Source organism: Arthrobacter sp. 01T428 (assembly GCF_056398685.1).
Window position 1 is genome coordinate 55747 of the sequence record NZ_JBFTPW010000012.1, and the last position, 56020, is coordinate 111766.

50 protein-coding genes and 4 tRNA genes (2 of these 54 running past the window's edge) are annotated in these 56020 nt (G+C 65.3%); 18 read left to right on the plus strand and 36 right to left on the minus strand.

Annotated features, from left to right (window positions below; all coding sequences use genetic code 11):
* The 4 genes from AC1DJB_RS14485 to AC1DJB_RS14500 all read right to left on the minus strand — a co-directional run.
* Positions 1-398, minus strand: partial view of a CoA-acylating methylmalonate-semialdehyde dehydrogenase gene (locus tag AC1DJB_RS14485; protein ID WP_284991241.1) — the start only. Its footprint begins 1102 nt before the window's first position; 398 of the gene's 1500 nt are visible here — the first part of the coding sequence; it begins with the start codon at positions 396-398; the stop codon falls past the left edge of the window.
* 146 nt (positions 399-544) lie between these two features.
* On the minus strand, positions 545-1936 hold the full coding sequence (locus AC1DJB_RS14490; protein WP_441437769.1) for a cryptochrome/photolyase family protein: 1392 nt from the start codon (positions 1934-1936) through the stop codon (positions 545-547).
* Between the two features lie 74 nt (positions 1937-2010).
* A complete protein-coding gene (locus tag AC1DJB_RS14495) occupies positions 2011-2682 on the minus strand; it encodes a fasciclin domain-containing protein (protein ID WP_441433175.1) in 672 nt (223 codons plus the stop codon).
* Between the two features lie 148 nt (positions 2683-2830).
* Positions 2831-3607, minus strand: coding sequence for an IclR family transcriptional regulator (locus tag AC1DJB_RS14500; RefSeq protein ID WP_332602495.1), 777 nt, complete (start codon positions 3605-3607; stop codon positions 2831-2833).
* 208 nt (positions 3608-3815) lie between these two features.
* Between AC1DJB_RS14500 and AC1DJB_RS14505 the strand changes: the two genes are divergently transcribed.
* From AC1DJB_RS14505 to AC1DJB_RS14515, 3 genes are read left to right on the plus strand one after another with little or no spacing between them, the layout of a single operon-like run.
* Positions 3816-4532 (plus strand): CoA transferase subunit A, encoded by a 717-nt coding sequence (locus AC1DJB_RS14505; protein WP_441437768.1) that lies wholly within the window; start codon positions 3816-3818, stop codon positions 4530-4532.
* Positions 4533-4558: 26 nt separating this feature from the next.
* Positions 4559-5242, plus strand: a complete 684-nt coding sequence (locus AC1DJB_RS14510; protein WP_307052890.1) for a CoA transferase subunit B — start codon at positions 4559-4561, stop codon at positions 5240-5242.
* On the plus strand, positions 5239-6444 hold the full coding sequence (locus tag AC1DJB_RS14515; RefSeq protein WP_441433173.1) for an acetyl-CoA acetyltransferase: 1206 nt from the start codon (positions 5239-5241) through the stop codon (positions 6442-6444). The genes AC1DJB_RS14510 and AC1DJB_RS14515 overlap by 4 nt, the downstream gene beginning before the upstream one ends.
* A gap of 114 nt (positions 6445-6558) precedes the next feature.
* Here AC1DJB_RS14515 and AC1DJB_RS14520 read toward each other — a convergent pair whose 3' ends face one another.
* Complete coding sequence (locus AC1DJB_RS14520) at positions 6559-7119, minus strand: GlcG/HbpS family heme-binding protein (protein ID WP_441433199.1); 561 nt, start codon at positions 7117-7119, stop codon at positions 6559-6561.
* 161 nt (positions 7120-7280) lie between these two features.
* On the opposite strand from AC1DJB_RS14520, the gene AC1DJB_RS14525 reads away from it, so the two are divergent.
* The 6 genes from AC1DJB_RS14525 to AC1DJB_RS14550 all read left to right on the plus strand — a co-directional run bounded on the left by AC1DJB_RS14525 (position 7281) and on the right by AC1DJB_RS14550 (position 12216).
* A complete protein-coding gene (locus tag AC1DJB_RS14525; RefSeq protein ID WP_441433172.1) occupies positions 7281-8504 on the plus strand; it encodes a sensor histidine kinase in 1224 nt (407 codons plus the stop codon).
* Entirely contained in the window at positions 8501-9127 is a 627-nt protein-coding gene (locus AC1DJB_RS14530; RefSeq protein ID WP_441433171.1) for a response regulator, read from the plus strand. Before AC1DJB_RS14525 ends, AC1DJB_RS14530 begins: the two co-directional genes overlap by 4 nt.
* Positions 9128-9238: 111 nt before the next feature.
* Positions 9239-9811 (plus strand): dihydrofolate reductase family protein, encoded by a 573-nt coding sequence (locus tag AC1DJB_RS14535; protein WP_476910551.1) that lies wholly within the window; start codon positions 9239-9241, stop codon positions 9809-9811.
* 66 nt (positions 9812-9877) lie between these two features.
* Positions 9878-10444: an HdeD family acid-resistance protein gene (locus tag AC1DJB_RS14540; protein WP_059388482.1), complete on the plus strand. Its 567-nt coding sequence runs from the start codon at positions 9878-9880 to the stop codon at positions 10442-10444.
* Between the two features lie 63 nt (positions 10445-10507).
* A complete protein-coding gene (locus tag AC1DJB_RS14545; protein WP_284991862.1) occupies positions 10508-11314 on the plus strand; it encodes an exodeoxyribonuclease III in 807 nt (268 codons plus the stop codon).
* Positions 11315-11346: 32 nt separating this feature from the next.
* Positions 11347-12216 carry a DUF8083 family protein gene (locus AC1DJB_RS14550; protein ID WP_284754665.1) on the plus strand — a complete coding sequence of 290 codons (870 nt, stop codon included), beginning with the start codon at positions 11347-11349 and terminating at the stop codon, positions 12214-12216.
* Positions 12217-12228: 12 nt separating this feature from the next.
* Here the strand turns inward: AC1DJB_RS14550 and AC1DJB_RS14555 are convergent, their stop codons facing one another.
* The 5 genes from AC1DJB_RS14555 to AC1DJB_RS14575 all read right to left on the minus strand — a co-directional run bounded on the left by AC1DJB_RS14555 (position 12229) and on the right by AC1DJB_RS14575 (position 16938).
* The gene (locus tag AC1DJB_RS14555) at positions 12229-13287 is read right to left on the minus strand and encodes a LacI family DNA-binding transcriptional regulator (protein ID WP_307052896.1); all 1059 of its coding nucleotides are present in this window, start codon (positions 13285-13287) and stop codon (positions 12229-12231) included.
* A gap of 119 nt (positions 13288-13406) precedes the next feature.
* Positions 13407-13679 carry a hypothetical protein gene (locus AC1DJB_RS14560; RefSeq protein ID WP_253257252.1) on the minus strand — a complete coding sequence of 91 codons (273 nt, stop codon included), beginning with the start codon at positions 13677-13679 and terminating at the stop codon, positions 13407-13409.
* Positions 13676-14551 (minus strand): carbohydrate ABC transporter permease, encoded by an 876-nt coding sequence (locus tag AC1DJB_RS14565; protein WP_059388480.1) that lies wholly within the window; start codon positions 14549-14551, stop codon positions 13676-13678. Before AC1DJB_RS14565 ends, AC1DJB_RS14560 begins: the two co-directional genes overlap by 4 nt.
* The gene (locus AC1DJB_RS14570; RefSeq protein ID WP_059388479.1) at positions 14548-15570 is read right to left on the minus strand and encodes a carbohydrate ABC transporter permease; all 1023 of its coding nucleotides are present in this window, start codon (positions 15568-15570) and stop codon (positions 14548-14550) included. Before AC1DJB_RS14570 ends, AC1DJB_RS14565 begins: the two co-directional genes overlap by 4 nt.
* 87 nt (positions 15571-15657) lie before the next feature.
* Positions 15658-16938, minus strand: coding sequence for an ABC transporter substrate-binding protein (locus AC1DJB_RS14575; protein WP_059388478.1), 1281 nt, complete (start codon positions 16936-16938; stop codon positions 15658-15660).
* 239 nt (positions 16939-17177) lie between these two features.
* Between AC1DJB_RS14575 and AC1DJB_RS14580 the strand changes: the two genes are divergently transcribed.
* Positions 17178-18926: a glycoside hydrolase family 13 protein gene (locus AC1DJB_RS14580; RefSeq protein WP_441433198.1), complete on the plus strand. Its 1749-nt coding sequence runs from the start codon at positions 17178-17180 to the stop codon at positions 18924-18926.
* A gap of 120 nt (positions 18927-19046) precedes the next feature.
* Here the strand turns inward: AC1DJB_RS14580 and AC1DJB_RS14585 are convergent, their stop codons facing one another.
* From AC1DJB_RS14585 to AC1DJB_RS14625, 9 genes are all read right to left on the minus strand, one after another.
* On the minus strand, positions 19047-19352 hold the full coding sequence (locus AC1DJB_RS14585; protein ID WP_306964078.1) for a hypothetical protein: 306 nt from the start codon (positions 19350-19352) through the stop codon (positions 19047-19049).
* Between the two features lie 199 nt (positions 19353-19551).
* Complete coding sequence (locus AC1DJB_RS14590; protein WP_284991866.1) at positions 19552-20163, minus strand: hypothetical protein; 612 nt, start codon at positions 20161-20163, stop codon at positions 19552-19554.
* A complete protein-coding gene (locus tag AC1DJB_RS14595) occupies positions 20160-20855 on the minus strand; it encodes a hypothetical protein (protein WP_332602502.1) in 696 nt (231 codons plus the stop codon). Before AC1DJB_RS14595 ends, AC1DJB_RS14590 begins: the two co-directional genes overlap by 4 nt.
* A complete protein-coding gene (locus AC1DJB_RS14600; RefSeq protein WP_059388474.1) occupies positions 20852-21235 on the minus strand; it encodes a hypothetical protein in 384 nt (127 codons plus the stop codon). The genes AC1DJB_RS14595 and AC1DJB_RS14600 overlap by 4 nt, the downstream gene beginning before the upstream one ends.
* A complete protein-coding gene (locus AC1DJB_RS14605; RefSeq protein WP_059388473.1) occupies positions 21232-21423 on the minus strand; it encodes a DUF2273 domain-containing protein in 192 nt (63 codons plus the stop codon). Before AC1DJB_RS14605 ends, AC1DJB_RS14600 begins: the two co-directional genes overlap by 4 nt.
* A complete protein-coding gene (locus AC1DJB_RS14610) occupies positions 21420-21893 on the minus strand; it encodes an Asp23/Gls24 family envelope stress response protein (protein ID WP_441433169.1) in 474 nt (157 codons plus the stop codon). The genes AC1DJB_RS14605 and AC1DJB_RS14610 overlap by 4 nt, the downstream gene beginning before the upstream one ends.
* Before the next feature lie 217 nt (positions 21894-22110).
* Positions 22111-22186: transfer RNA gene (locus AC1DJB_RS14615), tRNA-Phe, on the minus strand.
* Between the two features lie 50 nt (positions 22187-22236).
* A tRNA-Asp gene (locus tag AC1DJB_RS14620) sits at positions 22237-22310 on the minus strand.
* A gap of 100 nt (positions 22311-22410) precedes the next feature.
* Positions 22411-22483 (minus strand) — tRNA-Glu (locus tag AC1DJB_RS14625).
* Between the two features lie 275 nt (positions 22484-22758).
* On the opposite strand from AC1DJB_RS14625, the gene AC1DJB_RS14630 reads away from it, so the two are divergent.
* A complete protein-coding gene (locus AC1DJB_RS14630) occupies positions 22759-23682 on the plus strand; it encodes a DMT family transporter (protein WP_284991869.1) in 924 nt (307 codons plus the stop codon).
* Between the two features lie 57 nt (positions 23683-23739).
* On the opposite strand, the gene AC1DJB_RS14635 is transcribed toward AC1DJB_RS14630, so the two are convergent.
* Together AC1DJB_RS14635 and AC1DJB_RS14640 are read right to left on the minus strand one after the other, a co-directional pair.
* On the minus strand, positions 23740-24660 hold the full coding sequence (locus tag AC1DJB_RS14635) for a carbohydrate kinase family protein (protein WP_284991870.1): 921 nt from the start codon (positions 24658-24660) through the stop codon (positions 23740-23742).
* 48 nt (positions 24661-24708) lie between these two features.
* Positions 24709-25761, minus strand: a complete 1053-nt coding sequence (locus AC1DJB_RS14640) for a LacI family DNA-binding transcriptional regulator (RefSeq protein ID WP_441437767.1) — start codon at positions 25759-25761, stop codon at positions 24709-24711.
* 159 nt (positions 25762-25920) lie between these two features.
* Here AC1DJB_RS14640 and AC1DJB_RS14645 point away from each other — a divergent pair, with 159 nt between their 5' ends.
* Positions 25921-26430 (plus strand): metallopeptidase family protein, encoded by a 510-nt coding sequence (locus AC1DJB_RS14645; protein ID WP_284991873.1) that lies wholly within the window; start codon positions 25921-25923, stop codon positions 26428-26430.
* A gap of 1 nt (position 26431) precedes the next feature.
* Here the strand turns inward: AC1DJB_RS14645 and AC1DJB_RS14650 are convergent, their stop codons facing one another.
* Both AC1DJB_RS14650 and AC1DJB_RS14655 read right to left on the minus strand, forming a co-directional pair.
* Positions 26432-29170, minus strand: coding sequence for a PEP/pyruvate-binding domain-containing protein (locus tag AC1DJB_RS14650; protein ID WP_441437778.1), 2739 nt, complete (start codon positions 29168-29170; stop codon positions 26432-26434).
* Between the two features lie 42 nt (positions 29171-29212).
* Positions 29213-30265, minus strand: coding sequence for a universal stress protein (locus tag AC1DJB_RS14655; protein ID WP_284991875.1), 1053 nt, complete (start codon positions 30263-30265; stop codon positions 29213-29215).
* 397 nt (positions 30266-30662) lie between these two features.
* Here AC1DJB_RS14655 and AC1DJB_RS14660 point away from each other — a divergent pair, with 397 nt between their 5' ends.
* Entirely contained in the window at positions 30663-31331 is a 669-nt protein-coding gene (locus tag AC1DJB_RS14660; protein WP_059388469.1) for an NAD(P)/FAD-dependent oxidoreductase, read from the plus strand.
* On the opposite strand, the gene AC1DJB_RS14665 is transcribed toward AC1DJB_RS14660, so the two are convergent.
* The gene (locus AC1DJB_RS14665) at positions 31328-32026 is read right to left on the minus strand and encodes a copper resistance CopC family protein (protein WP_441437766.1); all 699 of its coding nucleotides are present in this window, start codon (positions 32024-32026) and stop codon (positions 31328-31330) included. The genes AC1DJB_RS14660 and AC1DJB_RS14665 overlap by 4 nt on opposite strands.
* A gap of 114 nt (positions 32027-32140) precedes the next feature.
* Between AC1DJB_RS14665 and AC1DJB_RS14670 the strand changes: the two genes are divergently transcribed.
* Together AC1DJB_RS14670 and hutG are read left to right on the plus strand one after the other, a co-directional pair.
* Positions 32141-33583 carry an NCS2 family permease gene (locus AC1DJB_RS14670; RefSeq protein WP_059388467.1) on the plus strand — a complete coding sequence of 481 codons (1443 nt, stop codon included), beginning with the start codon at positions 32141-32143 and terminating at the stop codon, positions 33581-33583.
* Positions 33584-33657: 74 nt separating this feature from the next.
* Entirely contained in the window at positions 33658-34638 is a 981-nt protein-coding gene (gene hutG / locus AC1DJB_RS14675; RefSeq protein WP_441437765.1) for a formimidoylglutamase, read from the plus strand.
* 6 nt (positions 34639-34644) lie between these two features.
* Here the strand turns inward: hutG and AC1DJB_RS14680 are convergent, their stop codons facing one another.
* From AC1DJB_RS14680 to AC1DJB_RS14720, 9 genes are all read right to left on the minus strand, one after another.
* Positions 34645-36417, minus strand: coding sequence for a DUF5605 domain-containing protein (locus AC1DJB_RS14680; RefSeq protein ID WP_441437764.1), 1773 nt, complete (start codon positions 36415-36417; stop codon positions 34645-34647).
* Between the two features lie 29 nt (positions 36418-36446).
* Positions 36447-39380 carry a family 78 glycoside hydrolase catalytic domain gene (locus AC1DJB_RS14685; protein ID WP_441433160.1) on the minus strand — a complete coding sequence of 978 codons (2934 nt, stop codon included), beginning with the start codon at positions 39378-39380 and terminating at the stop codon, positions 36447-36449.
* 44 nt (positions 39381-39424) lie between these two features.
* Positions 39425-40954: a glycoside hydrolase family 43 protein gene (locus tag AC1DJB_RS14690; RefSeq protein ID WP_441433159.1), complete on the minus strand. Its 1530-nt coding sequence runs from the start codon at positions 40952-40954 to the stop codon at positions 39425-39427.
* Complete coding sequence (locus tag AC1DJB_RS14695) at positions 40951-43467, minus strand: beta-glucosidase family protein (protein WP_441437763.1); 2517 nt, start codon at positions 43465-43467, stop codon at positions 40951-40953. The genes AC1DJB_RS14690 and AC1DJB_RS14695 overlap by 4 nt, the downstream gene beginning before the upstream one ends.
* On the minus strand, positions 43464-44900 hold the full coding sequence (locus tag AC1DJB_RS14700; protein ID WP_441437762.1) for a GH1 family beta-glucosidase: 1437 nt from the start codon (positions 44898-44900) through the stop codon (positions 43464-43466). The genes AC1DJB_RS14695 and AC1DJB_RS14700 overlap by 4 nt, the downstream gene beginning before the upstream one ends.
* A 53-nt stretch (positions 44901-44953) precedes the next feature.
* Positions 44954-45814 (minus strand): ATP-binding cassette domain-containing protein, encoded by an 861-nt coding sequence (locus AC1DJB_RS14705; RefSeq protein WP_284991948.1) that lies wholly within the window; start codon positions 45812-45814, stop codon positions 44954-44956.
* On the minus strand, positions 45811-47673 hold the full coding sequence (locus tag AC1DJB_RS14710) for a dipeptide/oligopeptide/nickel ABC transporter permease/ATP-binding protein (RefSeq protein ID WP_476910552.1): 1863 nt from the start codon (positions 47671-47673) through the stop codon (positions 45811-45813). Before AC1DJB_RS14710 ends, AC1DJB_RS14705 begins: the two co-directional genes overlap by 4 nt.
* Positions 47670-48611, minus strand: a complete 942-nt coding sequence (locus AC1DJB_RS14715; protein ID WP_059388463.1) for an ABC transporter permease — start codon at positions 48609-48611, stop codon at positions 47670-47672. The genes AC1DJB_RS14710 and AC1DJB_RS14715 overlap by 4 nt, the downstream gene beginning before the upstream one ends.
* Positions 48612-48695: 84 nt before the next feature.
* Positions 48696-50219 carry an ABC transporter substrate-binding protein gene (locus tag AC1DJB_RS14720; RefSeq protein ID WP_441433155.1) on the minus strand — a complete coding sequence of 508 codons (1524 nt, stop codon included), beginning with the start codon at positions 50217-50219 and terminating at the stop codon, positions 48696-48698.
* Between the two features lie 185 nt (positions 50220-50404).
* Here AC1DJB_RS14720 and AC1DJB_RS14725 point away from each other — a divergent pair, with 185 nt between their 5' ends.
* Positions 50405-51040 carry a TetR/AcrR family transcriptional regulator gene (locus AC1DJB_RS14725; protein WP_059388461.1) on the plus strand — a complete coding sequence of 212 codons (636 nt, stop codon included), beginning with the start codon at positions 50405-50407 and terminating at the stop codon, positions 51038-51040.
* 85 nt (positions 51041-51125) lie between these two features.
* Here AC1DJB_RS14725 and AC1DJB_RS14730 read toward each other — a convergent pair whose 3' ends face one another.
* The gene (locus AC1DJB_RS14730) at positions 51126-51881 is read right to left on the minus strand and encodes an SDR family NAD(P)-dependent oxidoreductase (RefSeq protein WP_441437761.1); all 756 of its coding nucleotides are present in this window, start codon (positions 51879-51881) and stop codon (positions 51126-51128) included.
* Positions 51882-51899: 18 nt separating this feature from the next.
* Positions 51900-53633 carry a D-apionate lactonase family protein gene (locus AC1DJB_RS14735; protein WP_441437760.1) on the minus strand — a complete coding sequence of 578 codons (1734 nt, stop codon included), beginning with the start codon at positions 53631-53633 and terminating at the stop codon, positions 51900-51902.
* A gap of 212 nt (positions 53634-53845) precedes the next feature.
* Between AC1DJB_RS14735 and AC1DJB_RS14740 the strand changes: the two genes are divergently transcribed.
* Positions 53846-53916: transfer RNA gene (locus AC1DJB_RS14740), tRNA-Cys, on the plus strand.
* 39 nt (positions 53917-53955) lie between these two features.
* Here the strand turns inward: AC1DJB_RS14740 and AC1DJB_RS14745 are convergent.
* On the minus strand, positions 53956-54699 hold the full coding sequence (locus AC1DJB_RS14745) for a FadR/GntR family transcriptional regulator (protein ID WP_284990431.1): 744 nt from the start codon (positions 54697-54699) through the stop codon (positions 53956-53958).
* 250 nt (positions 54700-54949) lie between these two features.
* Between AC1DJB_RS14745 and AC1DJB_RS14750 the strand changes: the two genes are divergently transcribed.
* On the plus strand, positions 54950-56020 hold the 5' portion of the coding sequence (locus AC1DJB_RS14750; RefSeq protein ID WP_441433152.1) for an MFS transporter. Its footprint extends 297 nt past the window's final position; the window shows 1071 of its 1368 coding nt (coding positions 1-1071); the start codon lies at positions 54950-54952; its stop codon lies off the right edge, out of view.

Genomic DNA, 56020 nt, shown 5'->3' on the forward strand with positions numbered 1-56020 from the left:
TCGATGCCGGTGCCGGCGTTGTCCGAGAATTCGCCCTTGAGCAGGTGCGGTGCCCCGGCGGCGAACTCCACCACCTCGATGCCGCGCTGGATATCACCCTTGGCGTCGGGGAAGGTCTTGCCGTGCTCGGACGAAAGGAGCGTGGCGAGTTCGTCCATGTGCTCGTTGACCAAGTCCACGAACTTCAGCAGGATCCGGCCGCGGCGCTGCGGGTTCATGGCGCCCCATTCGAGCTGGCCTTTCTCCGCGCTCGCAATGGCGTTCCTGACCTCATCAGCACTTGCCAGGGGAAGCCGAGCCTGGACCTCGCCGGTACAAGGATTGTAGACATCGCCAAAGCGCGTGGAGGTGCCATCGACCCTCTGGCCGTCAATGTAGTGGGAAAGTTCGCGCACCATGGAATGCTCCTTTGCATAGGGGGAATGCCCGCCATCGGCCTCGAAAGCGCAAGTCCAACTGCGCTCCCGGACGTCTTTGATCCCGAATATACTCGGACTTCCTACTAATTTCTAGAGGACGTCAGCTCGTGCCCAGGTGGCCTGGCTCAACGAGGAAGCGCGCCGTAGGCATCCAGGGCCTCCCGCCGCGAGGCCTTAAGGTCCACCACCGGCTCCGGATAGTCCGCCGTGGACAGCTCAGGGATCCACTGGCCAACGTATCTGCCGTCGGGATCGAATTTCGCTGCCTGGGTCTCCGGATTGAAGATCCTGAAGAAAGGCGAGGCGTCCGCGCCGGAACCGGCTACCCACTGCCAGTTCGCAGGATTGGACGCAGGATCGGCATCCACCAAGGTGTCCCAGAACCATTGCTCGCCCACTTGCCAATGGATGCCCAGGTTCTTCACCAGGAGGCTGGCGGAAACCATGCGGACCCGGTTGTGCATCCATCCCGTGTGCCACAATTGCCGCTGGCCGGCGTCCACCATGGGGAACCCGGTGCGGCCCTCCTGCCATGCGCGAAGGAGGTCGGCGGCCTCCGTGACTTCTCCAAGCGGGCCTGCACCCTGACCACCCGGCCAAGCCCACGGGTAGTGGTCGAAACCGGGCCGCAAATTGGCCGTTGCCAGGTCCGGATGATGGAAGTATTGGTGCCAGCAGAATTCACGCCAACCGAGTTCCGAGGCGAAAACTGCCGCACCGTCGCCCGGTTCCCGGCGCCGGCCCTGCTGGGCATGCCACACCTCGAACGGGCTGAGCTGTCCCCACCGCAAGAAGGGCGACAACCGGCTGCTGCCCGGCAGGTCCGGCCGGTCCCGGTTCACCGAATAGTCCGCCAGCCCGTGCTCCACGAAGTCATCAAGAAACTCATGTGCCTGGGCCGAACCCGGCTGCCAGCTTTCGGACAATCCGGCCGACCAGTCTGGGTTGCGGGGCAACAATCCCCAAGAGTCCAATTCCTCGGATTCAGGCAGCTGGGCGGAGAATCCCCGGCCCGGTTCCGGAGCCTCCAACGGATCACGGAAATCCAGCCCGGACACGGTCCGCCAAAAGGGCGTGAAGACCTTGAACGGCCCCCCTTGCTTCGTGGTGACGGCCCACGGTTCATGCAGCAACGATGCCTGGAAACTCTCCGAGTGCATTCCGGACTCGCGCGCCCAGGCCTTGATGCCGGCGTCGAGCGTTCGCTCTGCCTCGCCGTAACGGCGGTTCCAGTACAGCGATCCGGAACCCATCGCCGTCGCGGTCTGCCGGACGATCTCCGCCGCCCGTCCGCGGCGCAGCAAGAGCGGCACGCCCAGGGCGGCGAGGTCTTCGCGAAGGGCAAGCAGGGAATGATGCAGCCACCATCGGGAGGCTCCGCCAAGCGGCCTGATGCCCGGCGATTCCTCGTCGAGTACATAGAGCGCGACGGCGGCGCCGTCCTCGGCTGCCGCCCGCAGCGCCGGGTTGTCCGTGGCCCGGAGGTCGTCCCGGAACCACACGATCGACGGCTTCACTATTTCCCCTCGGATTTCGCGCAAAGGCCATGCCCCCTAGGACGAATCCTAAGGGGCATGATCTGTGTTGAGATTTACTTAGGCATCAGGACGGAGTCAACCAGGTACACCGTGGCGTTGGCAGTGTGGACGCCGCCGCAGATCACGGCGGAACCTCCGTCAACCTTGAGTGCGTCCTTGGTTCCCGTAACGGTCACGGAGTCGCCCTCAACCGTCTTGTGGGTTCCCACGATCTGGTCCGGGGTCAGCTGGCCGGGGATGACGTGGTAGGTGAGGATCTTGCTCAGTGTAGCGTCGTCGGTCTTGAGGCCGTCGATGGTGGCGGCGGGGATCTTGGCGAAAGCGCTGTCCACGGGAGCGAAGACAGTGAACTGGCTGCCATTAAGCGTGTCCACCAGGTTGACCTTGGGGTTCAGCTTGCCGGACACAGCGGCCGTCAGGGTCTTGAGCAACGGGTTGTTGGAAGCGGCCACGGCTACGGGGTCGAGCGCCATGCCGGCAACGGAACCTGCACCGCTGGGAACCTGGGAGGCGTAAGCTGCACAGCCCGGGCCAACCAGGTCTTTGCTCGGGTCCATCGCGGCACTTGCCGACGCTGAGGGGGTCGCTGCCATGGTGGACGACGGGCTCGGAGCCCCCGATGAGGGTGAAGCCGTGGTAGCGGAGCCGCCACATGCAGTGAGGCCCAGCAGGGCGGAAGCGGCGAGGCCGGCGATCGCAAAAGACGTGCGCTTTGTAGCAAGCATGACATTTCTCCTTCAAACGGACTGACATTCGGTGCCGGTTGATTCCGGCGTGAAAGCACTTCACCCTTGCGGGCTAAGTCCTTATGCCAGCTATTCGGAGGTGCGGGCCACAGGGATGGGTGAGTTTCAAAACTTAATTTGAAAGGGGTTAAGCGGAGCTCATGCGGTGGGCTTCTTCCATGAGCAACTTGCCGAGGAATTCCTGGCGTTCAGGACGGAACCGCGGTTCGATCCCTGTGAGGGACAAAGCGCCGATTGGCCGGCCCAGCTGGTCGAAGACGGCGGCGGCCATCCCCCAACTACCCTCCAGCACCAAACCGGGATTCACCGAGTACCCGGCCATCCGGGTCTGCTCAAGGTTCCGGCGCACCACGCTCTCGGTGTGGCCAGCGGCGAAGTCCCCGGCGTGCCGTTCCCAGCCGGACAAGATCGTTTCCTGCTCCTCGTCCGCCAGGAAGGCCATGATCGCTGTGCCCGCCGACGCGACGCCGAGCGGGAACCTGACGCCCTCGTGCAAGACGAATGACCGCACCGGGAAGCTGCCTTCCTCGCGAAGCACGCACACGGTTTCGTGGCCACGACGGATCGAATAGAAGGCGCTTTCGCCGCTCTCCTCGGCGAGGCGGCGGAGGCTGGGCCGCGCCAGGTCCTCAACCGGGAACCGGGCCGCCGCCACCGAGCCCAGGAGGAAGATCTCCGGCCCCAAGATCCAGTTACCGGTCCGCTGATCGTGGTCCAGCAGGCCTTCAGCGGCGAGGGACGCGAGCAAGCGGTGCACCGTGGGGCGGGTCAAGCCCGACTCGCGGACCAGGCCAGCGATGGACATGCCCTCCGGCTTGCGTCCCACGAGCCGGAGGAGCGCAGCGACCCGGCCTACCACTTGGGCGCCCTGGACCGGCTTGGTTTGCGGCTGCTGAGTTGGCAACGCTACCCCTCTCCAAAGATTTCCTCCACAATGTGGACACTTCAAAGAGTAGCGTCCACACTGTGCAAGTTCAGCCTTACTGGCCAAGGAACGCCGTTGACCCTCCGCGCAGAACCGCCCTATGCTCCTTTTCAGACCGCCAACTCAGCCCAATGTCCACAAAGTGGATAGCTGCTGAGCGACCCAACTCAAAGACGAGGACAACGCCATGGCCAAAATCCATTCCAGCGCCGCCGTTGCACTGCAAGACGTCCTGCGCGACGGCCAGACGATCGCCGTCGGGGGCTTCGGCCTCAGCGGCATCCCCGCGGACCTGATCGACGCCGTCCGCGATTCCGGCGTCAAGGAGCTGACCGTGGTCTCCAACAACATGGGCATTGACGGCAAGGGCCTCGGCGTCCTCATCGAAGCCGGCCAGGTCCGCAAGGTCATCGCCTCGTACGTGGGCGAGAACAAGCTCTTCGCCGAGCAGTACCTCTCCGGCCAGCTTGAGGTCGAGTTCGCCCCGCAGGGCACCCTCGCCGAACGCCTCCGCGCCGGCGGTGCCGGCATTCCCGCCTTCTACACGCGGACCGGCGTCGGAACCCTGGTTGCCGAGGGCAAACCGCTCGAAGAGTTCGACGGCGTCACGTACGTCCGCGAGCGCGGGATCGTCGCCGACGTCGCGCTGGTCCACGCCCATACCGCGGACACGGACGGCAACCTGATCTACCGCTACACGGCCCGGAACTTCAACCCGGTGGTGGCGACGGCGGGAATCGTGACCATCGCGGAGGCCGAAGTGATCGTGGAGCCCGGCGAATTGGATCCGAACCACGTCGTGACACCCGGCGTCTACGTCCAGCGGCTGGTCCAGGCGAGCGGCCGGGCCAAGGACATTGAGCAGCGTACCGTCCGGCCCCGCACTGAAGCCCTGGCCGTCTGAACACCACCAAGCGAAGGAGTACCACCATGGCATGGACCCGCGACGAGATGGCCGCCATTGCGGCCCAGGAACTCAACGACGGCGATTACGTCAACCTCGGCATCGGCATTCCCACCCTCGTAGCCAACAACCTGCCCGACGGCGTACGGGTCGTGCTGCAGAGCGAGAACGGCCTCCTCGGGATGGGGCCTTTCCCCTACGAAGGCGAGGAAGACGCTGACCTCATCAACGCCGGTAAGCAGACCGTCACAGTCCTGCCCGGCGGCAGCATCTTCGACTCCGCGACGTCGTTCGGCATGATCCGCGGCGGACACGTCAAGGTTGCCATCCTCGGCGCCATGCAGGTTTCGGGCAACGGCGACCTCGCCAACTGGACCATTCCGGGAAAGATGGTCAAGGGCATGGGCGGCGCCATGGACCTGGTGGCCGGGACACCGCGCGTCGTGGTCCTCACCGAGCACAACGCCAAGGACGGGAGCGCCAAGATCGTCCGGGAATGCACCCTGCCGTTGACCGGCCTCCGGGTAGTGGACCGCATTGTCAGTGACCTCGCAGTGTTCGATTTGTTCAAGAACGACAACGACCATGGGCGGCAGCTGACGCTGACCCGCCTCGCGCCCGGGGTCACCGTCGAAGAGATCCAAAGCAAGACGGGGGCCGCGTTCACGGTCTCCTTGGAAGAAGCCGCCCTCGAAGGAGCCACAGCATGAGCCTGCAAAACCAGTTCGGCAAAGACGTCCTCCTCACCGGTTGGGGACACAGCAAGTTCGGCAAACTCACGGACGAGACGCTCGAGTCCCTGATCGTTCAGGTGTCCGCGGAGGCCATCCGGAACTCGGGCCTTGAGCCGCGGGACATCGATGAGATCTACCTCGGCCAGTTCAACTCGGGCATGCAGCCCCTGGGCTTCACGTCTTCCTTGGCCCTGCAGTTGTCCGAGGACCTCGCCAACGTGCCGGCTACCCGGACGGAGAACGCCTGCGCCTCCGGTTCCGCCGCATTCCAACAGGGCGTGAAATCCGTGCTTGCCGGGACGGCCCGCAACGTCCTGGTGATCGGTGCCGAAAAGATGACGGACGCCGGGGCCGACGTGGTGGGAGCCGCACTCCTTGGCGCGTCCTACGAGATGGCAGGCAAGGCCTCCACCACCGGCTTCACGGGGCTCTTCGCCGAGGTGGCCAAGCACTACGAGAAGCGCTACGGAGCGGGCCTGGGCGGAGCGGATCTCGGCGATATCCTTGGTTCCATCGCCGCCAAGAACCACCACAACGGCATGGACAACCCCTACGCGCAGATGCACCGGGACTTCGGCGAGGAGTTCTGCCGGACGGTTTCCGAGAAGAATCCCATGGTGGCCGAACCGCTCCGCCGCACCGACTGCTCCCCCGTGTCCGACGGCGCCGCCGCCGTCGTGCTCTCCCTCGGCCCGGCGTCGGGCGCTGCTACTGAACCCGTGCGGCTGGCGGGCTTCGGGCACGCAAACGACTTCTTCCCGGCAGAACGCCGCGACCCTACGGAGTTCGCGGCCACGCGGGTGTCCTGGGAGCGCGCGCTGGGGATGGCCGGCGTCGGGATCGACGGGCTGGACTTCGCCGAAGTGCACGATTGCTTCACGATCGCCGAACTAATCATGTACGAGGCCATGGGGCTGACGCCGCGCGGCGAAGGTTCCCGCGCGATGCAGGAAGGCTGGGTCTACAAGGACGGCAAGCTGCCCATCAATGTGTCCGGCGGGCTCAAGGCCAAAGGCCACCCAGTGGGCGCCACCGGGGTATCGCAACACGTCATCGCAGCCATGCAGCTCACGGGAACCGCGGGCGCGATGCAACTGCCCAACGCCCGCCGCGGAGCCGTACAGAACATGGGCGGCGTAGGCATCGCGAACTACGTGAGCGTCCTAGAAGCAGTCTAGCCTCGGTATTTCACGGGGCGGCCACCCCAACTGACTCGCAGTTGTTGTCGTTTTCAGCCCGCATAACGACAACAACTGCGAGTCAGTTGGGCACCCGGAGGTGCAGGCGCGGCCCTACTTCGCCGCTAGCACCGCCGCACCAGCTGCCGCGCAGGCTTCGTCCAGGGCGCCGTCCGGTGCGCCGCCGACGCCGATCCCCGCCACGGACACGCCGTTCACCTTGAGCGGCACTCCGCCGGGCCGGAAGAGTGTGCCCGGGAGGTCGGCGATCGACGGTCCGTTGCCGTTGATTCGCTTGGCGAGTTCGCTGGTGGGCGCACCGAAGGCGGCTGCGGTGTAGGCCTTCTGCTTGGCGGCCTCGATGGTGTGTTCGGCCGCATTGTCGCCGCGGAGCAAGGCTTGGACTGTCCCGAAGCGGTCCACGAGCGCAACCGTGACGAAAGGAAGCTTGTCGGCCTGGCACTTCGCCAAAGCGGCGTTGACTGCCTGGCTGGATGCACCGACGGTGATGCGGTTCTGGGGGACCACGTTTTCCGCGGAGGGACTGACGTCAACGGCGGCCGTCGCGGTTTTGGCCGCGGCCGGCGTCACGGCGTTCGCGACGGCGGTTGCCCCTCCGGTCAGGAGCAAGGCTCCAACGGCAGCGGCGGCAAAGATCTTGTTGGACTTCTTCATGGTGGTCCTCCGGGAGGTCGGCAACGGGTACAGTTCCATGCTTCCTGTAGGGCTCCCTCACCACATCCGGCGCTCGTCGTGCCCGGCCTCATCCCTTCCGGTCCCGGTATCAGCCAAAAGGCGGAGAGACCAGCGACCTGAACGCGCCTAGCATGGGAAGAATGCCGGAATCTCCGAACAGGATGGCCTCCCGTCCCGCTGCCTTCCGCCCCACCCGGGGCCCGATCGATGCAGTGGTCCACCTCAGCTTCGCCGTGCTCATGGTGGCATCCGGCGTGCGCTACGTCCTGCGGCACAGCCCGGCCGACAATCTCTGGACTGTTGCCCTGGCTGCCGCGGTCTGCGTTCTCTATGCAGTGGTGGCGGTGCTGGCCAAGCGGCGCCAACCGTGGCTGTTGTGGATGGTGGCGCTCGTGCTCGCCTGGGCCGTGCTGGTCATTGCCGCACCGAGTTTCGCTTGGTGCTCCTTCGCTTTGTTTTTCCTGTCCCGCGCGGCCTTCAGCGGTTGGATCGCCTATCTGGCCGCGGGTTTGACGGCAAGTGCCACGGCCATCGGGCTGTTCCGCCTCAGCGGCGACACCGACGTAGCCATGCTGCTCGGGCCCATCGCCGCAGCGGTTCTGCTCACGTTGATCTACGACCGCATTGAGGACGACGCCGCGCTGCAACGCCAACTCCACGCCGACGTGTCCCAAGCGCAGGAACGCCTGGCCGCGAGCGAACGCGCGGCCGGGATCGCCGCGGAGCGCGAACGTGTCTCGAGGGAAATCCACGACACCGTCACTCAAGGCCTTGCCAGCAGCCTGCTCCTGCTCGAAGCCGCGCAGCGCTCGTGGCCTGAAGAGGGCGCGAAAGCGGAAGTGCAGAAGGCCGGGACCCTCCTGCGGCAGAACCTGGCCGACACCCGCAGCCTGGTCCACGAACTTTCCGCCCCTGGCCTGGAGAGCGGACCGCTGCCCCAGGCCCTCGAACAGGCCGCCCGCCAATACCTCGACTCCGTGATCGTCCACGTCACCGGGGATCCCCGCCCGGTACCGGCCGAAGTTCGCCACGCCCTGATGCGCGTGACGCAAAGCGCGGCGGCCAACATCAAGCTCCACGCCCACTCTCAACAGGCCAGTTTGACGCTTGGATTCCTGCCCGGGGCCGTCACCCTGGACGTGTTCGACGACGGCCGCGGCTTTGATCCCATTGCGGTACCTCCGCCGTCGGAAAAGGGCGGCTACGGTCTGCGTGCCATGCGCCAACGGGTGGAACAACTCGGCGGGGTATTTTCGGTGGAGAGCTCCCCCGGAGAGGGAACCGTCGTAGCCGCGCAACTACCGCTGCCGGTTACAGAACCGAATCAAGCACACCAGTCGCCCATCAAGAAAGACGCCCCATGAACCCCATTTCGGTCCTGCTCGTCGATGACCATTTGGTGGTCCGCAGCGGACTCAAGGCGTTGCTCGGCACCCAGCCGGACATCACCGTCGTCGCCGAAGCCGCATCGGGCGAGGAAGCCCTCGTCATTGCACAACAACACCTGGCCGACGTCGTCATGATGGACCTAGCCATGGGCGAGGGCATGGACGGAATCGAGGCGATCAAGCGATTGCTCCAAGCGAGCAAGCAGCAAGCGGTATTGGTGTTCACCACCTATGATTCCGATGCCGACATCGTGAGGGCCGTGGATGCAGGTGCCATGGGCTACGTGCTCAAGGACGCCGCGCCGGAGGAGATCTTCGCCGCGGTCCGGGGCGCGGCCCAAGGCAAGAGCGTCATGAGCGCGCCTGTGGCCAGCAAGCTGTTCCAGCAATTGCGCAACCCGGACGAGGTCCTCACCCCGCGGGAAGCCGAACTGCTCAGCCTCCTCATTCAAGGCCTCAGCAACCGCGAGCTCGGCAAACGCCTGTTCATCTCCGAGGCCACGGTCAAAACGCATTTGGCGCACATCTACGCCAAGCTCGGCGTCGAGACACGGGCCGCGGCGATTGCGGTGGCCATTCGCCGCGAGGGGATGCGTTAAGAAAAAATGCGGGTGCCGGTGTCGATTTGACCGGTCGCCATTCGTATAGGGGGTGACAGGGCCGCAGACAGCGGTCTGCAGGAGCGAGGGAGCATGTCATGCGCCAGATAAATGCCACGTTGTCCATCACCCTCGACGGAGTCATTCAGGGCCTGGGCCGTCCGGACGAGGACACCCCGCGGTGGCTTCACCCACGGTGGGTGGGGCGGCAGGTACAACGACGAGGTCATGGGCCGTGAGATGGGCAAGGGCATGGCGAAAACCGCGGACATGCTGTTCGGACACCGGACCTGGACCGATTTCATCACCGCCTGGGGCACCCGCGCCGACGACAACCCGTTCACCGTGTACATGAACGCGGCATCGAAGTACGTTGTGTCAAGGACGCTGGAGAACGCCGACGCCTGGCAGAACTCCATTCTGCTCTCCGGCGAGGCCGCCGAGACGGTGGCCAAACTCAAGGCCGAGCCGGGGAACGATCTGACGATCATCGGCAGTGCGTCGCTTGTCCGCTCCCTGCACGCCGAAGGCCTCATCGACAACTTCACGCTGCTGATCCACCCGCTCACCCTGGGTACCGGGACGCGGCTGTTCGAAGGTCCAGCCCCGCTGACCGAGTTCGAGCTCACCGGCTCCGTCACCACCACCAAGGGCGTCATCATCGCCCACTACACCCGCCGATAACGAAAGGGGTGGCCTCACGCGTGCCGGCCCATTCCCCAGCTACCGCGCCGGGTCTAAACTGACCCTATGTCCGACACCGCAGGTCGCAAGTTGTTTCAGCATTCAGGAACGGCGCTGATCTTCCGGGGAGCTTTGGCCCTTCTCTTGGCCTTCCTGGTCGCTTCCCTGCCGGTCGCCACGGTGTTTGCCCTCGTCTACGTGTTTGGCGTGTACGCCATGACCGACGGGCTCACCAATATGGCCCACTACTTCTACGATCCTGCACGGCACTCCCGCTGGAGCCTGATCGGCGGCTTCATCTCGGTCGCGACCGGCATCGTTGCCGTTTCGTGGCCGGGAATTACCGCCGCGGCACTAGGCGTCCTCATAGGAGCATGGGCCTTGGTCCTCGGGGTTTCGCAGATCATCCTTGCCATGGACACCAGGACGACGGTCAGGGCTTGGTGGATTTGGATGTTGACGGCGTTGGTCACAACTTTGTTTGGGCTCTTTGTGCTGGTCAATCCGGGCGCGGGATTCCTGGGCGTAGTGGCACTCCTCGCGACATACTCCGCGGTCAGCGGCGTTTTGTTGATCGCCTCCGGCATCAAGCTCCGCAGGCGCGCCTCCTCTTCGGTGATGCTCGCCCATTAGGCTTGCGGCAGCAATCTGCTGCGAGGGGATGCGCAAGGTCCCAAGTTCGGTAAGTTAGTGGCTGTGAAGATAGCTACCTGGAATGTAAATTCGCTCCGCGCACGTGCCGACCGCGTCGAGGCCTGGCTGCAGCGCAGTGACTGCGACGTCCTCGCCATGCAGGAAACCAAGTGCAAGGACGACAACTTCCCGTGGGAGCTCTTCGAGCGCATGGGCTACGAGGTTGCCCACTTCGGCCTGAGCCAATGGAACGGCGTTGCGATCGCCTCGCGCGTAGGGCTCGACGACGTCGAACGCACCTTTGTTGACCAGCCCGCCTTCGGAAAGGCCGGCAAGGACCCTGTCCAGGAAGCCCGCGCCATTGCGGCAACGTGTGGCGGGGTACGGGTGTGGAGCCTGTACGTTCCCAACGGCCGATCCCTGGACGACGAACACATGCCGTACAAGCTCAAGTGGCTGGACACCCTGAAGGGCCACGCCGCCGGCTGGATCACGCAGAACCCCGAGACCCAGGTGGCGCTCATGGGCGACTGGAACATCGCGCCGCTTGACGAGGATGTCTGGGACATCGATTACTTCAGGGCGAACGCACTCACCCACGTCAGCGAACCCGAGCGCGAGGCCTTCCGGGCGTTCGAAACGGCCGGTTTCACCGACGTCGCCCGCGCCTACACACCAGGTCCCGGCGTCTACACCTACTGGGACTACACACAGCTGCGGTTCCCCAAGAAGGAGGGCATGCGCATCGACTTCGTCATGGCCTCCCCCGCGCTGGCCGCCCGCGTCACCGGGGCGTCGATCGACCGCGAGGAACGCAAGGGCAAGGGCGCCTCGGACCACGCTCCCGTGATCGTGGAGCTTACGGACTGAGTAGCAACAATGACGGAGGAGGCGGGCCCGCGATGAGCGGAAAGCTATACGGGAGCCAGGCAGGACTGCCCTTCTCTTCGGCGTTGCGCGTCTACGAACCGCTCGAAGCGTTCCCCGAGGACCAGCGGCAGCAGCTCGTGGCGAGCGGTACCCGCAGCGGCTCGCGGGCCGCCGTCGAAAATGCCGAGCTGCTCGCTTCCCTCGGACGGGTCACCCGCAAGGGCGGGGACCCTTTCCCGACCGGGAGCACGGATCTGGTGCGCATCACTCGGGTTCCTTCCGGAGACCGGAACGATCCCGACGCCGGGCGGCTGCTTTACTGCCCCAGCCAGCTGGTCATCCGGGCAGGATTGGCGGCCAATGCCCTCATGGAAGGTATCCACGGACCGCTCGCGGACCTGCTCATCCCCGTGGACCAGCGCGACCGGCACCAGGCTCGCATCGACCGCATCAACGCCAGTCATGACGCGAAGCGGGTGCACACGCGGGCCTCCACGTGGGGGATCCCCTTCAGCTGGTTCTCGCTGTTCCAGGAATCGGACCGCAAGGATGTCGTGGAATCCGGCGGCCGCATCCTGACGGTCAGGGTCTGGGCCTCACTGACCGATGCCTTGGACCGGGCACGCTTCGCAGTAGCCAACCTCGCCCTTGCAGCCCCGGACCTGGACATGCTGGACGACCTCACCCAGCTCACCGAATGGCTCGAGTTGTTCCATGTGCAGTCAATGGTCGAGCTGGACTACGGTGCAGTGGCGGACAAGGTGTACCCGGACGAGTCGCCCATGGACGTCAGGCTCGGCATCGAATGCCTGGCCGAGGGGGACATGACGGGAGCGGCCGCGGCGTATCGGAGGCTGGCTTCCCGCTGGATCCCCATCAGGCAGTTGGCCCGGGCTTCCTAGCTTTTGGGGTTCCTAGCTTTCGGGCCGCGGCGGGGCGGTGGTTTCCCGCACGATCAGCCGGTGGGCTGCTTTCATTGACCGCACGGAACCTGTGGCCCCGGCCAATTCGTCCAACAGCATGCGCGTGCCCAATTGGCCTTGTTCCACGGGGTCCTGGGCTACGGTTGTCAGCCCCATGGCCTCGGCGAATTCATGGTTGTCGATGCCGATGATGGACAATTCTTCCGGTACGCGGACGCCACGACGGCGTGCCTGCAACATGGCCCCCATGGCCATTTCATCTGAGGCACAGAAGATCGCTGTCGGCTTGGGTCCAGGTTTGCTCCAGAGCTCGTCGAAGGCTTCCTGGCCACTGCCCACAGTGAAGTTTCCGAAGATGTCCCATTCCGGCGGCATCGAGAAGCCCGCGCTCGTCATGGCATCCGTGAAGCCGTCAACGCGCAGCCGCGGCACGGTGAAGTTCAGGTCGGAATCGTCCTGGCCGTGGAGCAGCGCGATCTCCCGATGCCCGAGGTTCAACAGATGCATGGTGGCTTCCACCGAGGCGGCGTAATCGTCGATCCCGATGCTGGGGCAATCCTCCACTGGACCGCCGACAATGACCAAGGGGATTTCGATCCTTTGGAGATCGGCAATTTCCTCAGGCGTCAGGGACATACAAAGGACCAGGAGCGCATCGATCTGCTTGTAGACCATCGTCTTGCTGAAGAGCCGTTCCCGCGCTCCGCGCTGGCCGCCCAAGTTGAACAGGGACAGGTTGTAACCGCGGGCGTGGAGCTCACGGTCCACGCCCTCGATGGCCTTGAAGAAGAACCAACGGTCCACGTAGGGGGCCAGGACACCGATCGTCCTGGTACGTCCCGTGGCCAGTCCCGAAGCAGACGACGACGCCACATACCCAAGTTCTCCCGCGACCCTGAGGATCTTCTCCCGGGTAGCAGGAGATACCCGGGGAAGGCCGCGCACTGCGCGGGAAACGGTGGCGGTGGAAACGCCAGCGGCCTGTGCGACATCCTCAATGCTGGCTCCTGCGTGGCCGCCACGCTGGGACCGTTCACTCGTTTTCGCCACTCAAGCCCCCTCAAGGAATCCGTGCGGAAGCCGGGGGTTCCTTCCCAGACGGCAGATAACCAGCGTATTCCGCCTGGCTGTCCTCCGCCGATTCCGCGCTACTTATTTCGGCTCGCTGCTCACGTGATGCGCCTGGATGTCCGTGCCGGGAGCCGCCGGCGAAGCCGAAGCATCCCCCACAAGGCCAGCAGCACTGCCAGGAGGCCCAGGGCCCAGCCCAGTGCGGGCTGGGCCGTGAGTTCGGCGGCCACAGTGATGACCAGCAGGACCAAGGCCCAGAAGCCGAGAAAACCTATCACGAGGTCGAAATCTTCCGCCGATTTCACCCGCGAGTGCTGCTCCTTGGCCGGGCCGCCGATGGACGGCCCGGCCGAATCGGGAGTTTGCGTCATTTGACGGCGCCGGCTGTCAGGCCCGCCACGATCTTGCGCTGGAAGACCAGCACAAGGATCACCAGTGGAATCGTCACAACCGTTCCGGCTGCCATGACGGCGGTGTACGGCTCCTGGTGGGCCTGGGCACCGGCGAAGTAGGCGATTGCGACCGTGACGGTCTTCGTCTGGTCATTGGACAGCTGGCTCGCGATGAGGAACTCGTTCCACGAAGCGATGAACGCCAGGATGGCGGTGGTGAAAACAGCCGGCGCAGCGAGCGGCATGATCACCTTGCGGAATGCCTGGCCCTGCGTGCAGCCATCAATCCGGGCTGATTCCTCCAGCTCCCACGGCATTTCCCGGAAAAAGGACGTCAGGGTGTAAACCGTCAGGGGGAGAACAAACGAGATGTTCGGAATGATCAGCGCCTGATATGTGCCGTACCAGCCGATGTTCGTGAACAGCTGGAACAACGGAGTCACCAAGGCCACACCCGGGAACATCGAGGCCCCGAGGACAAAGCCGAGGACCAGGAACTTGAAGCGGAATTCAAGCCTGGACAAGGCATATGCCGCGAAAACCCCGAAAAGCAGGGCGACAACGGTGGTTACCCCTGCCACGAAGAGCGAGTTCAACAGGTTCCGGCCGAAGTGGTTGCCCAGGCTTTCGGAGAACACCGTGTTGAAGTTGTCCCAGGTGACGTGGGTGAAGAAAGGCGTCGAATCGAAGGTATATCCAACGTCGCGGAACGCGGTCACGATCATCCAGTAAAAGGGAATCAGGCACCAGATGAAGATGAGCCCTGCGCTGATGTACGTGCGCCCGCTCGCCCAGCGTTCCCGCCGCCGGGCAGCTGTCTTAGGCGCGGAGTCAATGCTCACGGCGGTCATTTGTCCTGCCCCTTGGTGGTCTTGGGTGTGGCTGAGGCGACTGCGTTGGCTCCCAGGAAACGAACGAAGATGAACGCAACGAGGAAGATGATCAAGAACGTGATAGTTGACAACGCCGCTGCTGAGTTGAATCCCTGACGGATCTGGTCAACAACCAAAATGGACAACGTTGTTGTGCCGTTCGAGCCCTGGGTCATGATGGCCGGGAGGTCGTACATGCGCAGTGCGTCAAGGACACGGAACAGGACAGCCACCATGAGTGCCGGCTTCACCAGCGGCAGGGTGATCTGGGTGAAGCGCTGCCAAGCCGAGGCGCCGTCCACCTTCGCGGCTTCGTACACTTCGGCCGGGATGATCTGCAGGCCAGCCAAGATCAGCAGGGCCATGAACGGCGTCGTCTTCCAAACGTCTGAAATGATGATCGCCCAGCGGGCCGGCCATTCGCTGCCTGTCCATAGGATTGCGGTACCAAAGAGCTTGTTGGCGATTCCGTCGAAAGCGAAGATGAAGAACCACAGTTTCGCGGTCACGGCCGTTGGAATGGCCCACGGAACTAGGACTGCAGCACGAAGGGCGCTGCGGCCGCGGAACGTCCGGGCCATGATGACGGCCATCCAGAACCCGAGGACAGTCTCCAGGACAACGGTGACCGCCGTGAAGAAGAACGTAGTTCCGACCGCGCTCCAGAATTGGGCGCCGAGGGTGCCAGGAGCACAGGCAGCAGAGCCACATTGCTGGGCCAACCAGTGGACAAAGTTATCGAAGCCCGCGGGTCCGCCCTGGACGAAGACCTTGGTGACCGGGTCAAGGCCCTGGTCCTTCTGGAACGCCATGATAATCGCGTTGACCACCGGGTACACGATGACAACGGCAAGCAATACCAGGGCGGGGGAAATCAACCAGAACGCCCAGCGGCCTTGAGACGTGGCCGCCCGGTCCTGTCCTACTTCTTTTTGAACTTTTTTGGTTTTGGGGCTTGGTGTCTCTGGCGCCCGCTTAGGTTGCGCAAGGGTGGACATTTCCCCTCCTTCCGGAAATTGATGGCGTGCCCCCCGGGCGGCCGTACGCGTAAAGCGCCGGCCGCCCGGGGTTCACTGGAGGTGTCGCTATTGGCTGGCCGAGTTGATGGCCGTGTCCATATCCGTCATTGCTTGATCGACGGACTTGTCACCCTTGATGGCAGCGTAGGCGTTGTCCTGGATGGCTTTGGTGACAGCCGGGTAGAACGGCGTGACCGGGCGCGGCACGGCATTCGAGATCGAGGTCTTCAGCACCGGAAGGTACGGCAGCTGCTGGACCAGGGTCGGGTCGTCGTACAAGGAAGCGAGCACCGGGGCCAGCGAGCCCTGCGTTGCGTAGAACTTTTCAGTCTCTTCACTTGTCATGAAGGTCAGGAAGTCCTTGGCCGTTGCCTTGTGCGCCGAGTAGACGCTGACGGCGAGGTTGTGTCCACCGAGGGAAGAGGCGCCGGGGCCGCTCTTACCCGGGAGCGGAGCCATGCCGAAGGTGTCCTTCACCTTGGACGAACCGTCCGTCTTGGCGAGGTTGTAGACGTAGGGCCAGTTGCGCAGGAAGAGGAGCTTGCCGTCTTCGAAGGACTGCCGGCCCTGTTCTTCCTGGTAGGTCACGCCTTGCGTGGGGATGTTTCCGCTCTTGTAGGCGGTGACCAGGTTGTTGAGGCCGGCCTTCGCCGCCGCCGAGGTCACGGTGGACTTGCCGTCGTCGCCAACGATCGTGCCGCCGGCCGAGTTGATGGCTTCAGCCGCGTTCACGGTGAGGCCTTCATACTTGGCGAACTGTCCTGCGTAGCAGTCGATGCCGTTCGACTTCGCGATGGAGCACATGCTCATCATCTCGTCCCAGGTCTTGGGCGGGGTGGGCACCAGGTCCTTGCGGTAGTAGAGGATGCCGCCGTCCGAGGTCTGGGGTGCCGCGAAGAGCGTGTTGTTGTAGGTCGCCGTCTTGACCGTGGCGGGCAGCATCTTTGAGGTATCGATGCTCATCTTGTCCGTGAGCGGCTGCAGCCAACCCTTCGCTGCAAACTCGGCGGTCCAGATGACGTCCACGTCAACGACGTCGTAATTGACGTTCTTTGCCTGGAAGTTCTGGACCAAATCGTCGTGTTGCTGGTCCGCCTGGTCGGACTGCTCCTTGAAAGTGACCTTCTGGTCCGGGTGCGCCGCATTCCACTTATCGACGAGCGGGCGGACAACGTTGCTGTTGTCTTTGCCCTGGACGTAGGTGATTGGACCGCGTCCGTCGAGGTTCGCTGCGGCATCGCCGCCGCTTGAGGCTGTGCCGCCGCCACCGCCGCCACCACAGGCGGACAGGGACATGGCTAGCACGCCGGCAACAGCGGCCGGCAAAAGGTACTTGCGTGTGTTCATGCTGGGAACTCCTCAGTGAGTGGACCAGGTATTTCCGCTGTGCGGTTGATGTGGTGAGCCTCACATTAGTAAGCTTCCGGGTAGTAATGCAAGCGTTTACACAAAAATATGTCATCGAGAGGAATCCAGTGCCGCACTCCCCGATCCCAACCCCCGGTTCCAACAATTCCGCGTGGTGGGCAAGCGCCGTCGTCTACCAGATTTATCCGCGCTCGTTCGCCGATGCCAACGGCGACGGAATGGGCGACCTTGCCGGGGTCACCGCGAAACTGCCCTATCTGCAAGAATTGGGCGTTGATGCCGTGTGGCTCTCCCCGTTCTACAAGTCACCGCAGGCTGATGCCGGATACGACGTAGCGGACTACCGGGCCGTGGACCCCCTCTTCGGCACGCTGGACGACTTCGACGCAATGCTGGAGAAAGCACACAGCCTGGGCATCAAGGTGATCGTCGACCTCGTGCCCAACCACACCTCGGACGAGCACGCCTGGTTCCGCGAAGCCCTCGCCGCAGCCCCCGGCTCCCCCGAGCGTGAGCGTTACATGTTCCACCCGGGCAAAGACTCCAAAGCGGGCTCCGGGGATGGGGCCCTGGCCCCGAACAATTGGAAATCCATCTTCGGCGGCCCCGCGTGGACGCGCCTGACGAACGACGACGGTACTCCCGGCGAGTGGTACCTACACCTTTTCGACACGAAGCAGCCCGACCTCAACTGGGAGAACCCAGAAGTCCACGAGGAGATGCGCTCGGTGCTGCGCTTCTGGCTGGACCGCGGAGTTGACGGCTTCCGGGTGGACGTTGCCCACGGCCTGGTCAAAGAAGCCGGCTTGCCGGACTGGGAAGGCTCTGCCGCCATGGTCGAAGGTGGCCTGTCCGCACCGGGCGCCCACAGCGAAGCCGTCGAACCGCACACCGCACACCCCCACATCGCTGCCGGAGCCGTGCCCGCTGCGGGGCCCGTCGCGACCGCCGTCGAGCACAAGGTCAAGCCGCCGCTGGACCCGCCGTCGCCCTTCTTCGACCAGGACGGGGTCCACGAGATCTACCGCGAATGGCACAGAGTCCTCGCCGAGTACGACGGGGACCGCATGCTGGTTGCCGAGGCCTGGGTAGAGCCCGCGGAGCGATTGGCCCGGTACGTCCGCAAGGATGAAATGCAGCAGGCCTTCAACTTCGATTTTCTCCTGGCGGGCTGGGACGCGGAGCGCATGGCAGTGGCAATCGAGTCTTCCCTGGACGCGGCGGGATCCGTCGAAGCGCCCTCCACCTGGGTCCTGAGCAACCACGACACCGTCCGGCACCCCAGCCGCTTCGGGCTGGGAGATCCCACCACGTTCCCCAAGGGAATCGCGGCGGAAGACGAACAACCCGACGCCGTCCTGGGCCTGGCCCGGGCACGGGCGGCCTCCATGGTGTCTTTCGCCCTGCCGGGCTCGGCCTATTTGTACCAGGGTGAGGAACTCGGCCTCCCGGAGCACACGTCCCTGCCGGCCGATGCTCGCCAAGATCCGTCATTCTTCCGTACCAAGGGCGTAGAGCGCGGCCGCGATGGGTGCCGCGTACCGCTGCCCTGGAAGTCCGAGGCACCCGGCTTCGGGTTCTCGGAGAGTGTATCGTCCGGTACGGGCGGCGCCGCGGCTGCCGGCGGAGAGCCGGGAGCGCCCTGGCTACCCCAGCCCGAAGCGTTCGGCGAGCTGGCGGCGGACGTCCAGTCCGGCGTCGTGGGCTCCACCCTCGAGCTGTACCGCTCGGTCCTGGCTTTCCGCCGCTCGCACCGCCTGGGCTCAGGCACGTTCCAGTGGGCCGAGGAGCACGATCCCGCCAACGGAGTCCTGGCCTTCCACAACAGTGACGTGCTGGTTGTAGTCAACATGGGTACTGCCGCCCTCCCCGTGCCGGCCGGGCTCCGGGTGGAACTCTCCAGCGATGGCGACTCGGGCGGGGCCTCGATTGCCCCGAACAGCGGGGCATACCTCGTGGCGAAGTAGGGCCCCTTCCCTTCCCGACCTTCTTTGGCACGGAAACGGGGCCGACACGCAGCAAGTTGTGCGTGTCGGCCCCGTTCTCTAACCAAAGAAGGTCAGGAAGGCGTCGTCTTGGCGTGGAGCCTACTTGCCGCCCTTGAAGAAACCGGCGATCTTCGAGCCGAGGCCCTTGGCGTTCTCAGCCACGTCGCCCACGATTTCCTTGGCGTTCCCGGCAACATCCCCCGCGAGGTCCTTGGCCTTCTCAGCCACGTCACCCGACAGGAACTCCTTGACGTGCTCCGCGGCGTCACCGGCAAATTCCTTCGCGTTCCCGACCGCCTCACCGGCAAATTCCTTGACGTGCTCCGCGGCGTCACCTGCGACGTGCTTGGCCTGTTCAGCCGCGGCTTCGGCGCTTTGCTTGATGTTGTTGACTTCTTCGCTCATGGTTTTCTCCTTGTTCCTGGCCCAAGTGTTTTGGTCCATCGGCTTGACTACGGACCCAAGGTCCAGTGCCGGCCGGGCAAGCCCAACCAAAGGGAAGAGTTCCCCCTACCCTTCAAACTATGGCCCTGCAGATACCTCTGCAACGCAAAACGCCTGCGAGGTAACATAGCCATCCGATTAACAACGGTCGCGTGTCAGTTCAACGAACGCGCTCGGCCTTGCTGAACCTGGTCCGTGCGCCGGCCCCGATATGGATCAAGACGGGAGTCCGGCGTCCCACCACAATGTCCAGCGCCTCCACGAGCCGGGAGACATCCGCGGCGAGTGCGTGCGGGGAAACGCCTTGACGGGGCTGGACCCTGACCCGGAGCCCGGGACGACCGTTGACCTCGTAGGTTGCCACCGTCACGCCCGCAAGATCCGTACGTTCCGCAAGGGCCGCCTTGAGCGCCTGCTCGGCAAGGTTCCCGCCGATGTTGACGTCCCCGGCAGTCTGAGCGTCGTCGTACTCCGACACGATGAGGTTGGCGCGGCCCTTGCCTTGCTGCGACACCCAGGACACCATGAGCACGATCAGCACAACAAGCACCGCAGCTGCGGCCACCCAAAGCCAGCTTTCCTCACGCCCTGGAATGCGGGTCTGCTCAGAGAGGTACTTGGCGTGTTCCCAGAGCCCGGTGGACCAGCTTTGCCACCAACTTCCGACGGCGGGGACAGTGGCGAGCAGTATCAGGAGAATGCCGATGGCCAATAGTTTCAGGCCAAGGATGCCGATCAGGATGCGGTTGAGGACGTGCGGAGTACCGTTCATGCCCCGATCACCCCGGAAGCGGCGACATTGACCCGGACTGAAGGCATGGGCGAAGGGGCCATCCTTTGAAGTTCATCCTCGACGGCGGCAAGGATCCGTTCCTCGTGCAACGGCACGCCCGAGGTTGGCCGGACGTTGACCACAACCAGCCTCTGCGAAACCACCACCATGACCTGCTCCTGGGTGACGTTCGCTGCCGTCCGGGCGGCCCTGGCCAGCGCCGAAGCGATGACCTCGTCGTCCACCACCACTCCGGCCCGAGGATCCTCAAGCAAGTGACGGGACTTTCGGCCGGGCAGGACTGCGTTCAAGAAGAACATCAGGCCCACCATGGCCACGACCCCGCCCAGGGCACCAAGCAGCAAGGGGGAAATCCCTCCGGGAAGGGCCGTCAGCCGTTCGGCCGCTGTTTGCGGATCGATGAGCCACGGTGGTTGACCAATGGCACGCAGCGCGGATTCGAGGAGGGCATAGAGACAGGCCGCGATCACGAGCGCCGCGGCCAGCGCCGCCATTCCAGCGCGGGACGAGCGGGTCTCACGCTTGAGGATGCGCTGGAGTCCGACGTCGATCCGGTCGCCGTTGCCTGGGGTCCCGGGCGTGTAGACACCGGGGGTGTCGCCTTCGGCCGTCTGAGTCGGCGCAGTGTCCGGGTGGCTGCGCCGGACGTGCGGGGTCTGGGCGTGGCTCATCGGACGCGGACTCCTTCGCTGACGCGTGCGCCGCTGATCCGGATATCCACGCGGCTCAAGGTGGAACCGCTGAGCTGGGTGACACGCTCAAGAATGGCCGTCTTGGCAGCTACGGCACGGTCCCAGACCGTTCCACCGTATCCTGCTACCCGCAGGGGGTCCCTGAGGACGTCCGTCAGCGAGGGCACACTGATCGGGGCGACAATCGAGAGTGCCAGCAGGCCGTCGTCGTCCGACCATTCGGCGCGAACATCCTGCGACGAGACTCCAAGCGCTTCCGCGGCGGCTGCCTGGGCCAAGGTGGTGAGCGCCTGGGTGCTGATTCGGTTGTGGCCAGCCAGATTCACGGCGGGCTGCACAGCCTCAGCCGTGGAACTCATGACGACGAGCGGCGGCCGGTGAGGGCATCCAGCACGCTGCGCAGGTCAAGCTTTCCGTCCGCGGCGCGGCCCAGAAGCGCACCGATGCCCATGAAGAGAAGCGCGATGATGAAACCCCACAGCCCGAATTGGAAGGCCATGAACGCCACGAAGGCGCCGATCCCGATTCCGACAACGGTCAAGTTCACTGGAGTGGCTCCCTTTCCGATAATGCGCCTCTTGTTCCGGCTTTGATGGGCGGAGCAACGTAGACGTCGTTGATCTCAACGTTGACCTCAATGACCTCCAGGCCCACCAACGATTCGACGGCACGATAGACGGCCGCGCGGACCTGGTTGGCGACATCATGCAAAGGGTATCCGTAGACGGCCACAAGATTGAGGTCCACGGCCACTTGGGTTTCTCCGACCTCGGCGCGGACGCCTGCGGCATGGTCCTGGCTACCAACGGCATCGCGGATGGCTCCGAGGGCGCGGGAAGGAGCCGAGCCGAGGGAATAGACGCCCGGAACAGCCCTGGCGGCAATGCCGGCAACCTTGGCGACAGCGGAATCCGAGATCACTGTGCGGCCACTTCCTGCCACCGTTTGCCGGTCCTCGGATACCGGAGCCCCAACGGCTTCCGGTTCAGGCGCGGTGTAGCTTTCCTGCTGGTCCATTTAGCCCTCCCCTTCTCTTGAGTACCACCCTAGCGCTTGGCCAAGACAAGGCGGAGACAAGCCGGCCGTCGCCATGAGATTCTGCTGGATCATTGCCGTAAATGGCGCACGCGCGCTGAAATGTCCGCCCTTTAGGCAGAAATCGAATAAACCCAGGCATTTCCATCGCAGCTTAAATGAAGAAAAGCGCCAGTTCCGAAGAACTGACGCTTCCCAGTGGTGGCTCCGACCGGCGTCGATCCGGTGACCTTTCGATTTTCAGTCGAACGCTCTACCAACTGAGCTACAGAGCCTTAGGTGACAATGTCACCATGATTGCCGGAACTTCTTCCGGCAATCAGAGCGACCCTGACGGGACTTGAACCCGCGACCTCCGCCGTGACAGGGCGGCGCGCTAACCAACTGCGCTACAGGGCCTTGCTTGCAGTATCTCTACTACGATTGCGGCATCTCTACCGCTTTTTTCAAGGCTTCCAGCCTACCAGACTTTTCAGCCCGGCTTGACCAGTTCCTTGCGTACCCCCAACGGGATTCGAACCCGTGCCGCCGCCGTGAAAGGGCGGTGTCCTAGGCCGCTAGACGATGGGGGCCTGGAACAATCCGAATTCGCGACGGTCAACAACGCTATGCGTTTACCGCTTCTCGCTCGTCCGAACTGGACTCTAAAACTTTAGAGCATACTCAGGGATATTCCCAAATCGCGCAGCGCGGAACGCAAACGGGGTCTCAAACCAGGACGCAATCCGGACGCAGCGCCAGTCTCAAGCCACCGCTCAAAACCGCCGTGCCAGGGTTGGCGGTTTCTTGTTGAAAGACGTCCGAATTCCGCCAGTCCGTCCAGCTGCTCCCGGGCTAGATTGGCACCATGGCCACAAGCACACCAATCTCTTCGGCGACCACACCCTCCCGGACCATCAGTAAGCTCGGCATTGCCGCCGTCATCGTCACCGTTGTCCTCTGGGCGTCCGCCTTCGTGGGCATCCGGGCCGTGGGACCCAGCTTCTCCCCCGGTTCCTTGACCCTCGGACGGCTGGTGGTTGCCGCCGTCGCGCTCGGCACTGTCGCCCTGCCCAGGCTCAAGCGCTGGCCCAAAGGACGCGAATGGCTGCCCATCCTCGCCTACGGCGTCATGTGGTTCGCAGGTTACAACCTCGCCCTGAACGCCGCCGAGCACATGCTCGATGCCGGAACCAGCGCCATGCTCATCAACGTCTCGCCGATCCTGATCGCCGTCCTGGCCGGCGTGATCCTGAAAGAAGGCTTTCCGCGCTGGCTGATCATCGGCAGCCTCGTGGCGTTCGGCGGCGTTGCGCTGATCGCGCTCGGTTCGGGACAGCGCTCGACGGCGGATGTCGCCGGAGTGCTGTTGTGTCTCCTTGCCGCTGTGCTCGCCGCGGTGAGCGTGATTGTCCAGAAGCCGGTGCTGCGCACGTTCTCCGCTGCACAGGCCACCTGGTTTGGCATCATGGTGGGCGCCGTGTGCTGCCTGCCGTGGGCCGGCCAACTAGTGGCCGAAGTGCAGGCCGCACCCCTTCCGGCCACCCTCGGCTTGGTGTACCTCGGAATTTTCCCCACCGCCATCGCTTTCACCACATGGGCCTACGCACTGTCCCTCATCGAGGCCGGGAAACTCGCCGCCACGACGTACCTGGTTCCGGGCACCACGATCCTGATTTCCTGGGCGGTCCTCAAGGAAATCCCCACCATCTGGGGCCTTGTGGGCGGCGTCATCTGCCTTGTGGGCGTCGGGTTGACGCGGCGCCGTTCCCGCGGGATCACCCCCCGCTAAGAAGCCGGGCGGCCCGGCGCCAAGGTGCGCCGCACCGCCGTCGCACCTCCGCCGCGGCTACCTTGCCATCCCGGCGAGAAGCTCGCGGTGCGTGGGCGGATTGGCTCCCGGACGCCCCACGGTAATGGACGCGGCCATGGAGGCGGTCTGTCCGATGCGTTCGAGAACCGTGGGCGCGAGCCCTTGGCTACCGCGCAGCAGCAGCCCGAGGATCAGCGCAGACATGTAGGAATCGCCGGCGCCAATGGTGTCCGCCACCACCGAGGTCACCGCCGGAACCGTCAACTGGGTGTGCGGCGTCGCCATCAAGGAACCCTGGGCACCTCGGGTGACGACGGCCAGGCCCGCACCGAGGCCCAGGATGTGTGTTGCAGTCTCTTCCAAGGACTTGCCGGGGTAGAGCCAGAACGCGTCGTCGTCGCTGAGCTTCACCACGCTGGTCAGCGGTACGAGCTCCTCGAAAATGCGGAGGGCCTCGCTGTGGCTGCCCAGGAGGTCGGTGCGGATGTTGGGGTCGTAGGTGACGATGCACCCGCCCTGGGCCTGCTCCAGGAGCGTCCTGACGTTAGCCGCGCCGGGCTCGAGGAACGTGGCGATCGAGCCCGTGTGGAGCACCTTTGGCGCGTAAGGGAGTGCGGCGGGGCCCAGGTTCCACTCGATGTCGAAGGTGTACTTGGCCGAACCGTCCGCGGCGATCTCCGCAGTCGCCGTCGCGGTCTTCGCGAGCGATTGCGAGCCCGGAAGGACAACCACACCGGCGCTTGCCAGGTGGGCCGCGATGGACTCGCCCCGGGAGTCGCGCCCGACGGCGGTCAGCAGCCCTGCTTTCACATCGAGCCGCCCGAGGCCGTAGGCGACATTCGCAGGCGAGCCGCCCGGGTATTCGGTCTGGCCTCCAGGCGAGTTGACGATGTCGATGAGCGCTTCGCCGACCACGACGACGTCGAGCGGCTCGGACGCAAGGTGCGAGTGGTTCATGCGTTTCCTGTTCCTTGGTTGGGGAGTTTCACTGGCTGCTAGCAAATTTCAGGGGCTAATGGTGGTTTTCGGGGGCGCCGCCACGGAATGGCGTTCGACCAGGGGACATTCAAAGTATTCGGTACTGCCATCACGTTCCGCGCCGGCCAGCAGCAGTTCGATGGCGCGCCGGCCCATCTCAAGGAAAGGCAGTTCCAGCGTGGTCAGTCCGGGCCGCAAGTGCGGGGCAAGCGTTTCCTGGTTGTCGAAACCCACCAGCGACACATCGCGCGGGATCGATAATCCGAGTTGGGCCAGCGCCTGGTAGCTGCCCCAGGCGGTGCGGTCGTTGGCGCAGAAGATGGCAGTGGGTGGCTGAGGACCGGTCATGAGCGCCAGGGCATTGTCGAATCCGCCGGATTCATGCCCGTCGCCGATCTTGTGGAGCAGTGGGTCGGCGTCGAGGCCGGCCTCCTTGAGTGCCCGGAGATAGCCCGCATGGCGTCCGACGGCGGCAGGCAGCTCGCCGTCCACCGCGCCGATGTTGATCATCGCGATACGCCGGTGACCCGCGTCCACCAGGCGTTTGGTGGCGGTGTAGCCGCCCAGCTCCTCTTGCGGGGCGATGCTCGGGAACCGCCCGGACCGGTCGCGCGAATTGAGCACGACGGCGGGCACCTCGGCCAGGACGTCCGGCACGTCAAGGACCCGGTGGTACATGGCGGCGTAGACCACTCCGGCCACCTTGTAGGACAGCATGGTCTCCAGCGAAGCGGCCTCGAGGGCCTTGTCGCCGCCGGTGTTGACGGTCAGGAGGAGCAGTCCGGCCTCCCAAGCCCGGGCTTGGGCGCCCTCGATGATCTTGCCCGCGAATGGCGCCGTGGCCACGAAGTCGCCGACGAAGCCGATCATCCCGGCAACGCCGTCGCGGAGCACTTTGGCGTGGGCGTTGGTCCGATACCCCAGTTCGTTGGCGGCGGCATGGACCCGGCGTCGGGTTTCATCAGAGAACCTGGTTCCTGCGGCGTCATTGAGCACCAAGGAAACCGTGGCCTGGGAAACACCGGCAGCGGCAGCGACGTCGTTCATCGTCGTGCCTGAGCGGTTGCCGGGGCGGGTCATGGGCTGGCCTGTCTACTGGGAACTCCGGGGTGCTTGTCACAGGATCCGCACGACTGGCTGGGCTTAACCTGGGCTGGGTTATACGAATTACCAGCCCGGAAAACTGTAGCTGTCATCACATCCGGCGTCAACGACCGCGCCGCGGACTAGAGTCGGATCATGCCCGCGAATTTACCTCCCGGCCTGCCGATTGTTCCCGACGGCGATGCCCCTGGCGGCCAGCGCATTTCCTCTCCGCTCCCCGGCCCCGGATCCGGGGGTCCCGGGATTGGCGCTGACGCCGCGGCGGCCAGTACCGTTCCGTTCAGTATGTCGCCGGAAGACTTCGAGGCAGCCGTCAGCGATGCATTGCTCCTCATCCCGGACAAAGCTGCCCGGGCCATGGACAACGTGGCCGTCTTCATCGAGGACGACTACATCCCGCAGCCTGGAGACGAACCGGACACCGTACTCCTGGGCCTGTATGAGGGCGTGCCGTTGACGGAACGGGATTCTTGGTGGGATGCCGGTTCCCTCCCGGACCGGATCACCATTTTCCGTCAGCCGATCCTGGATATCTGCGGATCCCGCCAGGAAGTAATCGACGAAGTGGCCATCACGGTGATCCATGAGATCGCCCACCACTTCGGCATCGGCGACGACCGTTTGCACGAACTCGGCTGGGGATAGGCTAGAAAGCCACCGTCCCCGCGGCGCCATCCACCGTGATCGTCTGTCCTGTGCTGATCCGGGACGTGGCATCCGGGACGCCCACGATTGCCGGAATCCCGTACTCACGAGCCACGACGGCGCCATGCGAGTTGGGACCGCCCATCTCCATCACGAGTCCCCCGGCGGTCAGGAAGAGGGGCGTCCAGCCGGGATCCGTCGAGGGCGCCACCAGGATTTCTCCGGGTTCAAGATGCGCGCCCACCGGGTCCATGATCACCCTTGCCACCGCCGTCACAGTTCCCGCCGAAGCCGGGGTTCCCAACAGCATGCCGTCCGACGCCGGTGCCCCCGTCGCGCCGCTCAGGAGACCGGCTGGCAGCGCTTCCGGCTCGGTGCCGTCGGAGAGCAGCACGCGTGGCACGTGGCGGCGCTTGAGTTCAAGCTCATAGGCTTCGCGGCGCTGCGCCACGAGCTCGTGGAGATCCTTGCCGTCCAAGCCGCGGCGGGCGTCGTTGAAATCCAGGAAGAAGACGTCGCTGGCATCGTCGATGATTCCCGCTTCCGCCAAGGCCTCCCCTGCTTCCGCAACCTGTGCTCGGACCGCGGCGAAGCCCCGCACGAGGTGGTACTTGGGAAGTTCACGGAGCCCGGCAAACATGCGTGTCCGTTCGAGTGCCATTTTCACGATCCTGGCGTGGAGCGGACTCTTGGACCGCGCACGGGCCACCAGCACGGCGGCTTGTTCCTCGGCGTCGCGGGCTGCTTTTTCGAACTGTTTGTCCGGCGCCAGGCGGGGATCATCGAGGCGAAGGTAATTGACCAGGACTCCGATGATGTGGGTGGGGTCGTCGGACCAGCGGGGCATGCCCAGGTCGATTTCCGCGATGGCCCGGTGCCCGTAGTCGCGCAGGAACGAGGCCAATCCCGATTGCGCGACGACCGGCAGCTTGCCATCGCGGTAGCTCTCCGCGAGCGCAGCGGGATCGCCACCGGTAAACGCCACCGCGGAAGCGGGATCGTCACGGATACTGGCCGAGAGCCGCCACAGCGCAAGGTCCATTTCGGTGGTGACGTTGTTGGGCAGGCCGCGGATGATGGTTTGGAGCTCACCCCAGGAAGCCTGTTCTCCAAGCAGCTTCCGTACCAGCCCCATCATCGCGAAGCCGAGCGCTACCGGGGGCAGGATATTGGGCAGTATGGGGAACAATTCCGTGCGCAGTATCCGCTCGGCGTGGTCCAGTTTTTCACGAGGGGTGGCATTGGTGGGGACTTCATGCGTGGCCTTCAGGTTCCCGTCCAGCTGTTCCACCTTGCCAAGGGCAACGTCCGGCCGAAAGAGAGCACGCAACAGCGTCTCCGGAAGGTGGAAGCGGAGCACGATCGGGCCAACGTGCCTGAGCAGTTTGAAAGGCGTCTTGCTGGTGACGGCGAAACGCGGGTCCTCGAACAGGGCACGCATGATGGACGCCGAACGTGCTTCCATGACGTCGAAAATCCTGGGCACGATGGCGCGCCCGGCCCTGCTCCTGAGCACCGAAGTGAGGTCAAAATAGATCCGCTGCCCCGCCTCGTAGTAGGGCGAAGGCCCGTCCCGCGGTTCGGGAACCCGGAATCCCGCCGCGCCGGCCACCGAGGACCCCATGAGCCTGATGCCCGCGAGTCCCATGGGAGTGAGGGGGCGGGTGAGGCCTTGGGCGAGGCTGAAGCAAAGGTACGCGTGGGGACCGGGGACTGCTGGTTGCCGGGTCATTTGCGGGTAGAGCGTGGTGATGGGGCGCGCTTGGGTGAGCCACAGTTTGCCGTCGCCGTCGATGGCCCATTCAGTGTCCTGCGGTGCTCCGTAGTGCTCCTCGACGCGCTGGCCGAGGACCGCGAGCGCCCTGATCTGGGAGTCGGCAAGGCAGGCACCCCGCGCGGTTCCGCCTTCGGCCCGAGGCTCGGCGTCGAGCCTTTCGGTCCCGCCGCCGGGAACGGAGCGAATCACCAGCTTCCGGTCCCCGATCCGTCGTTCCGTGATCCTGCCGGTGAGCGAATCCACCACAAAGTGGTCCGGATTCACGGCGCCGGAGACCACGGCCTCACCGAGCCCGGGATTGGCGTCGATGACCGCCTCGCGGCGGCGCCCGGTCACCGGATTGGCGGTGAACAACACCCCTGCGGCCTCAGCGTCCACCATCCGTTGGACGACGACGGCGAGCGTCACCGTGGCGTGGTCGATCCCGTTGCTTGCCCGGTAGCTGACCGCCCGGTCCGTCCACAGGGAAGCCCAGCACTTCCGGACGGCCTGCAGGACGGCATCTGCCCCGACGACATTCAGGTAGGTGTCCTGCTGTCCCGCGAAACTGGCAAAGGGCAGGTCCTCGGCGGTGGCAGAGGACCTGACGGCCACAGGGACATCCGGGCCAAGCGCGGAGTAGGCCGAGCGAACGGCGCCCTCGACGTCGGCCGGGATCCCGGCGTCGAGCACTGTTTCCCTGGCGCGGGCCGCGAGGGAAGCGAGCCCCTCAAGGTCGCCGGGTTCCACGGCCTCAAGGCCACGGAGAATGTCCCGGACGGCTGGCTCGGGGCTTCCATCCGGCTGCAATGCGCGCCGGTAGGCCTCGGTGGTCAGGCAAAACCCGGGCGGGACCGGAAGTCCCGCCCAGATCAGCTCGCCGAGATTGGCCGCCTTGCCGCCGACCTCTGGAAGCATGGTTGCCCGGATCCGGCGCAGCTCGACGATCAAGCGCGATGCCTCCCTGGGCTCTGCGTGCTCCATCATTACCGTCTGCCTGCGTCCACCGGTCCTTGGGCTTGCCTGTTATGCGGCGCCGAGCATGGGACCGAAGTTGGCGCGGTCCGCCAGCCTGGGGTCCTCGCGGTCTGGAACAACCAGCACGGGTCCTTTGGCATGGTGCAGGACTCCATCCGACGTCGATCCGAGGAGCATTCCTGCGAAGCCTCCCCGCCCGCGCGTGCCCAGCACCACGAGTTCGACGCTGCGGCTCACTTCCACGAGGACTTCCACTGGCGAACCATCGAGCAGTTGGGTTTCCGCCGGAAGCTTGGGGAAGTGGCTCTTGAGCCACGCCAAGCCTGCGTCCAACTGGATCCTGATGTCCTTGAAGAGTGCCTCCCGGTCCAGGGGTGCCGGAACCCACGCCAAGGAGCCGCTGTATTCGGGTACGGCGCAGATGACGCGCAGCTTGGCGCCCATGCGTTGAGCCTGCTCCGCGGCCTCCAGGACGGCAACGCGCGCCTGTTCCGAGCCGTCCACGCCGACTGCGACCACATTCTCGACAACGCGGGAGCCGGACTTCGCGCGCTCGGCCTTGATGTGCTTGTCCTCCGTGGTTTCACCCAGCCGGTCCGCGCAGAAGAGTGGGACCGTCACGGTGGGGCATTTGGAGTGCGCCGGCAGGGCACTGCTCACGGAGCCCAGGAGCCTGCCGACAAAGCCGCCGCGTCCCCGGGTGCCGAAGACCAGGAGTTCGGCCGTTTCGGACAGATCGAGCAGCACGCCGGCGGCATCTCCGTTCTCCACCGAGCCATCGACGTCGATGGCGTAGCCGGAGACCTTCTCCAGGGCTTGCTTGACGATCGCCTCGGCGCCGTCCCGGATCACGGAGTCATCCACTGTCGCGTAGCCGCCGTCGAGCCCTGAAGCCGCGAAGATCGGCACGGAGTAGGCCGTGACCACATGCAAGGGCAGCTGCCTGCGTTCAGCCTCGCGGGCGGCCCAAACGAGGGCGCATTGGCCGTGTTCGCTGCCGTCAACGCCCACTACAATTCCGCCGGGGGCAATGGAGGGTTCCTCTCCGTTGCCTTCGGTCTCTGGTTGATGGCTCTCAGAGTGTTTGCCGTGCTGGTCCATGGGGCCTGCCTCCTCGCACTGCTGGCTGATGTTGCGGCTATTCTGCCAGAGGCCGCGCCCACAACGTGTTTCTCGCTTGACTGCCGTGAGTTGCGGTCTCCAATGCTCACTATTCTCGTTTGCAAGGGCCGAATCAAGCCGGAACAAGCGTATGTGGAAACCCCGCCGAGGGCGTGGAAATCCGCCGAATCGGGGCTCGAAAAACGCATCGTCGGACATGCCGATGCCGGGGCTATCCACCACGCGATTTCTTCTGTAATGTTCGAGGCACTGGTGACCGGGGATCGTGTTTTTCAACACATCAACGGCCATCATTCGCGACCGCTTGGGGACCCGGACGCCACCCCGCTGTTGCCTCGGCAACGCACCTTCAAAGAGGAGCCAAGCTGTGTCAACCATGCCTGCTGCGAGTACGGAACGCACCACCACCGTGGTCATCGGTGCCGGCATGCCCGGCCTGGCCGTGGCCAGCGAACTCAGCCGCTACGGCGTGGATGCCATCGTGGTGGACGGAATGTACGTCCCCGGACCTTTGCAGCCGCTCAACACCGGCATCCTGCAGCGTTGCGACGCCGCCGACGCCGCGTGCCTCCAGGAGCGCAGCGAAATCCTGCGGCACCTGCGCAACTACGCAACCAGTCACGGGCTCGACGTACGGAGCACCACGCGTGCTGTCCGGCTCGATCGCCTGGACGAAGCTGCCGCGGGGTCCGTGATTTCCGGATCGGTAGTTTCAGGGTCCTCGGGCGTCGCCTCGTACCAATGGGCCGTTCACACGGCCAACGGAGTGCTTTTGGCCGACCACGTCGTTGTCACCCGTTGTGGACAGAGCCAGTTGCGGCGAATGCTTGCCGAGCTCGGCTTCGCCATCGGCCAGAACCTCGTCGCGGCCATGCGGGCGATCGGAATGTACTTGGTTGGGGTCGGCGAACTTGCCACACCCACACCGAAGGAAGTCCTGCGCCAAGCCAAGGTGGTGGGCCAGGCGATTTCCGCCAAGGTCTACCCGGACAGCGTCCACGGGGCGCTCACGGGCACCTTTGCAGCTGTTCCCGCCCTGGCCTAGGGCTTCTTCTCCGGGCTGCCGGGCTCAACCTCGGCGTCCTCTTCATCGCCAGCGTCATCAGCGTCCCCGGAATCGCCGGAATCGTCAGGATCATCGGAACCCACGCCTGCCAGCCGGCGTCGTGCGGTGATGCCGAGGAAGACCAGCAGGCCCGCAGCCACCACGGCGAAGATCACAATGCTCCAGGGGAACGGCTGGGACGCGTCGGGCACCTTTTCGGGCGTCGTGGTCGAACCAGGGGCTGCGGTGCCGGCGGTGGGTACCTCCGCCGAAGGTGCAGTGCTCGCGGAGCCGCCGCCCGCCGTCGTACTTCCTGCCTTGGCGGTGAACGTGAAGGTGCCTTCAATGGGGTGCGAATCCGAACTGACGACGCGCCAGATGACGGTGAATGCGCCGGCGGGCGCGCCAGGCCGCAGCTTTTGCGACACCACGGCGTCCACAATCTCGACGGAACCATCTGCCCAGTTCTGCCCTGAGGCGTCGTTCACCCGGATCTGCGAGCCGAGCAGGAGCGGCCGGTTGTTGAACGTGATGGACACGGAGTCCGGGACGCTGGCAACCGTTGAGCCGTTGGCCGGTGACGTTGACTCGGCTACATCGTGCGCGAAGGCGGGTGCCGCCGAGAACAGGGCGGCAGAGAAAAGAACCGCCGTGGCAGCGACGACGACGGCCAGCAACTGGCGGATAGGGCGCATGAGCGAATAACTCCCTTGGTGTTGGATTCCTTACAGACTAGGCGAATTCGCGGGAGTGCCGAAGCCGCGGGCATAGGATTTGAGAGCACACTTCCCCGATCCCCGGAGACTTCCATGCTCAAGCAGGGCTCAGCCATCGACCGCTACTTCAAGATTTCGGAACGCGGATCCAACTACTCGCGAGAAATCCGAGGCGGCTTCGCGACGTTCTTTGCCATGAGCTACATCGTGGTGCTCAATCCTTTGATCCTCTCCGGGGCGGACTCGAGTGGCGCTTCACTTGGCTTCGCCGCCGTCGCCGCCACCACCGCCTTCGTCGCCGGCATCCTGACGATCCTCATGGGAGCCTGGGCCAAGCACCCCTTCGCCATCGCTACCGGGCTGGGCGTCAACGCCTTCGTGGCAGTCACCATTGCCTCACACCCCGGCCTGACATGGCCGGACATGATGGGCCTCGTGATGCTCTCGGGCCTCACCATGCTGATTCTGGTGCTCACCGGTTTCCGCACCGCGGTGTTCAAAGCCGTCCCTGAGGCCCTGAAAACCGCGATCGTGGTGGGCATCGGCCTCTTCATCGCGCTGATCGGCCTCGTCAATGCCGGCTTCGTGCGCCGCATCCCGGACGCCGCCGGCACCACGGTCCCCCTGGGCCTCGGCGTCGACGGGAAGCTGCTGGGCTGGCCGACCCTGGTGTTCGTCGTCGGACTCGTCCTGACCATCGCCTTGGTGGTCCGCAAGGTGCGTGGCGCCATCCTGATCGGCATCATCGTCTCCACGGCCCTGGCCGCCATCCTGGAGTTCACCCTGCACATCGGCCCGAGTTTCGACGGCAAAACCTACAATCCCCGCGGCTGGTCCCTGGTGGCGCCCAAGTTCACCGAGTGGGCCGCTCCGGACCTGTCCCTCATTGGCAAGGCGAACCCCTTCGGCGCATTCCAGCACCTTGGCATCATCGCTGCCACCCTGCTGGCGTTCGTGATCCTGCTCAGTATCTTCTTCGACGCCATGGGCACCATGGTGGGCTTGGCGAGGGAAGCAGGAAACATCGACAAGCACGGGAACATCCCCAACGTGGACCGCGTCCTGCAGGTGGACGCGCTCGGCGCGATCATCGGCGGCGGCTCGTCCGTGTCCTCCAACCAGATTTTCGTGGAATCCGGCGCCGGCATCGGCGAGGGTGCCCGCACCGGCTTGGCGTCGATCGTGACCGGCCTGCTGTTCCTCGTGGCCATGTTCTTCACCCCGCTCATCAACCTGGTCCCGTTCGAGGCCGTCGCCCCCGCCCTGGTGGTGGTGGGCTTCATGATGGTGTCCCAGGTGGGCAAGATCCACTGGCAGGACTGGGGAGTCGGCATTCCCGCGTTCCTGACCATGGCCCTCATGCCGTTCACCTACTCGATCGCGAACGGCCTGGGCGCCGGGTTCATCTCCTTCGCACTCATCCGCACGTTCCAGGGCAGGGCCCGCGAAGTCCATCCGCTCATGTGGGCCGTGGCCGCTGCGTTCCTGTTGTTCTTCGGGATCGGTCCCGTCGAGGAAATCCTGGGAGTCAAATAGGCCTTTCCGGAATACCGGACACCCTCCGCCCCCAAGCGATGTTTTTCGGTACCGCCATGCGTTGAGCTTTAACCATGGAGATTTCCCGCGCTGTTGCCGATGTCCGCCCCACGCCGTGGACCGGCCGCTTCGACGGCGATGGCGATGAGCACCGCCGCTGGTGGCAGGCCGTGGCGCCCCACACTCCCGATGCAGCCGCCCCCGGCGCGCGGGACGCGGGCTCCCGGGCCGCCGTCGTCGTGGGCTTCCGCAGTGACGAGGGCGTGCGGCGCAATAAGGGCCGTATCGGCGCCGCCGCCGCTCCGGAAGCTATACGGCAGGCCCTGGGTCCGCTGGCTTTCCATCTGGACCGGGACGTGTTCGACGCCGGCGACGTGGTTGTGGAGGACGGCTCGGTGGAGGCTGGCTCCCTGGAGGCAGGCCAAGCGCGCGCGGGCCGCGTGATTTCGGAACTGCTCGACGGCGGCAAGCTCACGGTGCTGCTCGGCGGCGGGCACGAAACTGCTTTCGCCAGCTACCTGGGTGTGGCTGGCTCGGAGGCCGTGAGGGGCGGCAAGCGCCTCGGAGTCCTGAACCTCGACGCGCACTTCGACCTGCGGGACGAACCGGTGCCAAGCTCAGGCACGCCGTTCCTGCAGATGGCCCGGGCGGAAGCCGCCGAGGGCCGCGAACTGAACTACGCCGTCGTCGGAATCTCCGAGCCCAACAACACGCGCACCCTCTTCAACACGGCGGACCGGCTGGGCGTGAAGTACCTGCTGGACGAGGACTGCTCTGCGGAGGCCGTGCACGATTTTGTGGCACGGTTCCTGGACAGCGTGGACGTGCTGTACCTGACGATCGACCTGGACGTGCTGCCGGCGTCGGTGGCTCCCGGGGTGAGCGCGCCTGCGGCGTATGGGGTGCCGCTGCCCGTTATCAGCGCGGTGTGCAAGCAAGTTGCCACGAGCGGAAAACTCATGCACCTGGACGTCGCCGAGCTCAACCCCGAGTTCGATATCGACTCGCGGACCGCCAAGGTGGCCGCGCGCTTGGTGAACACGCTGCTGGGGTAGGCGGGGTTAGCCGACGGCGCGGAGCCTGACGGCGATGAACTGGCGGCCGGGGAGCTCCACGCGGAAGCGCCCTTCCACTGCGTCCGGCAGGGTGTCGATGCTCATGTTCCAGGTGTCGATGATGTCCGCCTCGTAACGGCGGCCGGCGGGCATCACGAAGTTCCGGTAGGTGGGCTGGTTGAAACCGAAATAGCTGATTTCGTACTCGTGCCGGATCCCGGCCGTGGGGACGTCCCAGGCGCTCGGCAGAGGCTCAAGGAATCCGCCCGGGGTTTCCTCGAGGATGCGGCGCAGGAAAGCGATCCGCTCCGGGCTGCTGCCATGGAATTCGCCGCCCTTGGCCCACCACAGCACGTCAGCAGGGTGCATGTACGTTTCGCCGTGGCCCACGTACCCGCCCCGGACGGCCCCCTCCCAGAACCGCCGGGTCATTTCCTCGCCGGTGATGTTTCCCCAGCCCTGATCAATATTGCCCTCGTACGCGCACTCGTCGATGACCACCGGTTTGCCCCAGCGCTCCCGCCATTCCCCGGTGAATTCGGCCGTCTTGTGGACGTCCTGGCGCTGGATGCTGCTGTGCGTAACCCACGGCCGGGAGTAGTCGTAGAACGCATGGCAATTGTGGATGGACAGCAGGTGCCCGCTGGGATCGTTGGCCAGGACGATGCCCGCGAAGCGCTCCCAGTCCGCGGTGGTCTTGCGGAACAGGAGATCGTACTCGTTGGCCAGGGACCACCAGATGTTCCGGTGCGAAGCCAGCCGGGCCACGACATATTTCAGGTAGCGGTCATCCTGGCCCGGGCTCATCGTGGAGAAACCCCAGCGGTCGTACGCGTGGAACAGGATGAGGTCCGCCTCGATCCCCAGCTCCTCCAATTGCCCGATCCTGTGTTCCAGGTGCCGGTAGAACTCCGGGTTGGGCCGGTCATAGTCGAATCCGGCAGCGAGGGATCCTTCGAAGGGGTAGAACTCCGGCTCGTTCTCGTTGAACAGGTAGGACTTCGGGAAAACGCACATGCGCATCTTGTTGAACGGACCGGCCGCCAACGTATCCAGGGTCTGCTTCTCCAGCGCATCGCCCTGATGGGTCCAGGCGTAGGAGGTCGTGCCGATGGGCAGGTACGGGCTGCCGTCCTCATAGGCGAAGTGGAAGGTCTTGGCCACCCGGACCACGCCCTTCGCCCCGGCAACCGGCTCGCGGGCCGTGAACGCGCCGGTAACGCCGTCCAGCGAGCGCGCGTTGCTGGTGGTGGTGAACGTCCACTCCCCCGCCTCCGGCACCAACAACCGCACGCGGTACAAGCCGTCGCCGTCGTAGAAACCGGGCACACTGAGCGTGTCACCTGACGGAGAAGTGAACACGGCACGGAGTTCGACGTCGGTGAATGGGTTGCCGTGCGAGAGACCGGCGAGGGTGAGCTCGAAGCGCTCAAGGGCGGCCGCCGTCGTCGGGTACTCCGCCCCCGCGCTGCCGCGCACCACCGAGCCCGGCTCATAGTCCCCAGCCGGGGCGGGAAGATCGGCCGCCGCCTCGGCGGCCCGCTGGGCTGCAAGATCCTCGGGTTCCAACTCGCCGAGGAGGCGCAGGATTTCCGCGGTTTCCCCGGGCTTCCCCTGCAGGGCCTCCTCGGTTCCGAGGATGGTGCCCACCTCGTGGAAGTAGAGCGTGTGCAGCGCCGGGCTGTTCACAAGCGTGGGGACGCGTTCGCTCAGGATGCGGTTTCCTTCGGCGTGCCGCATCACGAAGTACAGGGGGCTTTCAGCGGTGAAAGTGGTCATCTTTGCCTTCTCGGTTCAGGGTACTCAGGTCAGTGTTCTCGTGGAGCAAGGGACGGGACATCGGTGCGTGTGCCGCTCAGTGCCGACAATGCGGAGCCGATCTCTCGCTTGATGGGCGCTGGAGTGAAGATCAGCCCCTGGTTCAGGGACGTCTGGCGGTACCAGACGGTGTCCTTGCGGAATTGGGCTGCCGCGGCGGGATCGTGCGCGTCGATGGCCTGCCACACTGCCGCGTAGGCCCCGGGATCGTCCATGATGGCGGACAGCGGCGAGTCCAGGGACACGGCACCGTGCGCCGCGGCAGGAGCGACGTCGGGCACGTCCCAGGCGTACCGGCCGGATCCCACCTCGAACTCCTCGGATCCGTCCGGCAAGGAAACGACGGCGGTGGTCCCCGGAGGCACGACGGCTTCCACGAGGATCCGCTCGCCGGAACGCTTCCAGGCCACGCTGGCCAGGCCGTACGGCGTCTCGTGTGAGGTGCCGGCATGCTGCAGGCTGCGGAGCGGACGCGGAGCGATGTGCTGTTTCCGGTAGCCCGGCGCAGCAGGAGCCAGGCCAGCAACGGTCCGGTGCATCCAGTCGGCAATGGCGCCGAGCGCGTAGTGGTTGAAGGAGGTCATTTCGCCGGGGTTGACCGTGCCGTCCTCCAGGATGGAGTCCCAGCGTTCCCAGATGGTGGTGGCGCCCTGCGTGACCGGGTAGAGCCAGGAGGGGCATTCGGTCTGGGTGAGCAAGCGCTCGGCAGCCTCCATGTGCCCGGTGACCGTCAGGGCGTCCGCGATGAGGGGCGTGCCGACGAAACCGGTGGCGATCCTGTAGCCGCCCAGCCGAACGAGTTCGGCGAGCCGGTCACCAAGTGCCTGGCGTTGGACGGGATCCGTGCTGATCCCGAACATGAGAGCCAGCGAGTAGGCCGTTTGCGCATCCGAAACCATGCGGCCGGAGGGCGTGACGTATTCGGAGAGGAACGCGCTGCGCACGTCTTCGGCGAGGGTTGAGTATTTGCCGTGGTCGTCGTCGGCGCCCAGCACGGCCGCGGCCTTTGCCGTGAGGTCGAGGGAACGGAAAAGGTAGGCGCTGGCCACGATGTCGCCGTGGGTGCGGGCGGCGCCGGGCTTGTCCGGCGGTGCTGCCGGGTCCAGCCAGTCGCCCAGCTGCATTTGGCCCTGCCACAAGCCGGAGCTGTCCCGGACGCGGAGCAACGCATCAGCCCAATCGCACATGCTTCGGTACTGCCGGCCCAGCAGTCCGAGGTCGCCGAAGCGTTCATAGAGCACCCACGGAACCACCGTGGCGGCGTCACCCCAGGCGGCCACGGGCGATTCCAGCATGCCGAGCACCGCAGGAACCACAATGGGCACCACACCGTTGCGGTGGCTCTGTTCGAGGGCGAGATCCTGCAGCCAGGAGCTGAGGAACCCCAAGGAGTCGTAGAGGTAGCTGGCCGTCGGGCTGAAGACCTGGATGTCTCCGGTCCAGCCAAGGCGCTCGTCCCGCTGCGGGCAGTCGGTGGGCAGCGCCAGGAAGTTGCCGCGCATTCCCCACAGGGCGTTCTCGTGCAGGCGGTTCAACATCGAGTCCGAGCACTCGAACCATCCGGTGCGGCGCATGTCGTTGTGGATGACGACGGCGGTGATCGCCGCCGGGTCCAGCTCGCCTGGCCAGTTGTCTACTTGTGCATAGCGGAACCCGTGGAACGTGAAGCGAGGCTCCCATTCCTCCTCCTCGCCGGAATCCTCCCCGCCGCCGGCGAGCGTGTAGCTGTCCGTAGCGGCAGCCAGGCGAAGCGGACGGAGGGACAGTTCACCATCCTCCAGGACCTCAGCATGGCGGAGTGTGATCCGGCGTCCCGCGTCGCCGCTTACCCGGATCCGGAGGCGGCCCACCAGGTTCTGGCCGAAGTCCAGGACGGTGGCGCCGGAAGGCGTGGTCAGGATTTCCCGGACCGGCAGTTCTTCGATCCGACGGACCGGAGGCGCCACGGCGGGAGTTGCTTCCACCCATGACTTGGAGTCCGCAGCCCTGGAATTCACTGCTCCGGAGTCCAAGCAAGCGGGAAGCCAGCGCGAATCGTCGAAGTCCGGCGATGACCAGGCGGCCTCGATACGCCGCGCATCGAAGGATTCCCCCGCGTAGATGCCGCTGGAAACGAGTGGGCCCGCCGTGGTGCCCCGCCACTCCGGGCCGCTGGCCACGGTTTGACGTGTGCCGTTGGCGTATTCGAGATGCAGTTCCACTTTGACGGCCGGTTGCTCGCCGTAGAACGGTGTGGCGAAGCCGTGGAAGCCGTACTTTTCGGTGTACCAGCCTCCCGCGAGCCACACACCAATGGCGTTGGCCCCCGTTTTAAGGAGCGCGGTGACGTCGGTGGTTTCGTGGTTGAGGCGGTCAGCGTAAGCCGTCCAGCCCGGTTTCAGAACCTGGTCATCCACTTCCGAGCCGTTGATTTCGGCCTGGTAGACACCGTGCGCGGTGGCGAAGAGGGTGGCTTTGGCCAAGCCCGTGCCCACCGTGAATTCGTGCCGCAATTGGCCGGGCTGCCCGAGCGGAATCTCCGCCCGGGAAAGGACGGGCAGGCTGATCGCTTCGGCCTGCCACGGCCCTTCAAGGTAGCCACCCGCCAAAGCCAAGGGTGCGCTCCAAGCCGTGGTGCCGCCGTCGTTCCCCGAGACGCGCACCTCGACTGCCACCTGCTCCCCGGCGTCGATGGCCTCAAAAGGCCACTCCACCAGCACCGAGTCAGGGCCTTCGTGCACTGCCGACTCGACAGCCCCCGCACGGGTCAGCCGCAGTTCGGCACGGGTCTGCTGCCAATCGGTGCTCTCCGTGGCGACGACCCAGCTGAGCCGCGGCCGCGGATTGGCCACGAAGGCGGTATCGGTCCGGTACTCAGCGCTGAACCGGCTGACAGAAGCCTGGCGGAGACCTGCTGGCTGCGGTGCCAGGGATGTTGATGTCACGGAGGGGCCTTTCGGAAGCGGTGGGTGGATAGGCGCCGGAGTTTCTACTGTGGTTCGCGGCCTTCGCTACGGAACCAGTCGAACGTGACCGTGCCGCGGCTCGCGAAGACGCCGGAAACGCGTCCCGTGAAGGAGGCTGCGGTTTCCGCCGAGAGGTAGCGGCCGTCCAGTTCGGCCAAGGTGAGCAGTTCGCCGTCGACGACTGCCTGGAGGGCGACGGTGTCCGAGCTCAAGTGCCCGAATCCCGCGCCCGAATCCGGCTGGCGGGTTGCGATGCGGAGTTCCAGCGGCCCGGCGGGAACCTGTCGCGTCCAGCTTTGTTCGATCGAGGAGATCCGGGCCCGCGCCGTCAGGGTGGTTCCACTCAGTTCGATCGAATAGTGGTGTGCCTCGTCGTAGCGAACGGCAAGGCCGCCGGCATTCCTTCCCCCGTCAAGGGGGTCCAGGTCCTCGGACGATCCGGTGTCCACCAGTGCTGAGATGGTCTCTACCTGATAGCGCTGGCGGCGCCCCAGGAAGGAAGGCCGGGGATCGTCCAGGCTGGCGCCGTCGCTGACCAGGGTGAGGCGCCCGGGGTTCTTCTCGGTGGAGGCGAACGTGCCGGGGAATCGCCGCACGGCGATCCAGCCGCCGTCGAGCTCGGTTTCCGCAAAGTTGTCCTCGAACTCGCCGCCGCCCGGGCGGGGGTTGAGGATGACGGGTTCGACGACGGGCCAGCCGTCCTCCCACGTGACCGGGGTGATGAAGGTTTCCCGGCCCAGGGCGGAGAAGGCCCGGGTCATGCCCTTGGGTCGCATGCCCAAGAGCACCATGGCCCAGCCGCCGTCGGGCGTCTGCACGAGGTCGCCGTGGCCAGTGTTCTGGATGGGACGCTCGGTGCTGCGGGCGCTCAAGATGGGGTTGGCCGGGTTGCCCTCGAAAGGACCGGCCGGCGACGTTCCGCGGGCAATGCTGACGCTGTGTCCGCGCTCGGTGCCACCCTCGGCGATCATGAGGTACCAGTAGTCGCCGTGCCGGTACAGATGAGGTGCTTCGGGGAACATCAGCCCGATACCGGACCACACGCTGCGGGGCTCCTCAACGGCCTTGCCGGTTTCCAGATCCACGCGGACTTGGAGGATGCCGCCGTGCTCGCCGATGTTCCCGGTGACGGTGTCGAGTCCCGAGTACGTCATGTAGGCGGTGCCGTCCTCGTCCCAGGCAAGGTCCTGGTCGATGCCGATGGCGCCCTCAATGGCGAGTCCGTCGCTCCATGGCCCGGCAGGGTCCTCTGCCGTGAACACCAGGGTCCCGCGTGCCATGGCGTCGGTGACAGCGACGTAGAAGAGGCCGTCGTGGAAACGGATGGTGGGTGCCCACGCGCCTCCAAGGGTCGGCACGTCCGTTGAGTCGAGCTGCCCTTCCCGGTCCACCACGTGGCCGATCCGGTCCCAGTTGACCAGGTCGGTGCTGTGGTAGATCGGGATGCCGGGGAGGTATTCGAAGGTGGAGGTCGCGAGGTAGTAGTCCTCGCCGACCTTGACGATGCTGGGATCGGGGTTGAAGCCCGGAATCAGTGGGTTAGGGAAGTTCATGCAGCGCCTCCAAGGGTGAGAACGGTTTCGAGCGGCAGTTCGGTGACGGAGGTGCCGATGCGCAGGCGGTAGTCACCGGGTTCGTAGGTCCAGCCGTTGTCCCAGTAGGCCAGCAGCCGGGTGGGCACGTCGATCACCGCGGTGAAGGTCTGCCCGGGTTCGGCCCATACGGGGGCGGAGGCGACGAGCCAGCGCACGGGACGGTCCACGGCGGAGCCGGGCCGTTCGGCGTAAACCTGCACCACCTGCTTGCCGGGGCGGGTGCCGGTGTTGGTGAGGGCCACCGTGAGGGGCACGACGGCGCCGGGCACCGCCGCTGCGGGGGCTTCGGCTGTGTCGAGGGTCCAACGGGTGAAGCCGAGTCCGTGCCCGAATTCGTAGGCCGGAGCGGCTCCTGCCTTCAGCCAGGCCCGGTAGCCGATGTGGATCCCCTCGGTGTAGGCCAGTTCCCCGTTCGCGTCCGGGGTGGTGTTCAGGACCGGCACGTCCTCCTGGGCCCCGGGCCAAGTGGTCGGGAGCCGTCCGCCGGGCTCGGCCGCGCCGGTGAGGATGTCGGCGAGGGCGGTGCCGAATTCCTGCCCGCCGAAGTACCCGATCAGGATCGCCGCCACCTCGTCCCGCCAGGGCAGCAGCACCGGGGACCCGGAGTTCACCACCACCACGGTGCGCGGGTTGGCCGCCGCGACGGCGCGGACCAGGCGGTCCTGCGGGCCCGGAAGCTCCAGGGTGGTGCGGTCGTAGCCTTCGGATTCGACGCGCGAGTTCGTGCCGACCACGACGACGGCGACCTCGGCCGCCCGGGCCGCGGCGACGGCGTCGTTGATGAGTGCCTCGGGGTCGGTGTTGTCCGCTTCGAGCCCGATGGTCACAGCCAGGGCGTTGCCCAGGGCGCCGGCGCGCCCGGCGAGGTCCAGTTCCACCGTCACTTCCAGCGGAACACCCGCCGTGGCCTCGACCGGGACGGAAGCGGAGGGCGGGGCCAGGAACGCCGCACCCAGGTCCGTGCCCGTGGCCTCGATGGACGCCTCATGCGCCAGGACCCCGTCCACGAAGATCCGCCCGTGCCCCACGGTGGAGAAGCCCAGCCGGATGGTGCCGGTCTCCTCGGGCGTGTAGTGGGTATGGAACTGGACCATGGAAGACTCCGCGATCGGGGCATCCCCGCCGAACCAAACCAGCGCGGTGGAGCGGCGGTCCTCCGCGAACAGCTCCTTGCCAGTGGAGGCAAAGAAGCGCACCCTCAGCCCCGGCTCGCCCGTGACAGGGTTCCTGAGCTGTTCCAGGGGCAGTTCGGCGATGCCTTCCTGCACCACCGCGCCCACGGTGTAGCTGACGTTCTCCGGCCCGAACACGGCACGGATCCCGTCCAGCGGGGTGACGATCCTTTCCGGGACCACGGTCGCGGACCCGCCGCCCTGGGTCCTGGCATGGCGGGCATTGTGCCCGATCACCGCGACGCCGGTCACGGAGGCGGGAGCCAGCGGCAGCACGCCGTCGTTCTTCACCATCACCGTCCCGGCCACGGACGCCTCCCGGGCGAACACGACCGGGTCCTCCCGCTCCACCGGCTCCGCTGCCACGGGTTCGAAACCCTCCAAGGCGCCCACCCGGGCCGCGAGCTGCAGGATCCGCAACACCTTCCGGTCAATGCTGGCCTCCGGAACCGTGCCGCACTTGACCGCCAGCACCAGCGCCGAACCCCACGGACCCTCCGGACCCGGCATCACGAGGTCCTGGGAGTGCTTCGCGCTGTCCACGCTGCGCACCGCGGTCCAGTCGCTGATCACCACGCCGTCGAAACCCCACTCCGTGTTCAGCGGGGCTTCCAGCAGCTCGTTCTCCGTGGCCGTGGCACCGTTGACCGAGTTGTACGCGCTCATCACCAGCCACGCCTTCGAGTCCACAATGGCCTTCTCGAACGCCAGCAGGTACAGCTCCCGCAAGGGCCGCTCCGCCACCTTCACATCCACGGTGAACCGGTCCGTCTCCGAGTCATTGGCCACGTAATGCTTGGGGGTCGCACCGACGCCGTTGCGCTGCACCCCGGCCACATACGCCGCCGCGAGCTCCGCGGTCAGGACCGGGTCCTCGCTGAACGCCTCGAAATGCCGGCCGCCCAGCGGGGAACGGTGCAGGTTGATCGTCGGGCCGAGCACCACGTCGACGCCCTTCCGGCGGGCCTCGACCGCCGAGGCAGCCCCCAAACGGTCCGCCATCGCGGGATCCCAGGACGAGCTGATCGCCGTCGCGGACGGGAAGTTCATCGATGGCTGCCGCTCATCCCACACCTCGCCACGCACCCCGGTAGGCCCATCCGAGAACAACATCCGCCGCAGCCCGATCTTCTCCACCGGCCACGTGGTCCAGAAATCCCGGCCCGTCAGCAGCCGCACCTTCTCCTCCAGGCTCAGCCGGGCCAGCAGGGACTCGAGGCGTTGGTCGATGGTCTGGTCGGTGAGGAGTTCCATGGTGGCTTTCTTGTCTGTCTTGGGAGATGAAGTGTCGATGCTCATGCGATGGCACCCGTGGTGGCTGCGGCTACGGCGGCTTCGCGCTGGGCGGCAATGATGTCCCGGTACCAGTACGCGCTCCACTTGGGGATGCGGGCCTGGGTGCCGTAGTCCACGTAGACCAGGCCGAAGCGTTTGTCGTAGCCTTCGGCCCATTCGAAGTTGTCCATGAAGGACCACGCGAAGTAGCCGCGGACGTCCACGCCGTCGGCGATCGCCTCGCCTACCGCGGAAAGGTAGCCGCGCAGGTAGTCGATGCGTTCGGGGTCGCGGACCTCGCCGTTCGGATCCACGTAGTCGTGGAACGTGGCGCCGTTTTCCGTGACGTATAGAGGAAGGGAGGTGTACTCAGCGGCGACCCGCTTGAGTACCGCCTTGAGTGCCACGGGCGTATTGGACCAACCGAACGACGACGGCGCTGGCAGCACGTGCGTCCAGCTTGCCCCTCCAGGGGCTGCTTCGTCCGCGGAAACCAGCATGTTGGTGTAGTGGTTGATTCCGGCAAAGTCCCCGGGTGCCGAGATGATGGCCAGGTCTCCGGGTTGGACGAGGTCTTCGGCCGAAGCTCCCTCGCCGGTGGCGGTCAGCCCGTACTGGCCGTAGGCCCCGATGGTGGACTCGGCGTAGCGGCCCCGGTAGACGGGGTCCAGGAAGATCCGGTTGCTGACGGCGTCCCAGTATTCCGTGGCCTTGCGGTCGGCTTCGGAATCGCTGGCCGGGTTGAGGTTGCCGATGATATTGGTGATGCCCACTTTGGCCTCGGGGCGGCGGGCACGGAATTCGGCCAGCGCCAAGCCATGGGCCAGGAGCAAGTGATGGGCTGCGCGCACGGCGAGGCGGTCGTCCTTGATGCCTGGGGCCTGCATGCCCCAGGAGTGGCCAAGGAAGGCCGCGCACATCGGCTCGTTGATGGTGATCCAGTGCTCGGCGAGGTCACCCAGGGCCTCGGCCACGAGTCCGGAGTACTCCGCGAAACGGTAGGCCGTGTGCCGGGCCGGCCAACCGCCGTCGTCCTGCAGTGTTTGCGGGAGGTCCCAGTGGTAGAGCGTCACGTACGGGGTGATGCTGCGGGCTGCGCAGCCCGCCAGCAGCTCACGGTAAAAGCGCACGCCTTCCGGGTTGAGAGGGCCGACGCCGGTGGGCTGCAGCCGGGACCAGGACAAGGACAGCCGGTAAGAGGGGATGCCCAGTTCTGCCATAAGGTCAAGATCCTCTTCCCAGCGGTGGAAGTGGTCGCAGGCGATGTCCCCGTTGTCACCGTGGATGGTGGTGCCCGGCTCGTGGGAGAAGGTGTCCCAGATGCTCTGGCCGCGTCCGCCCTCGTTGACGGCACCTTCGATTTGGTACGCGGCGGTGGCCACGCCCCAGGCGAAGTCGGCAGGAAACGTTGCGGCCGGGGAGAGTGCCGGGCTCGCGGACAGTGGCGGCTGAGTCATGGGCTCGCCTTTCGTGGGTCTGTGTTTGTTCTGAAGGTGGGGCTGGCAGCGGGTCAGGCCACGCCGGCCTGGACGTTCTGCTGGTGCTGGATGTCCAGCAAGCGCAGGCGGTCGGCGCGGCGCTGGGCTTGCCGGTCCGGATCGGGGACCGGGGCGGCCATGAAGAGCCTCTGGGTGTAGGGATGCTCCGGTTCTCCGGTGACTTGCCCGCCGTCGCCCCATTCGACGATTTCGCCGTGATACATCACGGCGACGCGGTGGCTGAGGTGGCGGACCACCGCGAGGTCGTGCGAGACGAAGAGGTAGGCGACGCCGGTGCGTTCCTGGATCTCGATGAAAAGGTCCAGCACCGTGGCTTGGGTGGAGAGGTCCAGGGCCGAGACGGGTTCGTCGCACACAATCAGCTTCGGATCCAGTGCCAGGGCCCGGGCGATGGCGATGCGTTGGCGCTGCCCGCCGGAGAACTCGCGCGGCAGCCGGTGGGCGGCGCCGTGCGGCAACCGGACCTGGTCCAGCAGCTCGGCGACCCGCTTGTTGGCGGCCTGGCGTTCCACTTTCCGGACCGTGAGCGGCTCGGTGAGGATCTGCTCGATGGTCATGGACGGGTTGAGCGAGGTGTACGGATCCTGGAACACCACCTGGATCTCGTGGCTGAGCTCCTTGCGCTGGGCGCGCGTGGCTTGGGAGATTTCCTGGCCGCGGTACTTGATGCTTCCCCCGGTGACCGGGGCGAGCCCCAGCACGGCGCGGCCCAGCGTGGTCTTGCCGGAGCCCGACTCCCCCACCAGGCCCACCGTCTCGCCGGGGCGGATGTCGAGGGAAACGCCCTTGAGGGCCTTGAACGGTTCCTTCCGGAAGCCCTTGAGGGGATATTCGACGACGACGTCCCGGACGTCGAGCAGTGTTTCGGTCATGGCTTCACTCCTGTCAGGCTGGTGAGGGATCCGTCGGTGCTTGCACCGTTTGTGCGGGGACCAGCGGCGCCCAGCGGGCCGCGCGGTGCCGCATCCTCGAGGATCGCTTCCAACAGTTGCCGGGTGTACGGGTGGCGGGCGTCCTTGAAGATGGTCCGGACGGGCCCGGTTTCCACGACACGGCCTGTCTGCATCACGGTCACGCGGTCGCACAGATCGGCGACGACACCGAAGTTGTGGGTCACCAGGATGACGCCCATTTTCAGCTCGTCCTGGAGTTCGCGCAGCAGGTCAAGCACTTCGGCCCGCACCGTGACGTCCAATGCAGTGGTGGGCTCGTCCGCGATAAGCAAGTCCGGCTCACAGGAGACCGCGCCGGCGATCAGCACCCGCTGCGCCATGCCTCCGGAGATTTCATGCGGATAGGCGTTGAAGGTCCGTTCGGGGTGGGGAATCCCCACTTTGGCCAGCAGGGCCAGTGCACGCTTCCGGGCTTCCGCCTTGGAGATGCCGAGGCATACCCGCATGGGCTCCATGAGCTGGCTGCCGATCGTGAAGGCGGCGTCCAGGTTGCTCATGGGTTCCTGCGGGATATAGGCGATGCGCTGGCCGCGGACCTTCGTCATTTCCTTTTCCGAGAGGCGGGCCAGGTCCGTGCCGTCGAAGATGATGGAGCCGCCGGTGACGCGTCCGCCCTGCGGCAGGAGCCGGAGGATAGAGAAGGCGGTCTGGGTCTTGCCCGAGCCGGACTCGCCCACCAGCCCGTGAACCTCGCCCCGGCGGACCGTGAGGCCCACATGGTTCACCACGTGGGTGGTGGAACCATCGGGCTGGTCGTAGCCGATGCCAAGGTCGGTGACCTCCAGGATGACTTCACCGGCGTTAGCAGTGCGTGCACCGGCGGGTGTTTCGGGATGCACCACGGCCGGCTCGCCGCGCTTGGCGGCGGCTTCTGCGGCGTCGACGACGGCGGCCCCCTTGCGGCGGCGCTTGACCGGCCCGCGGCTGCGCTCGAGTTCGTCGCGCATCGCATTGGCCAGCAGGGTCAGCGCGATGCAGACGACGCCGAGGACGAGGCTTGGCCACAGGACAAGGGTGGGTGCCTTGTAGAGGTTGATGAAGCCGTCGTTGAGCATGCTCCCCCACGTGGGGATGTTGACGTCGCCCAAGCCGAGGAATTCCAGGCCGGCCTGGATGGCGATGGCGATGCCAAGGACCATGGCGGACTGGATGATGACGGGTGCGCGCACCACGGTGAGGATGTGGCGGCCGATGATCCGGAAATCACTGAGCCCGGAGACCCGTGCCGCGTCGACGTACAGTTCGTTGCGCACCGCCGTCACGCAGGCGTACACCAAGCGGAAGTAGGCCGGGGAAAGCAGGACGCCGAAGATCATCATGGACAACCACATCGATGGCCCCACGACGGCCCGCGCGGCCAGCAGGATGACGATGCCGGGCATCGCCATGAGCAGGCCGGTGAGCCATGAGGATACCGAATCGAACCAGCCGCCGTAGTATCCGGCCACCAGGCCGCCCGTGACGCCGATCGCGACGGCGACAACCAGCGCCAACAGCGCCCCGGCCAAGCTGAACTGTCCAGCGAAGAGCAGACGACTGAAGACGTCACGGCCGGCACTGTCCGCACCCAGCACGTGGTCAGGGCCGGACTTGGCCAGGACCGCCTGCAGGCTGGCCAGCCCTGGGTCGTGCGTTGCGAGCACAGGTGCCAGCACCGCGGCCAAAGCCACGACCGCGAGGACCAGCATGGATACGGCGCCGGTGGGGTTCGTGAGGAGCTTGCGGAACAAGGAGACTTTGGCTGCCTGGGTGGACAGTGCGATGGAAGTGTCGATCATGACAGCCGAACTTTCGGGTTGAGCCAGCCTTGGGCGAGGTCGATGATGAGGTTGACGATCACCACGATGGCGGCGGTGGCGACGACGACGCCCATCACCACCGGGATGTCCCCCTGGCTGGTGGCGGCAACGGCGATCTGCCCGAGGCCGGGCAGGGCGAAGATCTGTTCAACGATCACGGCACCGCCGAGCAGGCCGATGAACTGGACCGCGAGGACAGCCAGCGCAGGACCGCCGGCGTTGCGCAGCACGTGCCTGTACACCACCCGGTTGAAGGAGAGGCCGCGGGCCCGGAGCGTGCGGACATAGTCCTGGCGGAGCGCATCGATCAGGGATCCCCGGACCTGCTGGACCACCGAGGCGATACAGCCGATCGAAAGGGCGATGATCGGCAAGGTGACCGTAGCCGCCCAGCCGCCGAACGACGTCGTAATCGGTACATAGCCGGTGGCCTTGAACCACTTGAGGTTCAAAGCGAACAGGGACACGAGTCCCAAAGCGATGAGGAAGCCGGGAATCGCGAATCCCAGGACGCCCACGAACTGGACCACGCGGTCCACCCAGCCCCGGCGCACTGCGGCCAGGACAGCGATGACCACGGAGATCACGGCCGCGATGATGGTGGCGCCCAACACCAGGGAGAGGGTCACCGATACCCGGCTGGTGACGCCGGTGCTGACCAGCTGGCCGTTGAACCACGAGCGTCCAAGGTCGCCGGTGACGGCGTGGGTGAGCCAATCCCAGTACTGGACCACGAGCGGGCGGTTCAGGCCCAGCTGGGAAGCCTTCAGGGTCACCTGGGCCTGGCTGGCTGTGGGGCCCACGATGCGGCGGGCGATATCGCCGCCACCCGCGTACAGCAGCAAGTAGGCGACCGTTGTAATGACGAACAGCAGGAGGACGCCCGAAAGCAGGCGGCGCAGCACGAAACGGTACATCAAAGTTCCTTAAGGGAAGGTTCCTGGGGCCGCCGGAGCCGGGCCGCTTGTGTCAGCACGTGGTCCGGTCCCGGCGGCTGTCCGCTAGGAGGCGGGAGAGAAGGACCAGATGAACGGGTAGGCGTTACCCGTCTGGACCTCGACCTTGGTCTTGGCGTCGGTGACGAAGCTGGACTGCGGGCGGTACCACGGAGCGAACCATGCCTGCTCCACGATGTATTTGTTCAGTTCCTTCGCGGCGGCCGTCTGCTCATCCGTAGAACCGACATGGATCTTGTTGATCAGCTCGTCCACCTTCGGGTCCTCGTACTTGTACGGGTTCCACGGGGCACCGGGAGCGATCTTCATGTTGATCAGCTGCCAGTCGGACTGCTGCTCCAGGATCATGTAACTCACGCCATACTTCGGTGCCAGGAGGTCGGCGATGAAGTTGTTGCCCGTGTCCGTGAACTCCGCCGTGATGCCGATGTCCTTGAGCTGCTGCGTGATGAGCGCAGGGAGGGTGTTGCCCATGAGCGCCGAGGACGGCAGCTTCAGGGTCAGCCCGCTGGCGTATCCGGCCTGGGCAAGCAGTTCCTTGGCCTTGGCAGGGTTGTAGGCGTAGCGGGAGTCCAGGGACTTGTCATAGGCAGCCGACGACGGCGGGAACACCTGGGTGGTCAGCTCGCCATAGCCCTGGCCGATTGACTGCAGCATCGCCTTGGTGTCGAAGGCGTAGTTGAGTGCCTGCCGGACGCGGATGTCCTTGAGCGCGGGGTTGGTGGTTCCGGCCCGGTCAAACAGGATGAGCCCTGCCCAGTTCAGCTGGAGTGGGTTGACCTTGTACCCGGCAGCCTGGATCTCGGTGAGCGTGTTGTTGTCGGCGGTGTTGGCGGCGTTGAGCTGTCCGGACTTGATGGCGTTCAGCAGGGAGGTCTGGTCACCGTAGACGTTGAGGACAAGGTTGTCGTAGTGCACCAAACTCTTGTCCCAGTAATTCGGGTTGCGGTGGTAGCTGTAGGACGTGCCGGTCACGGTGGCGGCGGTATCCAGCACATACGGACCGGAGCCGACGGGTTTGGTGGCGATGTCGGCGTTGCCGAAGGACGCCGGGCTCTGCATGAAGGACGCGTCCTTGGACAGGTAGTTCAGGAACGCCGGGTCCGGGGCGGACAGGGTCAGTTCCAGCGTGGTTGCGTCCACGGCTTTGGCAGTCTTCAGTGCCGCCATGAACTGTGCATCCGGAGACGTTCCTGCCTTGAAGCGCTCAAGGTTCTGCTTCGCGGCGTCGGCATTGAAGGGGGTGCCATCGGTGAACTTGACGTCGTCACGCAGGGTGAGCGTCAGGACGGTCTTGTCCGCGTTGTACTTCCAGTCTTTGGCCAGCATCGGCACGAGCGAGCCATCCGGCTTCATCCGGATCAAAGTGTCGTACACGGCTTGGTAGAACGGCGACAGGTTGGCGAACTCGGACTGGTTTGCAGCGAAGGTCTTGGGCGCCAACAGCGCGCCCAGGGTCAGGGTTTGGGAGGACTGGTCCTGGGGGGCGGCGGCTCCGCCACCACCACAAGCAGTGAGCCCCAGGGCAACAGCCGCAATGACTGCGGCCATTCGCTTGGATCGGAACATCTTTGGTCCCTTTCACGATCAGTGGCGTCCACCATGGACGGCCATTGGGAAAGACCGTAACATCAAAAACCTAGTGACCACTAGGTTTTAGCCGAACTTTTTGAATCGTTATGAAATGTGACGATGCGCACAGTGGTTGACCAATTGATGGACTTATTGAAAATCGACGTTGTTAGGGTTGATCCATGAAAGAGACGGCGGGCGGCATCCAGCCCGAAACGGTGCGCCGAGGGCGCCGCGGGACTTATGCCAAGACGGAGGCCCGGAGGCAGGAAATCCTGAAGGCCGCCTTCGACGTCTTTTCATCCTCGGGATACCGCTCGGGCTCGCTGAAGGACGTGGCGGACAAAGTGGGCCTGACCCAAGCAGGGCTCCTGCACCACTTTCCCAGCAAGGAAGCCTTGCTTGAGGCAGTCTTGACCTTCCGCGACGACGAGTCCGCGATCTACACCGGGGCCCTGGATGCCAAGGGTGCGGACTTGCTGCACGCCATGGTGGATCTGACCCGGCACAACACCACCATCCCAGGCCTCGTGGCGCTGTACTGCGTACTGTCCGCGGAAGCCACTGACCCCGAGCACCCCGCCCACGAGTACTTTCTTGAACGGTACGAGCGGGTACGCGGCTTGCTGAGCGATGCTTTCTCGCACATGGCGGACGAAGGCACGTTACGGCCCGGCGTCGCGCCTGCCACAGCGGCACGCCAGCTGACCGCGCTCATGGACGGCTTGCAGGTCCAGTGGCTCCTCGACAACGATTCCGTGGACATGCCCTCCGAAGTCGCGGCGTACCTCAACGCCGTCACGACCGAGAGCTTCTAGCCCAACTAACTCGCAGTAAGTGTCGTTATGAGCCCTCAAAACGACATCTACTGCTAGTCAGTTGGGTGGGCCGGGGGCTCAGGCGTCACAGCGCCGTCAGGCCACCGTCCACGGTAAACAGACCGCCCGTGGCGTACGCGGAATCGTCGCTGGCGAGGAACACCATGATGCCCTCGACGTCGGCCGCGGTTCCGGGGCGGCCGAGCATCGTGGAGTTGACCAGGCCGGCACGGCTCACGGGATCGTCTGCGATGGTCTGCACGAGCGGGGTCTCGGTGTAACCGGGCACTACGGTGTTGACCCGGATGCCCGCGGCGGCGTAGTCGGCGGCAACAACCCGCGCCAAGCCATGTACCCCGGCCTTGGAACTCGTATACGCGGTGAAGGTCTGCCCGCAGGCCACCACCGCGGTGGGACTGCCGGTACAAATGATCGATCCGCCACGGCCTTCCATGGCCCGGACTGCGTGCTTGAGTGTGAGGAAGGCCCCGCGCTGGTTGATGGCGACGGTTTTTTCCCAAACCGCCAAGTCCAGGTCCCCGACACGGGCGTCCTGCCCGAACAGCTGCACGCCGGCATTGGCAACGACGACGTCGAGCGGTCCGTCTTCCGCCACGGCAGCGTAGGCCGCAATGACGCTGGCTTCGTCCGAGATATCCATGCGCAAAGCCTGTCCGAGGGCTGATCCCGTGACAGCGGCAGCCTTCTCGGCGGCTTCCAGGTTGATGTCGGCGAAGTACACGCGGGCGCCTTCGGCGACGAAACGCTGGGCCACGGCCAGCCCGATGCCGGAGCCTGCTCCCGTGACAAGGGCGGTCTTGCCGTCCAGCCGTTTGCTCATTGTTGTTCCTCTTTCAGTTCAGTCGACGCGGCGGACAACTGCAGTCCACGGCTCAAATTCAAGATTGGTGGTGTGGCTACCCGGGAGCCGGACGACGACGCTCAGCGCTTGGGCAGTGAGGTTGGCGGCAAACAAAACCGTCCGGCCGCCGTCGCGCACGGGATACAGCACGACGCCGGGCACCTCGCCAGCTACCTCAAGGACCTCGCACTCGCGCACGGCGGCGAGGGCGGCCAGCAGCTCGCCCGCGGGCGTGAGGCCGCCGGGTCCGCGAATCCCGCGCGGTCCCGTTGCCTCGAAATAGCTGACGGATTCGACGCCGGGAACGCTGAGCGCTGCGATGCTGCCCAGCAGCCAAGCGGCCGTGAAACCCTCGGGCTGCAGCGGGTCCGTGGCCATGGCTTCGGCTGCCGCATCGTCACCCTCTGTGGCGACGGCGTTGAACCGCGCCTTCAGGGTCACCGGGCCGAGGTGCAGCGGCCGCCCCGGGCCGATCCGGAGGGCATTGAGCGCGACAAGACGCTGCATCGGCAGGGTCTCCACGACGTGTGGCACTTCGGTGGCGTGCATTTGCGGCGTGATGCTGAAGGACACGGCGTCGGCGTCCGGGGGGAGGCGATCCGCGCTGCGGTTCAGCTCGGTGAAGTGCGACCGCGCTCCGGCAAGCAGTGCACCGCCAAATTCGCGCCGCCGAGCCTCATCCCTGAGTTCAGCCCAGAGCTCCGGCTCCGTGACGTGGCTGGAAGCGTCGAACACCGCGAGCCGCAGCACATTGTCCAAGGGCAGGAGCTCGAGGAGTTCCCCGATGCGCTGCGGCGAATCGACGGAGAGCCGCACATCCAGCGGAACGTTCAGGTCCGTTGCCTCATCCGCGGCCCCACGGACCGTGCGCTCATTGTCCGGTCCGGGTGCCAGCTCCAGAAGCAGGGCGTCCAGGCCGGGGATGGGCTCGGAACGGGTTCTGGGTGCTGTGGCCGAGGTGGCCGAAAGCGAAAGCGCCGGCACCCGGGCCGTGCCGCCGTCGAGCACGGTGAGGACACTTTCTGGCTGCCGAACTGACGACGGCGCGGCGGACCCGGAAGTCACCGTCAGGAGCACCGACTGGTGGACGCGATCGCCGGCGGAAACTTCCACCGGAAACGGCTTGGACAGCGGCGTGCTGTACGTCTTGAAGGAAGCGTCTGTCCAGTTCCGTTGGTCTTCGGTCTCGAAGACGTCGCCGTGGAAGTCGAGCCTGAACCGGGTTCCGTCGCGCTCCCACTCCATGGAAGAAAGGTCCATGAAGGGCTGGTGCGGACTGATGTCCACGGGGAAGAACGACGGCGTGCTGGCGCCACCGGGACTGCCGATGGTCACCGCGCGGCCGGCGTCGTCGGGGCGGTGCAGCACCACGAGTCCGATCCGGTTGCTGCGGAAGGCAGCGGGAGCGACGCCGTCGAACGTCACTTTGACGCTGTTCTTCGTGAAGTGGATGGCGAGCTCGCCGGTGTAGCTGGAGCCGAAACCGGCGAAGTCGATGTCGAGCAGGAGGGTGACACCGCCGTCGCGGGAGTGTTGCGCGACCCTGCTGACCGTGGGCACGAGGGTGCGCCAGTCGTGATCGCGGACCACTGCGCGAATGGCCCGCAGTACTGGCATGCCGTTGAACGTGATGTCCGAGAGTTCATCGTTGCGAAGCTCGGCTCCCCAAGCTGCTGCTTCCACCGTTTCCGATGGGGCGAATAGCCTGGCGTGGTTTTCGTCGTTGAGCACAGCGGGCCTTTGCAGCGAGGACGGAAGTAGGCGTAATTGGAATCAATTGTGATGCGGGCCATGCGATGAGTCAACCGGTTGACCAATATTTGAGAACTCACGCGCTGCGGTTCGCGTCGCGGTAGGTCACTTGGAGCAACGCCACGCAACCCGGCGAAAGGTTTCGAAACCATTATTGGTTGGCGCGCCGCGGCCTGCCTAACCTCGATGCACGTGGTGTACCCGAGAGGCCAGGGAGCTGCCTGCAAAGCAGCGCACGCGGGTTCGAATCCCGCCACCACGTCTCGTGTGTTGTCCTGGGGCGAAACGCCCAGGGGCCGAGCTATTGGGCGGCGTCGTAGCCCGCCAGCAGGCGGCGGGACGCTGTGCCCATGTGCGAGACCATGGCCTCTGTCACCAAGGCGGCGTCCCGGGACTCGAGCGCCTTGAAGATCGCGCGATGCTCGGCGAGCGCGGCGGCGGCATGGCCTTCATCGGTCAGTGCCCGGTCCACCCAGATTCGCAAGAGCGACCTAATGCTCTGCAGGAGTTCCTGGAGGACCTGGTTCCCGGAAGCGGACGCGATTTCCTTATGGAACGCGGCGTCGGCCTCGACGAAAACCGCGAGGTTATCCAGCCCGGCCTCCATCGAATCAAGGTTGGCTCGCATGCGCTCCAGGGCCTCGTCGGTAATGCGGGCCGCGGCCAACTGAACCGCTTGGACCTCCAATCCACTGCGCAGCTCCACGAGTTCGCGTGTGCGCGGCTCGCCGAGCATGAGTCCCCAACTGAGGGTGCGGGGCAGAAGTTCGGAGACGCCGTCGCGCAAATAGGTTCCGGACCCCGGCCGGACGATGACGATGCCGAGGATTTCCAACGCGGCCAACGCCTCGCGAACCGCCGAACGCCCGACGCCGAGCGAAGCCGCCAATTGGCGCTCGGCCGGGAGCCGGGTTCCCGCCGCTATGTCGCCGCTGGTGAAGTACGCGAGCAACCTCTCGGCGACCTCGGAGACGACGGAGCCGTGCTCCATCGGAGCAAGGGCTGCCGTCATATGGGCCGCTGCGGCGGCGGAATTCGCTGACATCTTCACAGCGTAGCAACCGGATGACCAATTTCTCCCGCACCGAATTCGTAGGTGCGGGGGTCACGTGAATCCGGCGCGCGAAAATTAAGATCAGTCAACCGGTTGACCAATTTACTCCCTGGTGTTTATGGTTTTTATCACACGCTTAGCTCGGTCCTGAGGCATCGAAGTCCACGGATCGGCACTAAGAAAACCCGAGCCGCCTGGTCCACAGAAGGACAACGCGCTCCGGCAACCTCTAGGAGTCAATGTGGACACCACACAATCGGTGGTCGAAAGATCGGCCATCAAGAAAGTCGCGAACCGGCTGGTGCCGTTCGTCGCCTTGATGTTCTTCATCAATTACCTGGACCGGACGGCCATCTCGTTCGCCGGCCCGAACGGCATGAACAAGGACCTGGCGCTCTCCGCAGCGCAGTTCGGTTTCGCGTCCGGAGTTTTCTTCATCGGCTACATCCTGCTGGAGGTTCCCAGCAACCTTGCTTTGCACAAGTTCGGCGCGCGCCGCTGGCTGGCCCGAATCATGGTCAGCTGGGGCATTGTGTCCCTCGTGTTCACCTGGGTGGGCAACGTGGACCAGCTCTACGTCCTGCGCTTCATTCTGGGTGTGGCGGAAGCCGGATTCTTCCCCGGCGCCATCCTCTTCCTGAGCCTCTGGGTCCCCGCAAAACACCGAAGCAAGATCCTCGCCCTCTTCTACTTGGCACAGCCGTTGACCACGGTGATCGGCGCTCCACTGGCCGGAGCGTTGATCCAGCAGCACGGCGTGTTCTTCGGCCTTGAGGGCTGGCGGTTCATGTTCTTCGGTGTCGCCATCCCCGCGATCGCCATCGGCGTCATCTCCTGGTTCTACCTGGCAGACTCCCCCGCCAAGGCCAAGTGGCTGACGTCGGAGGAAAAGACCTGGCTGACCGGTGCGCTCGACAAGGAAAAGGCGGCGACTTCTGCCATCAACAAGCACGTCAGCGTCCGCACCGTGTTCGGCAACGGCCGCGTTTGGATGCTTTCCCTAATCTACTTCGGCTTCATTTACGGCCTCTACGCCCTCGGGTTCTTCCTGCCGACCATCATCAAGGGTTTCGAGTCCCAGTTCGGCACGAAATTCGACGTCTTCCAGCAAGGCCTCATCACGGCCATCCCGTACTTGCCTGCCGCCGTCGCCCTGTACTTCTGGTCCAGGGACGCAACCAAGCGCGGCGTCAAGACGTGGCACATCGCGCTTCCCGCGCTGACCGGCGCCGTCAGCATTCCGTTGGCGCTGTTCGCAGGGTCCCCGGCCGCGACGATCGCCGTCATCACCATCACCGCCATGTCCATCTTC

What these genes read in the sequence shown, in the direction of transcription:
- AC1DJB_RS14495 (WP_441433175.1), bottom strand. Translation starts at nt 2,682, where the DNA reads ATGCTTGCTACAAAGCGCACGTCTTTTGCGATCGCCGGCCTCGCCGCT.
- AC1DJB_RS14505 (WP_441437768.1), top strand. Translation starts at nt 3,816, where the DNA reads ATGGCCAAAATCCATTCCAGCGCCGCCGTTGCACTGCAAGACGTCCTG.
- AC1DJB_RS14510 (WP_307052890.1), top strand. Translation starts at nt 4,559, where the DNA reads ATGGCATGGACCCGCGACGAGATGGCCGCCATTGCGGCCCAGGAACTC.
- AC1DJB_RS14515 (WP_441433173.1), top strand. Translation starts at nt 5,239, where the DNA reads ATGAGCCTGCAAAACCAGTTCGGCAAAGACGTCCTCCTCACCGGTTGG.
- AC1DJB_RS14520 (WP_441433199.1), bottom strand. Translation starts at nt 7,119, where the DNA reads ATGAAGAAGTCCAACAAGATCTTTGCCGCCGCTGCCGTTGGAGCCTTG.
- AC1DJB_RS14525 (WP_441433172.1), top strand. Translation starts at nt 7,281, where the DNA reads ATGCCGGAATCTCCGAACAGGATGGCCTCCCGTCCCGCTGCCTTCCGC.
- AC1DJB_RS14530 (WP_441433171.1), top strand. Translation starts at nt 8,501, where the DNA reads ATGAACCCCATTTCGGTCCTGCTCGTCGATGACCATTTGGTGGTCCGC.
- AC1DJB_RS14535 (WP_476910551.1), top strand. Translation starts at nt 9,239, where the DNA reads ATGCCACGTTGTCCATCACCCTCGACGGAGTCATTCAGGGCCTGGGCC.
- AC1DJB_RS14540 (WP_059388482.1), top strand. Translation starts at nt 9,878, where the DNA reads ATGTCCGACACCGCAGGTCGCAAGTTGTTTCAGCATTCAGGAACGGCG.
- AC1DJB_RS14550 (WP_284754665.1), top strand. Translation starts at nt 11,347, where the DNA reads ATGAGCGGAAAGCTATACGGGAGCCAGGCAGGACTGCCCTTCTCTTCG.
- AC1DJB_RS14560 (WP_253257252.1), bottom strand. Translation starts at nt 13,679, where the DNA reads ATGACGCAAACTCCCGATTCGGCCGGGCCGTCCATCGGCGGCCCGGCC.
- AC1DJB_RS14565 (WP_059388480.1), bottom strand. Translation starts at nt 14,551, where the DNA reads ATGACCGCCGTGAGCATTGACTCCGCGCCTAAGACAGCTGCCCGGCGG.
- AC1DJB_RS14570 (WP_059388479.1), bottom strand. Translation starts at nt 15,570, where the DNA reads ATGTCCACCCTTGCGCAACCTAAGCGGGCGCCAGAGACACCAAGCCCC.
- AC1DJB_RS14575 (WP_059388478.1), bottom strand. Translation starts at nt 16,938, where the DNA reads ATGAACACACGCAAGTACCTTTTGCCGGCCGCTGTTGCCGGCGTGCTA.
- AC1DJB_RS14580 (WP_441433198.1), top strand. Translation starts at nt 17,178, where the DNA reads ATGGGCGACCTTGCCGGGGTCACCGCGAAACTGCCCTATCTGCAAGAA.
- AC1DJB_RS14585 (WP_306964078.1), bottom strand. Translation starts at nt 19,352, where the DNA reads ATGAGCGAAGAAGTCAACAACATCAAGCAAAGCGCCGAAGCCGCGGCT.
- AC1DJB_RS14590 (WP_284991866.1), bottom strand. Translation starts at nt 20,163, where the DNA reads ATGAACGGTACTCCGCACGTCCTCAACCGCATCCTGATCGGCATCCTT.
- AC1DJB_RS14595 (WP_332602502.1), bottom strand. Translation starts at nt 20,855, where the DNA reads ATGAGCCACGCCCAGACCCCGCACGTCCGGCGCAGCCACCCGGACACT.
- AC1DJB_RS14600 (WP_059388474.1), bottom strand. Translation starts at nt 21,235, where the DNA reads ATGAGTTCCACGGCTGAGGCTGTGCAGCCCGCCGTGAATCTGGCTGGC.
- AC1DJB_RS14610 (WP_441433169.1), bottom strand. Translation starts at nt 21,893, where the DNA reads ATGGACCAGCAGGAAAGCTACACCGCGCCTGAACCGGAAGCCGTTGGG.
- AC1DJB_RS14630 (WP_284991869.1), top strand. Translation starts at nt 22,759, where the DNA reads ATGGCCACAAGCACACCAATCTCTTCGGCGACCACACCCTCCCGGACC.
- AC1DJB_RS14635 (WP_284991870.1), bottom strand. Translation starts at nt 24,660, where the DNA reads ATGAACCACTCGCACCTTGCGTCCGAGCCGCTCGACGTCGTCGTGGTC.
- AC1DJB_RS14640 (WP_441437767.1), bottom strand. Translation starts at nt 25,761, where the DNA reads ATGACCCGCCCCGGCAACCGCTCAGGCACGACGATGAACGACGTCGCT.
- AC1DJB_RS14645 (WP_284991873.1), top strand. Translation starts at nt 25,921, where the DNA reads ATGCCCGCGAATTTACCTCCCGGCCTGCCGATTGTTCCCGACGGCGAT.
- AC1DJB_RS14650 (WP_441437778.1), bottom strand. Translation starts at nt 29,170, where the DNA reads ATGGAGCACGCAGAGCCCAGGGAGGCATCGCGCTTGATCGTCGAGCTG.
- AC1DJB_RS14655 (WP_284991875.1), bottom strand. Translation starts at nt 30,265, where the DNA reads ATGGACCAGCACGGCAAACACTCTGAGAGCCATCAACCAGAGACCGAA.
- AC1DJB_RS14660 (WP_059388469.1), top strand. Translation starts at nt 30,663, where the DNA reads ATGCCTGCTGCGAGTACGGAACGCACCACCACCGTGGTCATCGGTGCC.
- AC1DJB_RS14665 (WP_441437766.1), bottom strand. Translation starts at nt 32,026, where the DNA reads ATGCGCCCTATCCGCCAGTTGCTGGCCGTCGTCGTCGCTGCCACGGCG.
- AC1DJB_RS14670 (WP_059388467.1), top strand. Translation starts at nt 32,141, where the DNA reads ATGCTCAAGCAGGGCTCAGCCATCGACCGCTACTTCAAGATTTCGGAA.
- hutG (WP_441437765.1), top strand. Translation starts at nt 33,658, where the DNA reads ATGGAGATTTCCCGCGCTGTTGCCGATGTCCGCCCCACGCCGTGGACC.
- AC1DJB_RS14680 (WP_441437764.1), bottom strand. Translation starts at nt 36,417, where the DNA reads ATGACCACTTTCACCGCTGAAAGCCCCCTGTACTTCGTGATGCGGCAC.
- AC1DJB_RS14690 (WP_441433159.1), bottom strand. Translation starts at nt 40,954, where the DNA reads ATGAACTTCCCTAACCCACTGATTCCGGGCTTCAACCCCGATCCCAGC.
- AC1DJB_RS14695 (WP_441437763.1), bottom strand. Translation starts at nt 43,467, where the DNA reads ATGAGCATCGACACTTCATCTCCCAAGACAGACAAGAAAGCCACCATG.
- AC1DJB_RS14700 (WP_441437762.1), bottom strand. Translation starts at nt 44,900, where the DNA reads ATGACTCAGCCGCCACTGTCCGCGAGCCCGGCACTCTCCCCGGCCGCA.
- AC1DJB_RS14705 (WP_284991948.1), bottom strand. Translation starts at nt 45,814, where the DNA reads ATGACCGAAACACTGCTCGACGTCCGGGACGTCGTCGTCGAATATCCC.
- AC1DJB_RS14710 (WP_476910552.1), bottom strand. Translation starts at nt 47,673, where the DNA reads ATGATCGACACTTCCATCGCACTGTCCACCCAGGCAGCCAAAGTCTCC.
- AC1DJB_RS14715 (WP_059388463.1), bottom strand. Translation starts at nt 48,611, where the DNA reads ATGTACCGTTTCGTGCTGCGCCGCCTGCTTTCGGGCGTCCTCCTGCTG.
- AC1DJB_RS14720 (WP_441433155.1), bottom strand. Translation starts at nt 50,219, where the DNA reads ATGTTCCGATCCAAGCGAATGGCCGCAGTCATTGCGGCTGTTGCCCTG.
- AC1DJB_RS14725 (WP_059388461.1), top strand. Translation starts at nt 50,405, where the DNA reads ATGAAAGAGACGGCGGGCGGCATCCAGCCCGAAACGGTGCGCCGAGGG.
- AC1DJB_RS14730 (WP_441437761.1), bottom strand. Translation starts at nt 51,881, where the DNA reads ATGAGCAAACGGCTGGACGGCAAGACCGCCCTTGTCACGGGAGCAGGC.
- AC1DJB_RS14745 (WP_284990431.1), bottom strand. Translation starts at nt 54,699, where the DNA reads ATGTCAGCGAATTCCGCCGCCGCAGCGGCCCATATGACGGCAGCCCTT.